The 56460-nt window shown below is 67.9% G+C and carries 47 protein-coding genes, 1 tRNA gene and 2 pseudogenes (2 of these 50 running past the window's edge); 31 read left to right on the forward strand and 19 right to left on the reverse strand.

The features are described from left to right. The 3 genes from dnaJ to BHS09_RS03880 all read left to right on the forward strand — a co-directional run. Nucleotides 1-917: the 3' portion of a molecular chaperone DnaJ gene (gene dnaJ / locus BHS09_RS03870; protein ID WP_140797195.1), read on the forward strand. Its footprint begins 211 nt before the window's first position; only the last 917 of its 1128 coding nucleotides appear in the window; its start codon lies off the left edge, out of view; it ends in the stop codon at nt 915-917. Nucleotides 918-1103: 186 nt separating this feature from the next. Beyond that, nucleotides 1104-3269 carry a penicillin-binding protein activator gene (locus tag BHS09_RS03875; protein WP_174258637.1) on the forward strand — a complete coding sequence of 722 codons (2166 nt, stop codon included), beginning with the start codon at nt 1104-1106 and terminating at the stop codon, nt 3267-3269. Beyond that, complete coding sequence (locus BHS09_RS03880; protein ID WP_140787344.1) at nt 3266-4909, forward strand: WD40 repeat domain-containing protein; 1644 nt, start codon at nt 3266-3268, stop codon at nt 4907-4909. Before BHS09_RS03875 ends, BHS09_RS03880 begins: the two co-directional genes overlap by 4 nt. A gap of 80 nt (nt 4910-4989) precedes the next feature. On the opposite strand, the gene BHS09_RS03885 is transcribed toward BHS09_RS03880, so the two are convergent. Then, nucleotides 4990-5682, reverse strand: a complete 693-nt coding sequence (locus tag BHS09_RS03885) for a ferredoxin reductase domain-containing protein (protein WP_140787346.1) — start codon at nt 5680-5682, stop codon at nt 4990-4992. 84 nt (nt 5683-5766) lie between these two features. Between BHS09_RS03885 and BHS09_RS03890 the strand changes: the two genes are divergently transcribed. After that, the gene (locus BHS09_RS03890) at nt 5767-6507 is read left to right on the forward strand and encodes a transglycosylase domain-containing protein (RefSeq protein ID WP_237078026.1); all 741 of its coding nucleotides are present in this window, start codon (nt 5767-5769) and stop codon (nt 6505-6507) included. Nucleotides 6508-6519: 12 nt separating this feature from the next. Here the strand turns inward: BHS09_RS03890 and BHS09_RS03895 are convergent, their stop codons facing one another. The 4 genes from BHS09_RS03895 to BHS09_RS03910 all read right to left on the reverse strand — a co-directional run bounded on the left by BHS09_RS03895 (nt 6520) and on the right by BHS09_RS03910 (nt 12913). Continuing rightward, nucleotides 6520-8247 (reverse strand): serine/threonine-protein kinase, encoded by a 1728-nt coding sequence (locus tag BHS09_RS03895; protein ID WP_174259187.1) that lies wholly within the window; start codon nt 8245-8247, stop codon nt 6520-6522. 132 nt (nt 8248-8379) lie between these two features. Then, a complete protein-coding gene (locus tag BHS09_RS40030) occupies nt 8380-10041 on the reverse strand; it encodes a DUF1565 domain-containing protein (protein WP_237078027.1) in 1662 nt (553 codons plus the stop codon). A 14-nt stretch (nt 10042-10055) separates the two neighbouring features. Beyond that, entirely contained in the window at nt 10056-11075 is a 1020-nt protein-coding gene (locus BHS09_RS03905; protein WP_140787352.1) for a hypothetical protein, read from the reverse strand. A 41-nt stretch (nt 11076-11116) separates the two neighbouring features. Continuing rightward, nucleotides 11117-12913, reverse strand: coding sequence for a CpaF family protein (locus tag BHS09_RS03910; protein ID WP_140787354.1), 1797 nt, complete (start codon nt 12911-12913; stop codon nt 11117-11119). A gap of 178 nt (nt 12914-13091) precedes the next feature. On the opposite strand from BHS09_RS03910, the gene ung reads away from it, so the two are divergent. After that, nucleotides 13092-13769, forward strand: coding sequence for a uracil-DNA glycosylase (gene ung, locus BHS09_RS03915; protein ID WP_140787356.1), 678 nt, complete (start codon nt 13092-13094; stop codon nt 13767-13769). Nucleotides 13770-13837: 68 nt separating this feature from the next. Continuing rightward, nucleotides 13838-14650: an acyl-CoA thioesterase gene (locus tag BHS09_RS03920; protein WP_140797196.1), complete on the forward strand. Its 813-nt coding sequence runs from the start codon at nt 13838-13840 to the stop codon at nt 14648-14650. Nucleotides 14651-14653: 3 nt separating this feature from the next. Here BHS09_RS03920 and BHS09_RS03925 read toward each other — a convergent pair whose 3' ends face one another. Both BHS09_RS03925 and BHS09_RS03930 read right to left on the reverse strand, forming a co-directional pair. Next, nucleotides 14654-15019, reverse strand: a complete 366-nt coding sequence (locus tag BHS09_RS03925; protein ID WP_140787381.1) for a response regulator — start codon at nt 15017-15019, stop codon at nt 14654-14656. A 73-nt stretch (nt 15020-15092) separates the two neighbouring features. Beyond that, nucleotides 15093-16433, reverse strand: coding sequence for a M24 family metallopeptidase (locus BHS09_RS03930; protein WP_174260489.1), 1341 nt, complete (start codon nt 16431-16433; stop codon nt 15093-15095). A gap of 167 nt (nt 16434-16600) precedes the next feature. On the opposite strand from BHS09_RS03930, the gene BHS09_RS03935 reads away from it, so the two are divergent. Next, the gene (locus tag BHS09_RS03935) at nt 16601-17380 is read left to right on the forward strand and encodes a tetratricopeptide repeat protein (protein WP_140787386.1); all 780 of its coding nucleotides are present in this window, start codon (nt 16601-16603) and stop codon (nt 17378-17380) included. A gap of 168 nt (nt 17381-17548) precedes the next feature. Next, entirely contained in the window at nt 17549-20377 is a 2829-nt protein-coding gene (gene gyrA / locus BHS09_RS03940; RefSeq protein WP_140797198.1) for a DNA gyrase subunit A, read from the forward strand. Between the two features lie 73 nt (nt 20378-20450). Here gyrA and BHS09_RS03945 read toward each other — a convergent pair whose 3' ends face one another. The 3 genes from BHS09_RS03945 to BHS09_RS03960 all read right to left on the reverse strand — a co-directional run bounded on the left by BHS09_RS03945 (nt 20451) and on the right by BHS09_RS03960 (nt 23008). After that, a complete protein-coding gene (locus BHS09_RS03945; RefSeq protein ID WP_140797199.1) occupies nt 20451-20867 on the reverse strand; it encodes a hypothetical protein in 417 nt (138 codons plus the stop codon). Between the two features lie 679 nt (nt 20868-21546). Beyond that, nucleotides 21547-22383 (reverse strand): PfkB family carbohydrate kinase, encoded by an 837-nt coding sequence (locus tag BHS09_RS03955; RefSeq protein WP_140797200.1) that lies wholly within the window; start codon nt 22381-22383, stop codon nt 21547-21549. A 10-nt stretch (nt 22384-22393) separates the two neighbouring features. Next, on the reverse strand, nt 22394-23008 hold the full coding sequence (locus BHS09_RS03960; protein WP_140787392.1) for a nuclear transport factor 2 family protein: 615 nt from the start codon (nt 23006-23008) through the stop codon (nt 22394-22396). 146 nt (nt 23009-23154) lie between these two features. On the opposite strand from BHS09_RS03960, the gene BHS09_RS03965 reads away from it, so the two are divergent. The 5 genes from BHS09_RS03965 to BHS09_RS03985 all read left to right on the forward strand — a co-directional run bounded on the left by BHS09_RS03965 (nt 23155) and on the right by BHS09_RS03985 (nt 28114). Beyond that, nucleotides 23155-24138: an iron ABC transporter substrate-binding protein gene (locus BHS09_RS03965; protein WP_140797201.1), complete on the forward strand. Its 984-nt coding sequence runs from the start codon at nt 23155-23157 to the stop codon at nt 24136-24138. After that, a complete protein-coding gene (locus tag BHS09_RS03970; protein WP_140787396.1) occupies nt 24138-25703 on the forward strand; it encodes an ABC transporter permease in 1566 nt (521 codons plus the stop codon). The genes BHS09_RS03965 and BHS09_RS03970 overlap by 1 nt, the downstream gene beginning before the upstream one ends. 48 nt (nt 25704-25751) lie before the next feature. Beyond that, on the forward strand, nt 25752-26810 hold the full coding sequence (locus BHS09_RS03975) for an ABC transporter ATP-binding protein (protein WP_140787398.1): 1059 nt from the start codon (nt 25752-25754) through the stop codon (nt 26808-26810). Between the two features lie 113 nt (nt 26811-26923). Further along, nucleotides 26924-27190 (forward strand): YkvA family protein, encoded by a 267-nt coding sequence (locus tag BHS09_RS03980; RefSeq protein WP_174259033.1) that lies wholly within the window; start codon nt 26924-26926, stop codon nt 27188-27190. A 96-nt stretch (nt 27191-27286) separates the two neighbouring features. After that, a complete protein-coding gene (locus tag BHS09_RS03985) occupies nt 27287-28114 on the forward strand; it encodes an SDR family oxidoreductase (protein WP_140797203.1) in 828 nt (275 codons plus the stop codon). A gap of 6 nt (nt 28115-28120) precedes the next feature. Here BHS09_RS03985 and BHS09_RS03990 read toward each other — a convergent pair whose 3' ends face one another. The 3 genes from BHS09_RS03990 to BHS09_RS04000 all read right to left on the reverse strand — a co-directional run bounded on the left by BHS09_RS03990 (nt 28121) and on the right by BHS09_RS04000 (nt 32311). After that, on the reverse strand, nt 28121-29233 hold the full coding sequence (locus BHS09_RS03990; RefSeq protein ID WP_237080181.1) for a tetratricopeptide repeat protein: 1113 nt from the start codon (nt 29231-29233) through the stop codon (nt 28121-28123). A 70-nt stretch (nt 29234-29303) separates the two neighbouring features. Beyond that, entirely contained in the window at nt 29304-31817 is a 2514-nt protein-coding gene (locus tag BHS09_RS03995) for a VIT domain-containing protein (protein WP_140797205.1), read from the reverse strand. Beyond that, a complete protein-coding gene (locus BHS09_RS04000) occupies nt 31814-32311 on the reverse strand; it encodes a MerR family transcriptional regulator (RefSeq protein WP_140797206.1) in 498 nt (165 codons plus the stop codon). Before BHS09_RS04000 ends, BHS09_RS03995 begins: the two co-directional genes overlap by 4 nt. 216 nt (nt 32312-32527) lie before the next feature. On the opposite strand from BHS09_RS04000, the gene BHS09_RS04005 reads away from it, so the two are divergent. Beyond that, complete coding sequence (locus tag BHS09_RS04005; protein ID WP_140787410.1) at nt 32528-32989, forward strand: DUF2721 domain-containing protein; 462 nt, start codon at nt 32528-32530, stop codon at nt 32987-32989. Nucleotides 32990-32995: 6 nt separating this feature from the next. Here BHS09_RS04005 and BHS09_RS04010 read toward each other — a convergent pair whose 3' ends face one another. The 3 genes from BHS09_RS04010 to BHS09_RS04020 are packed head-to-tail and all read right to left on the reverse strand — an operon-like array spanning nt 32996 to nt 36502. Then, on the reverse strand, nt 32996-33835 hold the full coding sequence (locus BHS09_RS04010) for a slipin family protein (RefSeq protein ID WP_140787412.1): 840 nt from the start codon (nt 33833-33835) through the stop codon (nt 32996-32998). Then, entirely contained in the window at nt 33835-35190 is a 1356-nt protein-coding gene (locus BHS09_RS04015) for an NfeD family protein (protein ID WP_140797207.1), read from the reverse strand. Before BHS09_RS04015 ends, BHS09_RS04010 begins: the two co-directional genes overlap by 1 nt. A 1-nt stretch (nt 35191) precedes the next feature. Continuing rightward, a complete protein-coding gene (locus BHS09_RS04020) occupies nt 35192-36502 on the reverse strand; it encodes a glycosyltransferase (protein WP_140787416.1) in 1311 nt (436 codons plus the stop codon). A 214-nt stretch (nt 36503-36716) separates the two neighbouring features. Between BHS09_RS04020 and BHS09_RS04025 the strand changes: the two genes are divergently transcribed. The 4 genes from BHS09_RS04025 (at nt 36717) to BHS09_RS04040 (ending at nt 39733) form a co-directional block, all read left to right on the forward strand. Then, complete coding sequence (locus BHS09_RS04025; RefSeq protein ID WP_140787417.1) at nt 36717-36935, forward strand: hypothetical protein; 219 nt, start codon at nt 36717-36719, stop codon at nt 36933-36935. A 387-nt stretch (nt 36936-37322) separates the two neighbouring features. Beyond that, the gene (locus tag BHS09_RS04030) at nt 37323-37673 is read left to right on the forward strand and encodes a hypothetical protein (RefSeq protein ID WP_237080182.1); all 351 of its coding nucleotides are present in this window, start codon (nt 37323-37325) and stop codon (nt 37671-37673) included. A 21-nt stretch (nt 37674-37694) separates the two neighbouring features. Further along, a complete protein-coding gene (locus BHS09_RS04035) occupies nt 37695-38114 on the forward strand; it encodes a hypothetical protein (protein ID WP_140787419.1) in 420 nt (139 codons plus the stop codon). A 20-nt stretch (nt 38115-38134) separates the two neighbouring features. Then, entirely contained in the window at nt 38135-39733 is a 1599-nt protein-coding gene (locus BHS09_RS04040) for an amidohydrolase (protein WP_418763982.1), read from the forward strand. An 18-nt stretch (nt 39734-39751) separates the two neighbouring features. Here BHS09_RS04040 and nhaR read toward each other — a convergent pair whose 3' ends face one another. Beyond that, complete coding sequence (gene nhaR / locus BHS09_RS04045) at nt 39752-40651, reverse strand: transcriptional activator NhaR (protein WP_140787423.1); 900 nt, start codon at nt 40649-40651, stop codon at nt 39752-39754. Nucleotides 40652-40768: 117 nt separating this feature from the next. On the opposite strand from nhaR, the gene BHS09_RS04050 reads away from it, so the two are divergent. The 9 genes and pseudogenes from BHS09_RS04050 to BHS09_RS04090 form a co-directional block, all read left to right on the forward strand. Then, complete coding sequence (locus tag BHS09_RS04050) at nt 40769-41563, forward strand: sigma-70 family RNA polymerase sigma factor (RefSeq protein ID WP_174259979.1); 795 nt, start codon at nt 40769-40771, stop codon at nt 41561-41563. An 88-nt stretch (nt 41564-41651) separates the two neighbouring features. Then, a tRNA-Phe gene (locus BHS09_RS04055) sits at nt 41652-41724 on the forward strand. 125 nt (nt 41725-41849) lie between these two features. Then, nucleotides 41850-41894 (forward strand): annotated as a pseudogene (locus tag BHS09_RS40420) (hypothetical protein); the annotation flags it as partial. A 97-nt stretch (nt 41895-41991) separates the two neighbouring features. After that, nucleotides 41992-42888 carry a DEAD/DEAH box helicase gene (locus BHS09_RS40425; protein WP_237080183.1) on the forward strand — a complete coding sequence of 299 codons (897 nt, stop codon included), beginning with the start codon at nt 41992-41994 and terminating at the stop codon, nt 42886-42888. Between the two features lie 135 nt (nt 42889-43023). Beyond that, the gene (queE, locus tag BHS09_RS04065) at nt 43024-43674 is read left to right on the forward strand and encodes a 7-carboxy-7-deazaguanine synthase (RefSeq protein WP_140797210.1); all 651 of its coding nucleotides are present in this window, start codon (nt 43024-43026) and stop codon (nt 43672-43674) included. A 966-nt stretch (nt 43675-44640) separates the two neighbouring features. Further along, nucleotides 44641-45780, forward strand: a complete 1140-nt coding sequence (gene dbpB, locus BHS09_RS04075; protein WP_140797212.1) for a DGQHR domain-containing protein DpdB — start codon at nt 44641-44643, stop codon at nt 45778-45780. Next, on the forward strand, nt 45777-47039 hold the full coding sequence (gene dpdA / locus BHS09_RS04080; protein WP_140797213.1) for a tRNA-guanine transglycosylase DpdA: 1263 nt from the start codon (nt 45777-45779) through the stop codon (nt 47037-47039). Before dbpB (BHS09_RS04075) ends, dpdA begins: the two co-directional genes overlap by 4 nt. A 26-nt stretch (nt 47040-47065) precedes the next feature. Beyond that, nucleotides 47066-48241, forward strand: coding sequence for a DGQHR domain-containing protein DpdB (gene dbpB, locus BHS09_RS04085; protein ID WP_140797214.1), 1176 nt, complete (start codon nt 47066-47068; stop codon nt 48239-48241). 17 nt (nt 48242-48258) lie between these two features. Further along, nucleotides 48259-48474, forward strand: a pseudogene (locus tag BHS09_RS04090) (transposase domain-containing protein); the annotation flags it as partial. Nucleotides 48475-48653: 179 nt separating this feature from the next. Here the strand turns inward: BHS09_RS04090 and BHS09_RS04095 are convergent. Next, the gene (locus BHS09_RS04095; protein WP_140797215.1) at nt 48654-49196 is read right to left on the reverse strand and encodes a hypothetical protein; all 543 of its coding nucleotides are present in this window, start codon (nt 49194-49196) and stop codon (nt 48654-48656) included. 235 nt (nt 49197-49431) lie between these two features. Beyond that, a complete protein-coding gene (locus BHS09_RS04100; RefSeq protein ID WP_161605123.1) occupies nt 49432-51228 on the reverse strand; it encodes a DNA sulfur modification protein DndB in 1797 nt (598 codons plus the stop codon). Between the two features lie 203 nt (nt 51229-51431). On the opposite strand from BHS09_RS04100, the gene BHS09_RS04105 reads away from it, so the two are divergent. The 4 genes from BHS09_RS04105 to BHS09_RS04120 all read left to right on the forward strand — a co-directional run. Then, nucleotides 51432-51977, forward strand: a complete 546-nt coding sequence (locus BHS09_RS04105) for a hypothetical protein (protein WP_140797217.1) — start codon at nt 51432-51434, stop codon at nt 51975-51977. 104 nt (nt 51978-52081) lie between these two features. Then, nucleotides 52082-53488: a M16 family metallopeptidase gene (locus tag BHS09_RS04110; protein ID WP_174260490.1), complete on the forward strand. Its 1407-nt coding sequence runs from the start codon at nt 52082-52084 to the stop codon at nt 53486-53488. Continuing rightward, nucleotides 53485-54945 carry a M16 family metallopeptidase gene (locus tag BHS09_RS04115; RefSeq protein ID WP_140797219.1) on the forward strand — a complete coding sequence of 487 codons (1461 nt, stop codon included), beginning with the start codon at nt 53485-53487 and terminating at the stop codon, nt 54943-54945. Before BHS09_RS04110 ends, BHS09_RS04115 begins: the two co-directional genes overlap by 4 nt. A gap of 155 nt (nt 54946-55100) precedes the next feature. Then, nucleotides 55101-56460, forward strand: partial view of a hypothetical protein gene (locus BHS09_RS04120; RefSeq protein ID WP_140797220.1) — the 5' portion only. 257 nt of this gene lie beyond the right edge of the window; only the first 1360 of its 1617 coding nucleotides appear in the window; the start codon lies at nt 55101-55103; its stop codon lies off the right edge, out of view.

The following is a 56460-nucleotide window of genomic DNA, read 5'->3' on the forward strand; positions in this document are numbered from 1 at the left end:
ACGACCGCTTCGGGCACGCGGGCAACCCCTTCGACGGCTTTGGTGGCGCCGGGGGCGGGTTCCAGGGCGTCAACATCAACGACATCTTCGGCGAGATTTTCGGCGACATCTTCGGCGGTGGCCGGGGTGGGCGGCGGACGAGCTCGCGTGGCGCGGACCTGCGCTACAACCTGGAAATCACCTTCGAGGAAGCGGCCTTCGGCTGCCGGCCCAAGGTGACCATTCCCCGGCCGAAGAAGTGCGAGACCTGCTCCGGCTCCGGCAGCAAGAGCAACACCGGGCCCCGGCCCTGCTCGGCGTGCGGCGGCAGCGGCGAGCTGCGCTACACCCAGGGCTTCTTCGCGGTGTCCCGGCCCTGTGGTGACTGCGGCGGCACGGGCGCGGTGGTGCCGGACCCGTGCACGCGCTGCAAGGGCTCGGGCAAGGTGCCCTCCGAGGAGGTCATCGAGGTGGCCATCCCCGGCGGCGTGGACAACGGCACGCGCGTGCGGCTGTCCGGCATGGGCGAGCCTGGAGACAGAGGCGGTCCGCCGGGTGACCTCTACGTCACCGTCATCGTGAAGGAGCACCCGCTCTTCCAGCGCGAGGAGTACGAGGTCTTCTGCGAGGTGCCCATCTCCTTCACGCAGGCGGCGCTGGGCGCGAAAATCGACGTCCCCACGCTGGACGGCAAGGTGAAGATGACCGTCCCCAGCGGCACCCAGTCCGGCAAGGTGTTCCGGCTCAAGGGCAAGGGCATCCCCCACCTGCACAGCCAGCAGCGGGGAGACCAGCACGTGCGCGTCGTGGTGGAGACGCCCACCGAGCTGTCGTCGAAGCAGCGCGAACTGCTGGAGAAGTTCGCGGAGGCCTCCGGCGAGGAGTCTCACCCGCAGTCGAAGAGCTTCTTCGCCAAGGTGAAGGAGCTGTTCGGCTGACGACGGTTGCGGGCGCGGGGCCGCGATAGCGCGGCTTCCGTGCCGCGCCTGGTGGGCAGGCGGGCGCCGCGGCGCGGCAGGCCGCCGTGGGCACGGGCACTGCAGAACAGCGGACTCTGGCAGTGGAATCTTCCCCCCGCTCGGGTGTCGACGGGGGCGCACCCCACTGCTATGCACGCCCCTGCCATGGATGTCCTGCCCACCCTGCGCCGCTCGCTCGTCATCGCCCTGGCCCTGCTGCTGACGGCCTGCCCCCGGTCCACCCGCACGCCCTCTGGAGGTGACACCGGCGGGGACCTGCCTTCGGGAGACCCGTTCCCCAAGCGTCCTTCGGTGGAGGCGAAGAAGGACCCCGCCGCCGACGCGGCGCTGGCGCAGGCGTCCCAGACGGCCCGCGCCACCCCGGACAAGAAGAAGGCCGCGGAGGCCTACCTGTCGGTGCGCAAGGCGTATCCCGCCACCACTTCGGGTCAGGACGCGCTGTACCAGGCCGGCGTCCTCTTCTTCGAGTCCAAGGACTTCGTCAACGCGCGCAAGAGCTTCAACGAGCTGCTCTTCGAGAACCCGCTCTACTCGCAGGCGGATGACGCCAAGCACAAGCTGGCCATCTCCGCGATGGAGGTGGGCGCCTACCGCGACGCGTACCAGACGCTCTCCAGCCTCGCCGAGCGCGCCAGTGGCGCCGAGCGCACCCAACTGCTCAACGAGGCCGCTCGCGCCGCGGCGGGCGCAGGCCTCTACGGGCAGGCGCTGCAGATGGCGGTGGACGAGGCGGGCCAGGCCCAGGGCGCTCAGGCGCAGGCCGCCGCGGTGGCCAAGGTGGAGGCGCTGGTGGAGGGGCGCGCGGGCTTCGTGGACATCGCCCGCGTGGCGGAGGGCCTGTCGCCGTCCAACCCGGCGTGGCCCGTCATCACCTTCAAGCTGGCGCGCGTCTACTACCACCTGCGTGACTGGACGCGGCTGGAGGAGACGCTGAACCGTTTCCTCGCCCAGGCGCCCGGCCACGCCTTCGCGCCGCAGGCCCGCGAGCTGCTGGCCCGCGCCACGCGCCGGGTGGAGGCCCGCCCGCGCACGGTGGGCGTGCTGCTGCCCATGACGGGCCGCTACCAGCCCATTGGCGAGGCGGTGCTGCGCGGCCTCCAACTGGGGCTGGAAGGCAGCGGCGTGGAGCTGGTGGTGAAGGACACGCAGGGCGACGTCAACAAGACGGGTCAGGCCATGGAGCAGCTGGCCTTCGACGACGGTGCCATCGCCGTGCTGGGGCCCCTGCTGGCGGACGACTCGAAGCGCGCGGCGCTGGTGGCCGAGGAGCTCCAGGTGCCGCTGCTGACCATGAGCCGGCAGGACGGCATCACCGAGCTGGGCAGCTACGTCTTCCGCAACATGCTCACCAACGCGGCGCAGGCGGAGGCCATCGCCGATTACGCGATGAACGTGAAGGGCTACAAGCGCTTCGCGCTGCTGTACCCGAACATCCCCTACGGCGTGGAGCTGGCGGATGCCTTCTGGGACCAGGTGGTGGCGCGGGGCGGCGGCGTGCGCGGGGCGGAGCGCTACTCGCACGACCAGACGACCTTCACCACCGAGGCCAAGAAGCTGGTGGGCCGCTACTACCTGGATGACCGCGGCGACTACATCGAGGGCGTGCGCGACGTGCAGGGGGAGAACCTGGACGCCTTCCGCCGCCGCAAGGCGATGGAGAAGGTGAAGAGCGGCGTGGAGCCCATCATCGACTTCGACGCCATCTTCATGCCGGACGACTGGCGCCGCGTCAGCCTGGTGGCGCCCGCGCTGGCGGTGGAGGACATCGTCACCAACGCGTGTGACCCGCGTGATTTGGAGCGCATCCGCAAGACGACGGGCAAGAAGGAGCTGAAGACGGTGACGCTCTTCGGCGCCAACCAGTGGAGCAGCCCCAAGGGCCGCTCGGGGCTGCCGGAGCTGGTGGAGCGCGGCGGCAAGTTCGTCACCTGCTCGGTGTACGTGGACGGCTTCTTCGTGGACTCGCAGCGTCCGGCCACGCGCCGCTTCGTGCAGCAGTACCGCGAGGCCTACCGGGCGGAGACAGGGCGGGACCCAGGTCTGCTGGAGGCCATTGGCTACGACTCCGGTCGGATGTTGCGGCAGCTCATGGAGCAGAAGGATGCACCGCGCACTCGCGCGCAGATGCGTGACGCGATGGCCAACCTGAAGGACTTCGACGGGGCCACCGGGCGCACGTCCTTCAACGAGAAGCGCGAGGCGGTGAAGCAGCTGTTCCTGTTGTCCATCGACAACAAGGGCGTCACGGAAATCAACGTCGAGAAGGAGCGGCAGAACGCCGCCTCGGCGTCAGGAGGCTCAGGGACATGAAGTTCGCGAGGGGGGCGTTCGCACTGCTGGCGGGCGGGGTGGTGGCGGTGGGCGGTGGTGGCTGTGCACACGCGCCTCCTCGGGTGTCCCCGGAGCTGAGCGCCCGGCTGGAGTCGGAGCCGGGCACCTGGGTGTCAGGCAGCGCCGCGGGCCTTGGGCGCAAGGCCGTCCTCAACAACAAGGACTTCATCTGGGGCCTGGCCTTCGCGCCCCGGGGCGCCCGGGTGGCGTACTCGCGCCTGGGCAGCAAGTCCTACTTCCTCTCCGTCTGGGAGCTGGGCTCCGCCGAGCCGACGATGCTCGCGGACCCGGCCATCAACCCCTACGAGTTCGACGTGGAGGGCGTGGCCTTCTCCCCGGACGGCACGCGCGTGGCCACCGCGGGCAAGGACAGCGTGGTGCGCCTCTTCGACGCGGCCACCGGCGCGCTCGTGGCGGAGCGCCGCACCGAGGAGCCGCTGTCCGTGGTGGCCTTCCACCCGGAAGGGCAGTGGCTGGTGGTGGGCAGCTACAAGGGGCTGATGACGGTGCTGTCGGCGCCCGCGCTGGAGTACGGCTCCGAGGAGCGCGGACACATGGGGCCGGTGACGGCGCTGGCCTTCGCGCCGGACGGGACGCTGTATTCGGGGGGGTGGGACAAACACGTGCGGGCCTGGCGCACCTCCGTGGAGGGGCTGCGGCCGGGGCAGGCGCGCATGCGCTTCGAGCGGCGCGCCGGTTCCGTGGTGCTGGGCGGTACGGTGAATGACAAGGCGCCGCTGTCCTTCGCGCTGGATGCGCGTGCGCCCGCGCTGGTGCTCACCAGCGAGGCGGCCGCCGCGGCGGGCATCGACGTGCCTTTCCTGAAGGCGACGGTCAACGTGCCGGGGCCGCTGGGCACCATCGCCGCGCGGCTGGCGCCGGCCCAGTCCCTGCGCTTCAAGTCCATGCGGGTGGAGGGCGTGGACGTCGCCATCTGCGACGCGTGCGTGCCGCAGGGCACCCAGGGCGTGCTGGGCGCGCCCTTCTCCGAGCGGGTGGAGGTGGCCTTCGACGAAGTCACGCAGGAGGCCGTGCTGTCGCTGAAGGGCGGCCCGCCCGAGGGCGCGGTGACGGTGGACGCGCTGGTGCTCGCGCGGCGCTCGGAGTTTCCCTTCCCGGCCTACGTGAGCGACGTCACCGTGGACGCGCGCGGCCAGCGGCTGGGCGTGGGGCTGTCGGAGCAGAAGCCGGAGCGCGACCGCAGCGTGTATGAGCGCGAGCGCAAGGGTGTGGAGGAGCCGCAGGGCCCCTTCAACGCGGGCGCGCTGGTGGACGCGCAGTCCGGCCAGGTGCTGGCGAAGTGGCCGGTGCACCGGGGCGTGGTGGCCACGGCGGCCATCTCCCCGGACGGACGTTCGCTGGCCAGCGGCGGCTGGGACAAGCGCGTGTACCTGTTCACCGAAGGCGACGTGAGCGCTCGCGGCGAGCATCGCTTCGACTGGTCCGTGCGGCGCGTGCGCTTCAGTCCGGATGGGCGCTGGCTGGGCGTGGCCGCGTGGACGCCCCAGGTGGCGAGCCGCGACGGGGACAGCGACCCGGCGGCGGTGCTGCTGGACGTGGGGTATGAGTCGCCCACCGTGCAGGGGCCAGGCGCTGCCGGCGCGTCCGCCACTCAGTAGTTCCAGCCGAGACGGAAGCCGCGAGTCGGAAGCGGTGCTGCTGGACGTGGGCGGCCGGGCACGGCCGGTGCGTCCGTCGCTCAGAAGTTGAGGTGGATGTCGCCCGCGGGCATGCCGCGGGCCTGGAGCGTCGTCATCACGCCCCGCACCATCTCCTTCTGTCCGCAGAGGAAGGCCACCGCGGATTGCACGGGCCCTTCAACCAGGTGGGCCTGCACATAGCCGGTGAGGCCCTGCCAGCCGCTGGCGCCGGGCTGGCTGACGGTACGCACCACACGCACCCCTCCCGCTTCCCACTCGTGGAGCTCGTCCACGTAGGCGAAGGCGCCCGGTGTGCGCGCGCCGAAGTAGAGCGTCACCTGGCCGTAGGCGCCGCGCTCCAACTGGATGCTGGTGATGACGGAGCGGATGGCGGAGATGCCGGAGCCGGTGGCGAACAGGAGCACGTCCTGGCCTCGGGCGCGCTCCAGCGGGAAGCCCCGTCCTTCCGGCCGTGACACGTCGACGTGGGCGCCCCGGGGCAGGTGAATGAGGGCGTCTGGCAGCGGGCTGCCCACCTTGAGGAGGAACTCCCACTGCGTTCCCGGGCGGCCGGGCGGGGAGGCGATGGCAAAAAGCCCTTGTCCCACGCCAGGCAGGCGCAGGTGGACATATTGGCCCGGCCTCTCGTGGGTGCCGGCCAGGGGCGTGCCCTGGACGTCCAGCACCAAATCGGTGAGGCCATCTGCGGCGGGTGCACTGTCGGTGACGGTGGCCGGGTGCCAGTCGGGCATGTCGGGGTTTTAACCTACGCGCCTGACGCGTGCTGCCCCTGGTAGCCTGAGGGGGTGAAGAGTCTGCTCTGGACAATCTTGTTCATGCTGGGCCTGGCCGGCGTGGTGATTCCGCTGACGTACCTCTACACGGCGAGCAAGCTGCCGCCGCTGGAGAGCGAATTCGACGTGGAGAAGCAGCTCAAGCACAGCATCGAAGGCGAGCGGATGAGCCTTCGGGCGGGGCAGTCCCAGCGCAACCCGCGTCCCATCACCTTCGTGCGGCCGGACTTCTCCAAGCTGCCCAAGGACCTGGTGGCCCTCTACATCCGCCACCTGGAGTGCCCCCGGTACTTCCAGACGCCGCGAGAAGATGGGCCCGCGTGGGCCTGGCGTCTGTTCCTGGGCGCCACCGTGGGCACGTCGCCGCCGGGAGACGGGGCCTGTGAGCGCGTCCTGGCCATGCGCATCGCCGCCGCGCTGGGCATCGAGGGTACGCGTGAAAGGTCGGTGGCCGCGCACCGCATCCACACCTTCATGCAGAAGGACCAGCTCATCGCGTACGACCTGTCCATCATCTACTTCGAGCGCGGCATCGTCGGCGTGGAGGACGCGGCCCTGGCGCTCTTCGGCCGAGAGCTGAGCGAGTTGAAGCTGGAGGAACTCGCCGAACTGCAACTGGCCCTGCCGCCGTACTCCGACTACTACGGCATCAAGATTTGCAAGAACCCCACGGTGCTCCGGCAGGACCGCAACCGGCTGTTGGAGGACCTGGCGGCGTGGCGGCTGGTGAGCGAGGACCGCGCGCGCAACGCCATGGCCCAGCCGCTGACCTGCGCGCGCTGAGTCAGGCGCGGGTCAGCGAATCATCCCCGCCACGCCCGTCACCTTCTTGAGCAGGTCGATGCGGGCGTGGGCGCTGGTGTCGGCCCGCGCGTCGTCGCGGTACTTCGCCAGGAGGTTGCGCGCGGCGTTGGCCTTGGGGGCGTCAATCTTCCCGCTCGTCTCCAGCCGGTCCACCCGGCGCTCCAGCCGGTCGATGCTCTGGAGGATGTCCTCCAGCGTGGGGGCGGAGGCCTTCAGGGGCCGGGGCGGCGCGACGCGGGTGTCCTCGGCGCGCGGGGCCGGCGGCGGACGCTCCACACCGTCCGGCGGAGCCGGCGCGACGGCGGCGGCGACCAGGGGCTGAAGCGGCACTTCCTCCACGGGCGCCTGCTCTGGCTCGGCGGGAGGCGGGGTGACCGCAGCGGCCTGCTCCGGCGCCGCGGCTTGCTGTGGCGTGATGGACGGCGGCACGAGCGCGGGGGCCTTCGCGCCGCGGATGACGACCGCGGCGGCGCCCGCGAGCAGCAGCACGGCGAAGCTCACGGCACCCACCAGCGGCAGGTGTTTGCGCAGCGGGCCTCGGACGCCCGCGGCGCGCAGCTCCTGCGAGGTCAGCTCGGTGTTCAGCTCCGGGGGCACCGGCACCGGCGTGGTGGGACGGCGCGCGTCCGCTTCCGCCGCCGCGGCGGACTTCTCGAAGCCGGGCGCGAGCGCGCTGGGATTGGAGCGCGTGGAGGCCCGCAGGGTGCGGCGCAGCTTGTGGAGTTGCTGCCGCAGCGCGTCCGCGGAGTTGGGGCGCGTCTCCGGGTCCTTGGTGAGCATCTGCAAGATGAAGGCGTCCAGCGCGGGCGGCAAATCGGAGACGAACTCCGACGGGCGAGGCGGCCGCGCCTCCACGTGCTTCATCAGCAGGTCCACCGGCGAGCTGCCCACGAAGGGCAGGCGGCCGGTGACGATTTCGAAGGTGACGACGCCCAGGGCGTAGAGGTCCGTCATCGGACCCACTTCCTGGCCGCGCGCCTGCTCCGGCGCCATGTACTCCGGCGTGCCCACCACCATGTCCGTGCGCGTCTGCGCGGTGCGGCCGGTGGGGCCCTGGCCTCGCTTGGCGAGCCCGAAGTCCAGCACCTTCACGTAGCGCGAGCCGTCCGGCTGCTGCACCAGGAAGATGTTGCTCGGCTTGAGGTCGCGGTGCACCACGCCCGCGCCGTGCGCGGCTGCCAGCGCGGCCAGCACCTCGTCGAGCAGCGCCAGTGCCTCCTGCACCGGCAGCCGGTTCTTCTCCGTCAGCACCGCGTCGAGCGCCTGGCCCTCCAGGTACTCCATGACGATGTACTGCCGGCCGTCCGGCACCTGGCCGAAGCCGAAGATGTCGATGATGCCCCGGTGACGGATGGCGTTGACGGCGCGGGCCTCCGCCAGCAGCCGCTCCACCTGCTCGGTGGAGTGAGCCAGCTCCGGGCGCAGCACCTTCACCGCCACGCGCTTGCCGATGAGCGGCTGGATGCCTTCGTACACCAGCCCCATGCCGCCCACGCCGATGCGCGAGCGCAGCTCGTACTCGCCCAGCTTCAATCCGATGAGCGGGTCCCTCTGCACGGCCGCGGGCGGGGGAGGCTCTGAGGCCTGCACCACCACGTTCGGCTCCTCGCGCGGGGGCACGTCGAACGACGACAGCACCACCGTCCCATCGCGTGGGCACACGGTGGTGTCGGCAGGTACGGCCAGGCCGCAGGTATCGCAGATCAACTCGGAAGCCATCTCAAACCGGGAAGCAGCGTAGCAGGAGGACCCGGGTGGGGCGATGTGCTCCGGTCCGGAGTGCCTGGCCGGCGGTCAGGCGCAGCACGCAAGCGCCCTCCGGGCAGGCACCCCAACGTCGGACAGCGGACGCTACGGGTTGGCACTGACGCAGTCGAATTCCGGCAGTTGCTCGCCCGCGCTTCCTTCGAGCCCGGGGCCGGAGCCGCCCCGACCGCCCGGACCGACCTGGAAGGTAACGCCGCCATCCGTGTAGCGGACCGTCGCGCCCGGGCCACACCACACACCCACCGAGGGCCCGCCACCCCCGCCACCCCCGCCACCCCCACCGCCACCCCCGCCGCCGGGACCGCCCGCGCCGCCCGCGCCGCCGGTCGTCCGGTGGATGATGACGCCTCCGTCGACGACGCCTCCGTCCCGCACGACATGGCCGCCGTTGCCGCCGTGCCCGCCTTCGCCTCCGGGGCCTCCGGTACCGCCTTCGCCACCCTCGCCACCCGGGCCTCCACCGAGCGTGCGCAACACGCTGCCTTCCTCCATGGCCGCCTGGGAACCGATGAGCAGCAGGGAGATGGACGCGCCGCCACCGCCACCGCCGCCGCCGCCCGCACCACCACAGCCGCCCGTTCCGCCCGCGCCACTGCCACCGCCGCCAGCGACGCTCACGTTGTCGATTCTGCAGCTTCCACCAGACCCGCCGCCGCCACCGCCGGAGCCCGTCGTGCCGCCGCCGCCGGGCTCGCCTTGCTGTTCGGCGGTCCATGTCCCGTCGCGCAGCACGCCCATGCCCGCGCCGCCGCCACCCGGTGCGCCGGGGCCTCCTTCCGTGCCGCCCTGGCCTTGCTCGCCCGAGGAGGGGTTGCAGACGCACTCACGCCCGGAGCACGCGGCGTCCGGTGCATCACCGCCCGCGCCGCCCGCGCCGCCCGTCTCGCCGGGCCCGCCCGTGCCGCCATCCCGTCCAGGAGAGCCGTTGCCGCTGCCAATCACACCCAAGCCGCCCGTGGGCGCGATGCCATCCGGGCAGGTGATGGAGACAGGCGTCCCGCCCATGCCCGTATCGGAGTTGCCGTCGCCTCCGCTCTGCCCTTCGCCTCCGTCGGGGCCGCCCAGGCCCGCGTCCCCCGCCTCGCCGGGAGCGCCCTGGCCCCCCGCGCCCGCGGCCAGGGTGACGTGACGCAGACGGACCCCGGAGGAGTCCACCATGCGCACGGCGATGGAGGGCTCACCGGGGCCGGTCGCGGTGGCGGCGCTGACCTGCACGTACTCCATCAGCACACCCGCGTCCTGGAGTCCCCGCACCGTCAACCCCAGCGTGCCGGCGTCGAACATGGCCACGCGGTTCGCGGCGCGGCGCCAACCGCCACTGCGTCCGGCATAGCCGCCGTGCAGCGAGACGGGGACGTCCAGCACCAGGCCCGCCTCGTCGTAGGCGCCGCCCGCGAGGAACAGGTGGCGCGGGCCGCCGTCCAGTTCGCGCAGCATCGTCAGCGCGCGGCCCACGGTGCGCAGCGGCGCCTGCCGGGTGCCCACGCCCGCGTCGTCATCCCCGTCCATGGGGTCGATGAAGAGCCCCGCGTCCGCTTGGCCATCCACGCCGTCACAGTCGGTATCGGCGAAGGCGTCGTCGGGAAGGTCCTCGCCGGGGGCGGGGGTACAGGCGGCGACGTTGGGCTCACAGCGTCCCTCGTCGCTGCAGCGCTGCCGCGCACCGTCGAAGTCGTAGCACGCGCCCGCACCGAGCGCCGCCACGAGCGCCGTGCCCGTGGCGCCGAGCATCCTGGTCTTCCGCATGACTCTCCTCGAATTCAAGGCAACGTCCCGGACAGGCCCACCATGCCCCCACCGGGGACCACGGCGGCGGAGGGCTGTACCTTCGCGGGCAGCTCACCGGGCAGCAGGAACATCACCGCGCCCGCCACGAGCCCCGCGGCGCCCAGTCCAAAGGCCACCCGACTCAGCGTCTGCGCCCGGCGGCCCGACGACGCGAGTCCATCCGCGTTGTCCAGCGGAGCGTCCGGCGTGCCGTCCTTGTCGAGCCGCGAGTACTTGTCGCCCGCCTGCAGGTAGAACACGGTGCCCACGCCGGCCAGGGCGACACCGCCCGCGGCGGGCAGCCACGCCCAGCGGCGCAGCGGGCGGATGGGCTCGGGCTCCAGCTCCAGGGCCAGCGGCTTCGCCTCCACCACGGCTACGGGCGGCGGGGGCGGCTCGGCTTGGGGCGGCGCCGGCGGCGGGCCGCGCAGGGCCGTCTGCGCCACGGGCAGCACCGCGTCGATTGATTGGGTGAGCGAGTCCAGTAACTGGTCCTCGCTCACGCCGGGGATGAGGTGCTCGGTGACGAGCGCGCCGTCGTTGGCGGTGTAGATGCGCGCGCCCGTGCGGTAGCCGCTGAGCAACTGGCCCAGCTCCGTCACCAGGACGAGCTCCGTCTTCCCCGCGGCGCCCAGCGAGCGGATGCAGGAGGGCGCCGTGCGGTTGCAGCGCAGCAGCGGGCGGCGCTTGGACGCGGACAGCTTGCGGGTGATGTCCTCGATACGGACCACCACCAGCCCACGGGCCCGGAGCTGCTCGGCCACGTGCTCCTGGGCGAACTCGACGACGTGGGAGGGAGCTCCCGCCGCGTCAGGCGGTGCGACCAGGACGGACAGGGGCGGCGGGGGAGCCGCGGCAGGCGCCTGGGTGGCCAGGGTGAGCGCGGCGAGGAGGGAGATCCACACCCAATCACTTTCCCCCCGACCGGACCTCCTCGCAAGGTCGGGAATCACCGCTCGTGCTTCGGGTGAAACCCACCGGGGCGGAGCGCGTGTGGTGGGAGGCCACCCCACCGGCCCGGGGTCGTTTCCGACGCGCCGGGCCGGGCGTGGCTTCAGCGCCGGGGCCGCTCCGACGGGGCCGGGCGAATCTGGGTCTTCTCGGAGCCGCCATTCGAGCCCTGGGTGCCGTCGTCGTCTTCATCGGACTCCGTCGCGGGGCGGGACGGCGGCGGGCGGCGCGCGCCCACGGCCGGGCGTGCGCCGGTGGCCAGGTTGGGCGAGGGCGCCCGCGAAGGCGGGGTGAAGGGCGGCGGCCGGCGCGGAGGCACCGTGCTGGGGCCGTCATCCTCCGCGAGCAGGTCCTCGGAGACCTCGACCTTGGCCTCGGTGGGGATGGCGGTGCGCGTCTCCTCGGCGGCCTCCGCGAAGGGGTTGCGTGTGGGCGGCGGCGTCGCGTCGTCGTCCATGGCGGGCGGCGGGCGCGGCGGCGCGGCGGCTGCGGGCCGGGCCACGGGCGTCGCGGGCTTCACGGCCGGCGGAGGCTCCGGCGGCCGGACGCGCGCCGAGGGCGGCGGGGTGGGGTGACTGGCGGGCACCTGCACCTGCACGGCTGGCGCGGGAGGCGGAGGCGGCGGGGCGGCGGCCTTGCCGGCCTTCGCGTCGCGGGCGTCCTGCTTGAGGCGCTGCTCGAAGTCGGCCCACTCCTTCTTGAAGTGGGCGGGGTCCGGACGCCCCTCCTCGCGGTGCTTGAGCGACGGGGCCCATCGCACGGTGTACGACTCACCCGCGTGGAAGGTGGGCGGCGGCGGCAGGCCGTAGGTGGCCGGGTCGAAGAAGGACTCGTCCAGGTCGTGGAAGCCGTACGCGCGCGCCTTGCTGACGAAGTTGGGGATGATGCCGGTGGGCGCGTGGTAGCCCAGGATGTGGTCGTCCTCATCCTTGGTGACGGGCGTGAAGACGAAGATGTCCTGGGTGCGGTAGTCGCCCTTCTCGTTGAGGGGCAGCACCTCCGACAGGGCAATCGTCTTGCGGCTGCCGTCGTGGAGGCGCTCGCAGCAGATGATGAAGTTGATGGCGCTGGCCACCTGGGCGCGCACGGCCACCATGGGCAGGTCCACGCCGGACATGAGGCACAGCGACTCGATGCGGCGCAGCGTGTCCGTGGGCGTGTTGGCGTGCGTGGTGGCCAGCGAGCCGCCGTGGCCGGTGTTCATGGCCTGCATGAGGTGGAAGGCCTCGCCGCCGCGCACCTCACCGACGACGATGCGGTCGGGGCGCAGACGCAGCGCGGAGTGGAGCAAATCACCCATGTCCACCGCACCCTTGCCGAACTTGTCGGGCGGCCGGCTTTCGAAGGGCACGACGTGGGACTGATTGAGCTGGAGCTCGGCCGAGTCCTCGATGGTGAGGATGCGCTCCTCATCCGGGATGAGCGACGACACGATGTTGAGCAGCGTCGTCTTGCCGGAGCCCGTGCCGCCGGCCACCAGCATGTTGAGCTTGGTGGCGATGCCCGCTTCGATGAGGCGCGCCATCTGCGGCGTGAGCGACCCGAACTTCATCAAGGATTGGACCGTCAGCTTCTCCTTGAAGAACTTGCGGATGGAGATGGTGGTGCCCTTGCGCGCGATGGGCGGAATCACCACGTGGATGCGGCTGCCATCCGGAAGGCGCGCGTCCAGGCGGGGGCGCTCTTCGTTGAGCATGCGGCCGACGAACTGCGCCATGTTGCGCGCGGCGCCGAGCAGGCCTTCGTCGGTGAACGATGCATCCACTTTCGTGAGCCGGCCCTTGCGCTCAATCCAGATGTCGGTCGGGCCGTTGATCATGATTTCCGACACGGCCTCGTCATCCATGTAGGGCAGGACGGGCTTGAGGAACGCGCGGAGTGACTCGGTGTACATCGTCATGGCGCCACCCAGGCTAGCGCGCTCTGGCCCCAGGGCCCAAGAACCCGCCCCGCCTGCCCGGCTGCTTTCTGGGGCAGGGGCCGCCCACCGGCGGTTTCCAGCGCGGGCGGGCGGAAAGCAGTGGGCGCTCCCGGGGCCCGGTGTTTCAATGCCGCCGCCGCTGGAATGGGAGGCGTGAGTGCTCGCGGAAGGGCTGCCGGAAGACTGGAAGCAGGAACTGCGCGCGGCGCTGGCGTCGCCGTCGTTCCATGAGCTGGAGCGCTTCGTCGAAGCGGAGCGGCGGGAGGCCACCGTCTTTCCGTCGGAGGAGGACCTCTTCTCCGCCTTCCGGCTCACGCCCTATGAAGACGTGCGGGTGTTGCTGCTGGGCCAGGACCCCTACCACGGGCCGGGACAGGCGCATGGGCTGGCCTTCTCGGTGAAGCCGGGGGTGGCGCCGCCGCCCTCGCTGGTGAACATGTTCAAGGAGCTGGAGAGCGACGTGGGCGTGCCCCGCCCGAAGGACGGCTCTCTGATTCCCTGGGCCCGGCAGGGTGTGCTGCTGCTCAACGCGGTGCTGACGGTGCGGCAGGCGAAGCCCAACAGCCACGCGGGGCACGGCTGGGAGGACTTCACGGACGCCGTCATCCGCGCGGTGAGCGCCAAGGACGACCCGGTGGTGTTCCTGCTGTGGGGCCGCTACGCGCAGAAGAAGAAGAAGCTCATCGATTCGAAGCGGCACGTCGTCATCGAGGGCACACACCCCTCGCCGCTGTCGGCCAGCAATGGCTTCTTCGGCAGCCGTCCCTTCAGCGCGGTGAATGCGGCGCTGGAGTCCCACGGCCGTCCGCCCATCGACTGGCGCCTGTCCGCCTGAAGAGGCGGCGAGCCCCGCGAGACTCGGGCCGGACACACCGGGGCCGCGTTGATACGCTGCGGCGCGACATGACCGCTGCCTTCCTCGCCGCCACCACCCCCGAGCCGCTCTCTCCCAACCGCTACGGCATCCGCTTCACCGCGCCCTGGTACCAGGGCAAGGGCGCCTATGGCGGCATCGTCGCGGGGGCGACGCTGCGCGCGTTGGAGCACACCCTGGCGCAGGCCCAGCAGCCGGGCCGTCCCGTGCGCACGCTCACCGTGCACTTCTGCGCGCCCGCGGTGGAGGGGGAGGCGGAAATCCAGACGCGCATCGAACGGACGGGGCGGCTCGTCACGCACGCGACGGCGCGCATCGAGAGCGCCGCGGGTGTGCTGTGCGTGGCCACCGCCACGTTCGGCACCTCGCGCGGTGGCGTGACGGAGTACTTCGACGTCAAGCGCCCCGTCGTCCCGCCGCCGCACGAGGTGCCCGCGGTGCCGGATGACGTGCCCATGCCCACCTTCTGCAGCTTCTTCGAGTACCGCTTCTGCGTGGGCTCGGCGCCGTACTCCGGCGCGGACGTGGCGGAGACGGGCGGGTGGATTCGTCCCAAGGACTCGCTGGTGCTGGACGCGCCGCTGTGTGTGGGGCTGATGGACGCCTATCCGCCGTCGGTGCTCTCGCGGGTGGATGGTTTCCACGCGGCGGCGAGCGTGGACTTCACGGTGCACTTCTTCCACGACCTGCCACGGCCCGGCCTGCGCGAGGACGCCTACTTCCTGCGTACGGGGCGCTCACGGCAGGCGGCGGAGGGTTACTCGGAGGACTTCCAGCAGCTGTGGACCCAGGAGGGCGAACTGCTGGCTCAGTGCCGCCAACTGGTGGCGGTGTTGGGGTAGCGCTCAGGCCGCCGAGGCGAGCTGTTTGACCAGCAGTCGCACCAGCTCCACGGGCTGGATGGGCTTGGGCAGCAGCTCCGCGCCGTAGCGGATGGCCACGGACACGAGGTCATCCAGGTCCTCGTGTCCGGTGAGGAAGATGAACGGCACCCGGCAGTCCTTCAGCTCACGCATCACCGTGAGCACGTCGGAGCCGTTCATGTCCGGCATGTTGTAGTCGCAGAGGATGGCGGAGACGCTGGACAGGTCCAGGTTGAACGCCTCTGCGGGTGACTGCACCGTCACGACTTCGTAGCCCGCGCTCTGGAGGATGTCCCTCACCACCGAGAGCACGAAGGCGTCGTCGTCAATCACCAGCACGTTCTGCATCGGGCCCTCTCCGGGAGCGGTTCAGCGCATCCTACTCAAGCTTCTCCCACGAGATTGTCACGTGACACACGTCTCACGGCACGGGGCGGGATGGACCCGGGGAGGGGATGAGCACCAAATCCTCCTGGGGTGGGATGAGGTATTCCGCACCCGTCTCGGTGACGACGGCCATCTCCTCCACGGCGATGATGCGCTGCTCGCCCTCTCCGCCGTCCGGCCACGCGAAGAACCCGTCGAAGGCGAAGACCTGCCCGGGCCGGACGATTCGCGCCGCCTGGCCCGCCGCGGGCTTGCCCTGCTGCGCGCCGGAGAGCGCCGGGCCCACGTCATGCGCCCAGTAGCCCACCGGGTGCCCCGTTCCCCACATGACGGGCGCGGAGCCGGCTTCCCGCATCCAGTCGCGCTGGGCCTTGTCCACGTCCCAGCCGCGCACGCCGGGTTTCAGGGTGGCCAATGCAGTCCGGCTGCCCTTCTTGCCCTTCTCCCACTTCTCCAGGGCCTCCTTGGGCGGTTGCGTCTCGCCCGGCGCCAGCACGTAGGCGAAGCGCTGGATGTCCGTCACCCACATGCCGCCCACGCGGATGCCGAAGTCCGTCTGGATGAAGTCACCCGGCTGGATGACGCGCTCGGTGGCGTGGGAGTGCCCGCGCGTGGGGCCGCTCTGGACGTTGGGATTCTGGTCCGGCGCCCAGGCGTCGCCCACGCCCAGCTCCGCCATGCGCTTGCGGAGGAAGCGGGCCACATCCACGTCGCGCGTCTTGCCCGGCACCACCGCGCGGTAGGCCTCCACCTCCATCTGGGACGTCAGCGCGGCGGCCTTGCGGAGGATGTCCACCTCCTCGGGCAGCTTCACGGAGAGCCACTCGGAGACGAGGTCCTCGGAGGACACCAGCTTCTTGCGCAGCGCGGGCGTCAGGGCCTTCTCCAGCGCGGCGCGCTGCGTGGCGGACAGGCCATCCGCCACCGTCACCGACGTGGACGAATTGACGGCGATGCGCTTCGGCTTCGCCGCCGCCAGCCGCGAGGCCACCTGTGCGTAGAGATTCGTGCCGCGCGGCAGCGGCACCACCTCGTCGAGCGGCGCCACGTCGCGGAGCGCGGTGGCCTCGCCTTCCGGTGACAGGGCCACGCCGCGCACGGCCGCGCCCTGCTTGAGGAACAGGAAGGCGGCGGTGCCTCCGGCGTTCTCACAGCCGACGTGGATGGCCAGCGGGTCGTTGTCGTTCTCCCGGCAGATGACCACCCACGCGTCCACGTTGGCGCGGGCCATGGCCTGGGGCAGCAGCTTCTGGATGCGCTCCTTGCGGATGCGGGGCCAGGCGTCCTGGGACGCGATGGGGTCGGCGGGCGCGGCGCTGGCGATGGGGGCGGCGAGGAGCAGGGCGGAGAGCAGGGCGTGCCGGACGCGAGTCATGCGGGGAGCAGTCCTTTCGGGAAGGAACGTCATCATCCCCGAGCGCCTGGCGGGAAGGGACGCGCGCGGCGTGAAGTCGTGTGGCGTGCGTGCGAAGAACCGTGCGAAGCCCACCATCGGGCGGCACCATGCAAGCGTTGTCGCCGTGGCTCGTTTAAGGTGTGTCCATGGCCAAGAGCACGTCCCAGAAGCGTCCGTCGAAGGCGAAGAAGCCCGCCGCGTCGAAGGCGAAGGCGAAGAAGGCCGCTGCCCCGAAGAAGGCCGCATCGAGGACGAGCGCCGCGCCCCGTCGCGCCAGCGCGCCGGTGTCTGAGCCCACCGTCGAAACCCCTCGGCCCCCCGTGCTGGAAGCCGAGCCCGTCCTCGCCGACGAGCCCACCTCCGGACGCCCGGGCCCCAAGGCGCTCCCGTCCGGCGAGCCCGCGGGCCGGGTGCTGCCCTTCGAAATCGACCCCAAGCGCATGGAAGAAGGGCTGCGCAAGCTCCAGGGGGAGATGGTCCACTGGGCCAACAAGGGCCGCTACACGCGGGTGCGTTTCAAGTTCCGGGGCAAGCAGCTGCTTCCGGACCTGCCGCTGGCCGCCGTGGTGGCCGCGGAGGGACTCACGTTCTACTGGGGCGGCATCCTGCGCGTGCTCATCGCCAACGTGGTGGGCGGCAGCGTGTTCCAGGTAGAACTCGTGAATGACGCGGAGAAGCGCGTCCAGGCGGGCAAGGAGGCCCTGCTGTCGGGAGACGTGGACCAGGCGCTGGTGCTCTTCCGGGAAGCCGTGGCCATGGACCGTGACTTGCCCTCCGCGCACCTCAATGTGGGCGTGGCCCTGAAGCTCAAGGGCGACCGGGAAGGGGCCTTGGAGGCGTTCGAAAAAGCGAAGGAAAGGGACCCGGAAGGACCGGTAGGGGCCGAAGCAGAGCGCCTAGCCGCTCCCCTGCGTCCGCAGGGCTGAAAAAGGCTCGCTCAAGCGTTCAAAAAAGAGTCCCTTTCCGGCATCCCGCCGTTCGGGGCGGAAGCCCCTTGTTTCCCCTGTTGACGCTGGGAAATCCAGGGGTTACGAACGCTCACTCACTGGACGGCGGCCCCTATTCGCGGGCCCCTCCGCAGACTTCCAGAGCTCATGGCTGACGACACGACTGACAAGCCGGCATCGCCCTCCGCGCCTCCTCCCCCGGACAGCGCTGGAGAGCTCATTCCCGTCAACATCGAAGACGAGATGCGCCGTTCGTATCTCGACTACTCCATGTCCGTCATCGTGGGGCGCGCGCTGCCCGACGTACGTGACGGACTCAAGCCCGTGCATCGCCGCGTGCTGTACGCGATGAATGACTTGGGCAACCTCCACAACCGGGCCTACAAGAAGTCCGCCCGCGTGGTGGGTGACGTCATCGGTAAGTACCACCCGCACGGTGACTCGTCGGTGTACGACGCCATGGTGCGCCTGGCGCAGGAGTGGAGCCTTCGCTACCTGCTGGTGGACGGCCAGGGCAACTTCGGCTCGGTGGACGGCGACTCGCCAGCGGCCATGCGCTACACGGAAGTGCGCATGGAGCGGCTGGCGGAGGACCTGCTGGCGGACATCGACAAGGAGACGGTGGACTTCGGTCCCAACTACGACGACTCGCTGGAAGAGCCGCTCGTCCTCCCGTCGAAGTTCCCCAACCTCCTGGTCAACGGCAGCAGCGGCATCGCGGTGGGCATGACCACCAACATCCCGCCGCACAACATGACCGAGGTCATCAGCGGCACGCTGCACCTCATCGACAACCCGGGCTGCACCGTCCGGGACCTGATGGAGTTCATCACCGGTCCGGACTTCCCCACCGGCGCCATCATCACCGGGCGCGAGGGCATCGTCCGCGCCTACGAGACGGGCCGCGGTCAGGTCACCATCCGGGCGCGCTCGGACATCGAGACCTCCAAGAAGGGTGACCGCGAGGCCATCATCTTCACGGAGATTCCGTACCAGGTGAACAAGGCCCGGCTCATCGAGAAGATCGCCGAGCTGGTGCGCGAGAAGAAGCTGGAGGGCATCAGCGACATCCGCGACGAGAGCGACCGCCAGGGCATGCGCATCGTCATCGAGCTCAAGCGCGATGCGATTTCGCAGGTGGTGCTCAACAACCTGTACACGATGACGTCGCTGGAGACGACCTTCGGCGCGGTGATGCTGGCCATCGACGGGGGCCAGCCGCGCACGCTCAACCTGAAGGAGATGCTGGACCGGTTCATCGCGCACCGCCGCGACGTGGTGACGCGCCGCACGCGCTACGAGCTGCGCAAGGCGCTGGCGCGCATGCACATCGTCGAAGGCCTGCTCGTCGCGCAGGACCTCATCGACCTGGTGGTCAGCCTCATCCGCGCGTCCAAGGATCCGGACGAGGCGCGCTGGGGCCTGATGCACATCCTGTCGCCCGCGCTGTACGAGCACGAGCGCTTCGTCAACCTGGAGCGCATCGACTACGCGAAGGCGAAGGCGCAGATGGAGCTGCTCGTCTCCCGCGCGCGCAACGAGGAGCCCAGCTACGGCGGCCTGGCGCACAAGTACGAGGGCGCGGGCTTCAGCGAGGGCCAGGCGCAGAACATCCTGGAGATGCGCCTGCAGCGGCTCACCGGCCTGCAGCGCGAGGAGCTGTTCCGCGAGCTGATTGGCCTGGTGCGCGACATCGCGCGGCTGCAGGACATCCTGGCCAACGAGCGCAGCCTGCTCAACGTCATCAAGACGGAGCTCGTGGAGATTCGCGAGCGCTACGGCGACAAGCGCCGCACGGAAATCACCGGTGCCGTGGATGAGATGACCAGCGAGGACCTCATCGCCGAAGAGACGATGGTGGTGACGCTGTCGCACACGGGCTACATCAAGCGCTCGCCGCTGACCGAGTACCGGGCGCAGAAGCGTGGCGGACGCGGGAAGACGGGCGCTGCGACGAAGGAAGACGATTTCGTCAGCAAGCTGTTCGTGGCCAGCACGCACGCGTACCTGATGCCCATCACCACGAAGGGCAAGCTGTACTCGCTGAAGGTGCACCAGATTCCGCAGGCCAGCCGCACGTCGCGCGGCAAGGCCATGGTGAACCTGGTGCAGTTCGGAGAGGGCGAGCGGCTGGCGCAGGTGCTGGTGACGCGTGACTTCCCGGAGAACCGCTACGTCTTCTTCGTGACGAAGCGGGGCGTGGTGAAGCGCACGGACCTGAGCGCGTTCGAGAACGTCCGCTCCAGCGGCATCATCGCGCTGGGCATCGACGACGGTGACGAACTGGTGGCGGTGATGATTACCGACGGCAGCAAGGACATCCTGCTGTCGACGGCATCGGGCATGAGCATCCGCTTCCCGGAGACGGAGGTCCGCTCCATGGGCCGCCAGGCCTACGGCGTGAAGGGAATCACGCTGGAGGACGGCGACGAGGTGGTGGGCGCCGACGTGGTGGAGACGGACGCGGCCATCCTCACGGTGACGGAGAACGGCTACGGCAAGCGGACGCAGGAGGCCGAGTACCGGCAGCAGGGCCGTGGCGGCAAGGGCATCATCGACATCAAGACCACCGAGCGGAATGGCAAGGTGGTGGGTCTGCTCCAGGTGAAGGAGTCGGACGAGGTGATGATTGTCACCAACGGCGGCATGCTCATCCGCATGCGGGTGAAGGAGATCTCCGTCATCGGCCGCAACACGCAGGGCGTGCGGCTGATTGCCCTGGAGAACGAGCAGGAGAAGGTCATGGCCATCTCCAAGCTGCCCGAGAGCGACGAGTCCGAGGAGAACGGCGAGGCGGTGGCGCCGGTCGAGGGCGCGCTGCCCACGGCGGAGGCCAGCGCCTCGGAGGCGACTGATGCCGCTGCGCCTGCGGACGCCACGGCTGAGGCCGCGGCGCCTGTGGAAGCCGTTGTCGAGTCGTCCCCGGCGTCTGGGGAGGGCGGCACCCCGGGTGGCGAGGAGCCCACGCAGGGCTGAGCCGTTCGCAGTGAGGAGCGGGGGCCCACGGGCTCCCGCTCCTGTGTCACCCGTGGGGCACTGTCTCAGGGCCTCACGGGCGTTGAATCGCCAGGATTCGGTGCTTCGCCACCTCGACGGCGTAGGTGGAGCCCATGTCCGCGACGGGACCGTCCTTGTCACAGGCGCCGTCCTTGACGGTGAACCGGACGAAGACCACGCCCTCTGGCCCTGGGGCCACTGTCACGTCAAACGACTCCCGTCGATACAGGCACACCTCGTCGGGTGTGGCGCCTCGGTGAGGCTTCACACCCAGCGGGCGGAAGTCGTCCATCGCCAGCGAGATGGCCGCCGCCAGGTCCGCGGGAATCCGCACGCGTCCATCGGCTGGGAGGTCGATGGGGAACGTGAACCGGGCCGCCTCATCCGCGGGCGCACGCTCCGGTTTCAGGGGCCGGTGGAAGAGGCCACAGGCGGGCAGCGTGAGGCAGAGCAGCAGGCGGCGCGACATGTTCCCTCCTGACTCCGGCAACATGGAGTTCAAGCTTCATCGACGGGAGTGATGAAACCAATGAGCTTCCAGGTCTTTCCTTGCCGAACGTACACTTCGCCAGGGCGGCCAGGGTCATCCATGTGCGGTATCAGCTTCATGACTCGGCACTCTGCGTCGAACTGGATGCGGATGACCCAGCGCTGATTTTTCGCACGCCTGTCCTCAGGAGACATGGGGGAAGGGAACCACGGATGGCTGTGGTAATCCGCGAGGATTGAGGCGTAGCCCCGAGAGTCATTGACGTGTCGAGGGGAGTGGCAGCTCTTTCGCTTGTCCTCGAAGACAATCGTCGTCCGACTCTATGGAGATGGAAAGCTGGCGTAGTGCATGCCATCCCGCAGCGTGTAGATGGCACCGCAGTATTCCTGGCCGAAGTCCTTCGCCCGGGCGCCATCCATCTCCATGATGGCCGGGCAGGGTTGGTCGATGACGTCATCAATGTCACGAGAAGGGTGAATCGCTGGCCAAGGGCCCCGTACCCATACATCGCCATTCTTGCGGCCAAAGTAATGCCCGGTGCCTGTCCGAACGTACGACTGGCCACTGCATCCAAGTGCCAGGACTAGCAATACGAGTCGACTGTTCCTCATGGTCCCCCCAGAGGCACTTCGTCAGCGTAACGCGGGAGGATGGTAGCTCAGCGCAGTTCCGCTGGAAGCCGGCTGGCATCCAGCTTCGGCACACCCACCTGCGTCACCGCCTGCGCGCCAAACCAGTTCGCCAGCGCGGCGCAGCGCTCGAACGGCAGTCCTCGCAGCAGTCCCAGCGTGAAGCCAGCGAGGAAGCAGTCCCCCGCGCCCGTGGCATCCACTTCCTCCACCGCAACCGTGGGCACGTCGATGCGCGCATCCGCCGTGAACACCGTGCAGCCCCGCGCCCCACGCGTCACCACCAGGCACGTCCGCTGACGTACCCGCTCGACGTCCATCGCCCGGGCTTCCTCCTCGCTGGCCTTCAGCACCCGGAGCCGCTCCAGCAGCCCCGCGAAAGGCGTGTCCTCCAGGCGGAGATTGAGCACCCGTCCGTCATCATCGAGCGCCCGAATCAACCCCTGCGCATCCGCCAGCACATGCCGCGCCCGCCCAGAGACATGGATCAGCGTCTCCGGCAGCACCTCACCCGCCACCCCGCAGGCCAGTGCCACGCGTGCGTCCACGGTGATGTCCGCAGGGCGAATCGGCTCCGCCTTCGCACTGACGCGAAGCGTCCGTGCCTCTCCCTCGAAGTCCGCGATGAACTGCGTGGTGCGCGTTCCCGGAACGATGCGCGGCGGATACCGGACCTGGTCCGCGTAACGGAAGTCCTCGCCGGCCACCGCGGCCACCGCGTACTCCAGCCCCATCGCATCCAGGACGGACGCGATGTACGCCGCCGACCCGCCGAGCGCATGTGTTTCCCGCCCGGGGCCATGCCGGAGCAGGTCGTGGCAGTAGCTCCCTACAACCAGCACATCGCGCAGGGATGCGTCACCCATGACGCGCGTTCTACTTCCGGGTGAAGTCCTTCGGCACGGGAACCCCCGCGGCCTTGTCGTCCGTCCAGGCGATGTTGAGAATCCACCAGCGCCGCCCATCGAAGACGAGCTGCAAGCTGTTGACGCCCGTGGTCATCACCGGCCCGTCCGCGGTTTCACGCGTCTCATACGCGCTCAGCACCTGGACCATGTCGCCATAGCCAGATGCCTGCCGGCGCGTCTCCTTCTCGAAGAACCCCCGCTTGTCGAAGGCCACAGCGGCGGAGGTGGCATAGTCATCCGGCGTGAAGGGCGTGGCCGCGGGCCCCTTGCCGTCCTTCAGGCGGCGGATGGGAATCATCTGCGCGCCCGGGTGGAAGAGGGCGCGGAAGCGATGCCAGTCGCGCGCTTGTCCTGCAGGGCCGCTGATGACGTCGTACAGCGCGGCGATGAGGGAGTCGATGGAGCGCACGTCCTCGGGGCGAGGCGCGGGGGCGAGCTGGAGCGCGCTCCGGGTTCGCTCGGCGGCGTCCTTCATCGGGTTGGGCGTGGAGACGGGAGGCTTCGGGGTCGCAGGCGGCTGCGCGAGGGCGGAAGGCGCGGCGAGCAGGGCGGCGGCACAGGCGGCGACGAGCGGGCGCGGCATGGGTGTCTCCACGGTGGCGGGAGGTGGCGGCCCACGAGGCTACTCCGGGCCGGGAAGGAGCGCTGTCGTCACCTGTTTCGCGCTTCACCGCGCGTCCGCGCGCAATCGGTGGAAGCGGGGGAGGCCGTCCGTTAGGGTTCCGGCCCATGGTACGACTCCTCCTGACCTCCCTGGTCCTGACCCTGGCCTCCCCCGCGCTCGCGGCGGAGACGCTCACCGTCTACTCCGGCCGCAACGAGAAGCTCGTGGGCCCGCTCCTCAAGAAGTTCACCGAGAAGACGGGGGTCGAGGTGAAGGTGCGCTACGGCGAGACGCCGCAGCTCGCCGCCACGTTGCTGGAGGAGGGCGCGAAGACGCCCGCCGACGTGTTCTTCGCGCAGGACGCGGGGGCGCTCGGCGCGCTGGCGAAGGCGGGCCAGTTGCAGGCGCTGCCCAAGGAGACGCTGGACAAGGTGGATGCGCGCTTCCGCTCGCCGCAGGGCGTGTGGGTGGGCACCAGCGGCCGGGCGCGCGTGGTGGCCTACAACACGAAGAAGGTGAAGGCGGACACGCTGCCCAAGAGCATCCTCGGCTTCACGGATGCGAAGTGGAAGGGCCGCCTGGGCTGGGCGCCCACGAACGCCTCGTTCCAGTCCTTCGTCACCGCGCTGCGGCTGCTCAAGGGCGACGAGGCCGCGACGCAGTGGCTCAAGGGCATCCAGGCCAACGCGCCGCGCGTCTACAAGAACAACTCCGCCATCATCGAGGCGCTGGGGCGCGGTGAAATCGACGCGGGCTTCGTGAACCACTACTACCTGTACTCCGCGAAGAAGAACAAAGCGGACCTGCCCGTGGCCAACTACTTCGTCGCGGCGGGTGACCCGGGCGCGCTGGTGAACGTGGCGGGCGTGGCCATCCTCAAGGGCTCGAAGAACACCGACGCGGCGAAGAAGCTGGCCGCGTACCTGCTGGACGCCGAGGCGCAGACGTACTTCGCGCAGGAGACGTCCGAGTTCCCGCTGGTGTCTGGCGTGAAGCTGGCCGAGGGCCTGCCGGCGCTCGACAAGGTGGGCTCGCCCGACCTGGACCTGTCCAAGCTGGATGACCTGCGCGGCACCGTGAAGCTGCTCCAGGACAACGGCGTCCTCTGATGCGCCGTCGTGCCCCGGTGGGGTTGTGGGTGGCCGGCGTGGCCATGGCCGCGCTGGCGCTGGTGCCCGCGGTGTACCTGTGCGTGCGGGCCGTGGACGCGGATGCGGACGCATGGGGCCTGCTGCTGCGAGACAGGACGTGGGGCCTGATGGGCCGCACGTTGGGGCTCGCGGCGGCGGTGACGGGCTGCGCGGCGCTGTTGTCGCTGCCGCTGGCCTGGCTCACCGCGCGCACGGACCTGCCAGGGCGCCGTCTGTGGACGGTGTTGCTGTGTGTGCCATTGGCGGTGCCCACGTTCGTCAGCGGCTACGTGCTGCTGGCGGCGTTTGGCGTGGGCGGCGCGCTGGAAGAGCCCCTGACGCGCTGGGGCCTTCCGGTGCCACCCGTGTATGGCTTTCCCGGAGCGCTGCTGGCGCTGACGGTGTCGACGTATCCGTACTTCTTCCTCGCGCTGCGCGCCGGGCTGCTGTCCCAGGACCCGGCGTGGCTGGAGGGAGCGAGGAGCCTGGGGCTCACCCCCGCCCGGGCCTTCTTCCGCATCACCGTGCCCCTGCTGCGTCCGGCCTTCGCGTCGGGCGCGCTGCTGGTGGGCCTGTACGTCCTCTCCGACTTCGGCGCGGTGGCGCTGCTGCAGTACGACGCTTTCTCGCGCGCCATCTACGTTCAGTACGAGGGCGCGTATGACCGCAGCTACGCGGCGCTGCTGGGACTGGCGCTGGTGTCCGTGACGGTGGGCGTGCTGGCCCTGGAGCTGTGGCTGCGCGGCCGTGCGGGCTACCACCGCAGCGCGAAGGGCGCCGCTCGGGCCTCCTCGCTCGTGCGGTTGGGCCGCTGGCGCGTGCCGGCGCTGCTCTTGTGCGGCGCGGTGGTGGCGGTGGGCGTGGGGCTGCCGGTGGGCATCCTCGTCTACTGGGGCGTGCAGGGGTTGTCGGTGGAGTCGGGGCCGATGATGGGGCCCGCGTGGAACTCGGTGAGTGCTTCCATGCTGGGCGCGGTGGCGGCGGTGGTGGGCGCGTTGCCGCTGGCCTTCCTCGCGGTGCGCTACCCGAGCCGCCTCACGGTGGCGCTGGAGCGCGTGTCCTACGCGGGCTATGCGCTGCCGCCCATCGTGCTGGCGCTGTCGCTCGTCTTCCTGGGCGTGCAGGCGGTGCCCTTCCTCTATGGCACCCTGGTCATGCTGGTGCTGGCCTACGTGGTGCGCTTCCTGCCGCAGGCGGTGGGCGTGGTGCGGGCGTCGCTGCTCCAGCTCAACCCGCACCTGCCGGAGGCCGCGGCGTCGCTGGGCCAGCCTCCGTCCGGCGTGCTGCGCCGGGTGACGGCGCCGCTGCTGCGGCCCGGGCTGCTTGCGGGCGCGGCGCTCGTCTTCCTCACGGCGATGAAGGAGCTTCCGGCCACGTTGCTGCTGGCGCCCATCGGCTTCGAGACGCTCGCCACGCGCGTCTGGGGCGCCACGGCCGAGGGCCGCTTCGCCGAGGCCGCGCTGCCGGCGCTGGTGCTGATGGCCGTCTCCACGCTGGGTGTGGGACTGCTGGTGTCGCAAGAGGGCAGCTCGTCCCCGAGTTAAGCCAAAGCGCCCGGGCTCGCGGGAACGCGGTAGGGTGCGCCGCCCGCCATGCCTCTGCTTTCGCTCGACGACATCACCCTTCGTTATTCCTCCAGCGGTACCGCCGCGGTGGACGGCCTGTCCCTGGCGGTGGAGCCCGGCGAAGTGCTGGCGCTGCTGGGCCCGTCGGGGTGTGGCAAGACGACGACGCTACGGCTGGTCGCGGGCTTCGAGCGCCCCAACAGCGGCACCGTCACGTTGGAGGGCCGCACCCTGGCCAGCCCTGGCGCCTTCGTGCCGCCCGAGCAGCGCAGCGTGGGCATGGTGTTCCAGGACTACGCGCTCTTTCCGCACCTGTCCGTGGTGGAGAACGTGGCCTTCGGCCTCACCGCGATGCCGCGTCAGGAAGCCCGCGCCCGCGCGAGCAACATGCTGAAGCTCTTCGGCCTGGAGGGCTTCGAGTCGCGCATGCCACACGCGCTCTCGGGCGGACAGCAGCAGCGCGTGGCGCTGGCCCGGGCGCTGGCTCCCGGGCCTCGGGTGCTGCTGTTGGACGAGCCCTTCTCCAGCCTGGACAGCGCGCTGCGGGCCTCCACGCGGATGGAGGTCCGGCGGGTGCTGAAGTCGCTGGGGGCCACGGTGATGCTCGTCACGCATGACCAGCAGGAAGCCATGGCCTTCGCGGACCGGCTGGCGGTGATGCGGGCGGGCAAGGTGGAGCAGGTGGGCACACCGGAGGCCGTCTACGCCACGCCGCGCACGGCCTTCGTGGCGTACTTCCTGGGCGGCACCAACCTGCTGCCGGGTGTGGGCTTCGGCAATGGCGCCCGGACGCTGCTTGGCATCCTTCCGGTGACGGGCGCGCCAGCGAAGGGCAACGTGCTGCTGTCGCTGCGTCCAGAGGCGATGCGACTGGTGCCGGACACGGATGGCGTCGCGTTGGGCGGCGCGCTGCGAGCGGAGGTGTTGGCGCGCGAGTTCCAGGGCCCCGCCGCCGAGTTCACCGTGGCGTGCAACGGCCTGGAGCTCACCGTGCGCGGCGCGCCGGACCTGCCGCTGCGCGCGGGTGACCGGGCGCGGCTGGAGGTGGTGGGGCGGGCAATGGTGTTGGAGGACACTCCGGACTGAGCCTGGCTGTCCCTCGGGCGGCCGGACGGCATACGCTGGGTGTGGGCCAGGGCCGCAATCACCCGGGCCCTTCATGCGTAGAGGTAGGTATGAACATCGCAGGCCTTCGTGGAATGGGGAGCCGTTTTTTCCGGTACGTGCGCGACCCGCACGTAGCGCTCTGGCGGAAGCTCGCTGGCGTGATGGCGGTGGTCTACTTCCTGTCGCCCGTGGACGCGCTGCCGGACGTGATTCCGGTACTCGGCTGGTTGGATGACCTGGGCGTGCTGTCCGCCGCCGCCTTCTTCATGGTGCGCGAGGTGCAGCGCCACCAGATTGTCATCCCGGGAGAGGCTGCGCAGCCGGGTGTCGCCGCCCCGGCGCGCAGCAAGACGGTCTGAGTCGCCGGGCACCCCCGTGACGCGGGGTGAGAGGCTCTTGCCGGGTCCCGGGCACCCGTGGTTTGTGCGCCAGGAAGACTGTTGCACGGAGCCTGGATGTCCGGTTCGCAGGGAAGTGTCGTTCTCATCACCGGTGCGTCGTCCGGCATCGGCAAGGCGTGCGCGGAGCTGCTGAGCGCGCGTGGCCACACCGTCTACGGCACCAGCCGCCGTCCCGTGGAGGCCGCGCGGCTGGGCTACCGGATGCTGGAGCTGGACGTCACCCAGGATGACTCCGTGCAGCGGGCCGTGGAGACGGTGCTGTCGCGTGAGGGCCGCATCGACGTGGTGGTGAACAATGCGGGTCATGCGCTCGCGGGCGCCGCCGAGGACACCTCCATCGAAGAAGCGCGCGCGCAGTTGGACGCCAACTTCCTGGGCGCGCTGCGAGTGTGCAAGGCGGTGCTGCCTTCAATGCGCGAGCGGCGCTCTGGCCGCATCATCCAGGTCAGCTCCCTGGGCGGGCAGGTGGGGTTGCCCTTCCAGTCGCTCTACAGCGCCAGCAAGTTCGCCCTGGAGGGCTTCACCGAGGCGCTGCGCCAGGAGGTGGCCGAGTTCGGCATCGAGGCGACGCTGGTGCAGCCCGGAGACGTGCGGACGCAGCTCACCCAGAACCGCGTGTGTGTCGCGAAGGCGGGCGCGGGCTCCGTGTACCAGGAGCGCTTCGAGGCCGTGCTGAAAGCCATCGAGAACGGCGAGCGCGAGGGACTCGCCGCCGAGGACGTGGCGAGGAAGGTGCTGGAGGTGATGGAGCGCGGAGCGCCTCGCGTGCGCTACCCGGTGGCCCAGCTGGCGCAGCGCGTGGCGGTGGTGGCGAAGGCCGTGCTGCCCTCGCGCACCTTCGAGCAGATCCTCATGTCCATCTACGGCCTGCGCCGCCGCTGACCGAGGCTAGAACCGGCCCACCATCGATACGCCTGTGCCCCCACGCGACGTGGTGAGCGGCGCCAGCGTCACCTGGGGCGCGTCCGGAAGGTCGAAGTTCCGGGAGAGGTACGTGGTGAGGGCCAGGCCGCCCAGCACGCCGATGCCGCTGCCCACGAGGATGGCGTCTCCCGCGTCGTTGCCCGCGGTGAGGTAGACGGCGCTCGCGCCCACCAGTCCGCCGAGGATGCCGCCCGCGTCGATGATGAGCATGCGGCCTCGGGACACCGGCACGTACTTCGACAGGATGGCCATCGACAGGATGCCCGCGGCGGTGGCGCCCAGCTCGACAGCGAAGAAGCCCTGCGTGTCATTGTTGTCCGAAGTCGCCAGAAACAGCGCCGTCACCGCGCCGGCCCAGAGGCCACCCGAGTTGGCCAGGGACACCTGTCCCGAGGTGGGGTTCACCAGGTGCGCCAGCAGGACGCCCACGCCGGTGAAGCCCGCCCCGCCGAGGATGGCGGAGCCCAGGGCATTGTCACCATCCAAGTCGAAGGCGAGCAGTGTCGCGACACCGAACCAGAAACCCCACACGGTGCCGGAGTTGATGACGGCGGCTTGTCCGTCCGTCACACCGCCCCGGGTGAGAAGCAGCGAGCTGGCGGCGCCCGCTCCTGCGCCCAGCAGTGACACCGCGGCGTAACCCTGGCCGCTGCAATCTCCGATGGCGCACAGGAGGACGCCTTGGGTTACCCCGTGCAGCGTCTGCACCACGACGAGAGAGGCACGCGCGGCGCTGGAGTGGGGCTCTCGCCTCACCGCGCTCGCGGCGGCGGTGGCCAGCCGCCCCCCGGGCGCGAGCCGTGTCCGGGAGAGCCGGGCCAGCTCGGTGGCATATGGGTGCTGTGGACAGGCCGCGAGCACTCGCTCGAACAGCGCCAGCGCCTTCGCGTCGTTGCCGCTCACGAGCGCATCGAAGCCAGCCGAGTAATCCGCCTCGGAGCTGGCCGCACAGGCATCGGGCGTGGACACCAGGGGCGGCGCGGTGACCGTCTCCGGTGCCGTGGCCTCGGAAGAGGGCGGAGTCTCCGGGGGCTGAGCGGAGAGCGTGGCAAGCAGGATGAGCGTGGCGAGCGTCATGGCGCCCGGCACTGTATGCGAAGCGCGGCGGCGGCATGTATCAGCCATGCCGCCGCCTTTTCGCGGTGCGTCAGCGCGCTGCCAGCGTGTCGACGTGCTCACGCAGGGCCACCTCGTTGCCCAGCCGGCCGTTGAGCCCGGCGAGCGGCTTCGCGGCCTGCTCGATGCGGCACCGGGTGCGCGGCCCCGCCGCGGCCAGCCACGCCACGCCCAGCGCCAGCTCCGCCACCTGTGCATCGCCGCTCAGGCTGGCGGTCAGGGACAGCAGGGCCTCCACCGCCTTCTTCACCTGCGCGCCGTGCAGCGGATGGCTGCTGGTGATGCCCTCGCGCAGCAGCGTCAGCAAGGCCAGCGCCGTGGCACGCGCCTGTCGCACGGGCTCGGAGCCTTCGCCGGTGCCTTCCCAGAGCCCGTTGGCGAGCTGCCGAGACAGCAGTCCCTCCGCGCCCGTGTCGACACCGCCCTCGGCCGCCGGAGCCTCGTCGCGGTACGCGTCGGATTCCCCGAACTCCGCCTCCTTCATCGGCTCTGGAGGCTGACCGCCGCCGAAGAAGTTGGAGAGGATTCCTCCCTTATTGCGCTTCTTTTTCATGGCGTCGGCCTTGCCCTGTTCACGCCGCTCGCTCCTCATGATCATCCAGTCCGTGGTGCCGCCATCGGCATCCATGGAGGGCGTGCTCTGCGCGGGCGCGGGCGGGGGCGGCATGGCGCCACTCGCGGCCATCCGTCCGCGACGGGGGACGGCGCCACCGATCGCGGCCTCCTCCTTCTGTGCGCCGAACATGGCCCAGCCCGCGGGGGCGTTCACGGGGATGACGCGCGTCTTCGCCTGTCCCGAGTTCCGCCGCTCGCCCTTGCGCTCCTCCACCACGACGAACGAGGTGTACCGGGTGACAATCTGGTGCGCGACGGCCAGCTCGACGATGCGCTGTTTCATGGACTCCGCGCGGCGTCCGGTGAGCTGCGCGGCCTCCCAGCCCCGGATGCGCTCGGCGGCCCACAACTTCTCCACCGCCGGCCGGTCCGACACCGCGGGCAGGTCCACGCGGACGGTGAGCGAGAGGGGCTCCCGTCCCGAGCGCCCACGCAGCGTCACCGTGCCCGTCCCGGGCGAGGCATAGCGGCCCAGCAGCGTCCAGGGCACGCCATCCACCAGGGGGGGCAGCTCGGCGGGCGCCAGCTCCGCGCACTCCACGCCGTCGAAGTGGACCTCCAGCTCGGTGACGCGAGGTGCCAGCGCGCGGGAGAACTGCGCCACCACCTTGTCGTCGATGCGCTCGCCCGGGTGGATGAACTCCACGTCGCCGCCCGTCTGCTTCGCCATGTCCCGCAGCAGCACGTCGCTGACGTTGGTGCCGATGCCGAACGAGTACACCCGTGCCGTCTTCCGAGCCTCGAGCACGGCGCGCAGGATCTCCGACTCGTTGCCCACCTGTCCGTCCGTGAGCAGCACGATGACGCCGTCGGGAGCCGCCTGCACCGCGGCGCGCATGGGCGCGAGCAGCTCCGTGCCGCCATCCGCGTTCAGCGCGGCCACCCATCGGTCCGCCTCCTCGAGCGTGCGCTGCGTGAAGGGCACGGGCTCGGGCTGGAACGACCGGAAGTGATTCTCGAACGCGATGACGTTGAACCGGTCGCCCTCGCGCAGGTGGCGCAGGCACAGCCGGAGCGCGGCCTGGGCCTGGGGCAGGCTCTCGCCGGCCATGGAGCCGGAGACGTCCACGACGAACACCACCTCCTGCTTGGCCGGCGCGGAGGCCATGGCCAGCAGGTCCGGCACCACGGTGAGCGCGAAGGTGCCCGGGCCTCCCTCGCCCTTGCGGTGCGTGACGAGCGGCGTGAACACCGCGCTGCTGTCCGGGCTGCGCAGGCTCAGCACCAGGTCGCGGTCCAGGGACACCTCGCCGCGCGAGAAGCCAACGCGCACGCGGGTGCCTTCCTCCCGGGTGACGGTGATGGCGTGGGACGGGCTCTCCACCACCACCTCGCGGCCCAGGTCCACGAGCAGGTCCATGCGCAGGCCGTAGTGTACGTTGCCCACGGGTGGGGTGATGCGGTCCGCGTCCGGCACCTGGGCCGTGGGCGCTTCACTGCCGTGGCCGGTGCGGTCGCCCGTGGTCGCACCGGGGATGTAGCGAGGCGCCACCAGCGTGGGCAGCATCCAGCGCACGCTACCTTCCTCGGCGGTGACGGCCTGGAGGAACTCCACCTCCACCACCGTCTCCTCGCCGGGCAGCAGGTTGCCCACCTGTGCGGTGAAGACGTTGCGGCGCTCCTCGTCCAGCAGGGCCGCGCCGTGGCCCGCGGTGACGGCGTCGTCGTAGGTCCGGAAGGCCTCTTCACGCTCCCGCACCACGCCTTCAATGCGCCGCCCGGCGCACGTCATGGAGAAGGCGGAGAGGGTGCCATCCGAGGGTAGGGGGAAGGTGTAGATGGCCTCCACCGGCTGGTACTCGTCGTTGCGATAGCGCTGGCGAACGCGCACGCGTGCATGTCCGCCGAGGAGCTCGCCCGTGACTTCGACACCCTGGAGGGGGACCTGCGTGCCGTTGCGCGTGTACAGCCCTGCCTTCTCGTTGGTCATGGCTTCTCCCTTTCCTGGAACTCCGCGATGAGGGCGCGAACGCGTTCCGCGAGCGCCCGAGTCTTCGTGTCCGCTGCTTCCGAGACGTGCAGCTCCAGCCCTGGGAGAAGCTCCCAGCGCTCGTAACGCTTCAGGCCCGTGGCCGGGGACGGGGGCGCTTGCTGTGGCGCCACCACGGCGGGCCCCGGCGCCGGCTGCGCGTACACCGGGGGCGTGGGTGTCGCGTCTGAATCGGCGAGCTGGCGCAGCTCATCGAGGCTCAGGCGCTGCAGCTCCGCCTGGATGGCATCCAGGGGAAGGAACCGCGCCTGCAGGACCCGGATGGCCTTGAGCCGCACGAGGTGCTCTTCCCCGTACACGGTGTCGGGTCCCCGGAAGGGGGGCGCGGGAAGCAGGCCGCGTTGGACGTAGTAGCGCACCGTCCGCGGCGAGACGCCCACCGCCTCGGCCAGCTCCGTCAGCTTCCATTCGCTCTGTGTCTTCGGCGTGCTCACGGTTCAGACAGTACGACTCGACATTTTAAGTGTCAAGTTGCCACTGATGAATTGGCAGTAGCGGTGGCTGGAGCGCGAGGGCCCCAGCTCAGCGGCATCTCGACAGTGTTGCTGCCAAGTCATGACACCCGGCGCTTGTCCGCTGTCATGACCCGGTGGCGGGCGAAGGGCGCGGAGGTGTTGCGTCAGTCGGGGTGGGGTGGAACAGAGGAGGGCATGAATGGCCTCGCGGAAGTCGTGGACCTCTCTTCCATCCGGCTCATCGGCACGGCGGTGACGCCCGCGGTGATGGTGTCGGCGTGTGGCATCGTGGCGACGGGGTTGGACAACCAGATTGCGCGCATGACGGCGCGCATCCGGGAGATGGCGCGGGAGTGGCGGCTGCTGCCGGAGGGGCACACCCGGCGCGCGGTGTTGCGCCAGGAGGTCGCCATCCTGGACCGGCGGCACGCCATCCTCGCCCGGGCGATTGCCTTCACCTACACGGCGCTGCTGGCCTTCGTGGTGACGTCGCTGCTGTACCTGACGAAGCGGCAGACGCAGCTGCCCGAGGCCCTGCCGGTGGTGTCCTTCTCGTTGGGCGTGGTGCTGCTGGGCGCGACGGCGCTGCTCGTGCTGGCGTCGCTGCGGCTGAGCCGGCGGGCCATCAAGCTGGAGCGGCAGGAACTCTTCGACTAGCGGCCGTCAGGACAGGCCGCCCGCGGGAGGTCCCTCTTCTTCATCCTCGGCGTATCGCCGGTTCTCATGTCCATCGTCGGCCTGCTCCAGGTGGGCCTTCACGCCGCTGAGCGTGCGCAGCAGGTCGAGCGGGATGGGCAGGATGGTGTGATTGCCACCGGTGGTGATTTCCACCAGCGTCTGGAGGTAGCGGAGCTGGAGGGTGGCCGGGTAGCGGCCGAGGACCTTGGCGGCCATGGAGAGCTTCTCGGCGGCCTGGTGTTCGCCCTCGGCGGCGATGATTTTCGCGCGGCGCTCGCGCTCGGCTTCGGCCTGCCGCGCGATGGCCCGCTGCATCTCCGCAGGCAGGTCGATGTGCTTCACCTCCACGTTGGACACCTTGACGCCCCACGGGTCGGTGCGTGCATCGAGCACCTGCTGAATCTCGTGGTTGATGCGCTCCCGCTCGGAGAGGAGTTGGTCCAGCTCCACCTGGCCCAGGATGGAGCGCAGCGTTGTCTGGGCGAGCTGGCTGGTGGCATAGAGGTAGTCCTCCACCTGGAGCACGGCCTTGTCCGCGTGGATGACGCGGAAGTAGACGACGGCGTTGACCTTCACGCTGACGTTGTCCCGGGTGATGACGTCCTGTGGGGGCACGTCACGGGCCACGGTGCGCAGGTCGATGATGACCATGCGCTCCACGAAGGGGATGAGCCAGCGGAAGCCCGCGCGCTTGAGCCCCACGAACCGCCCGAGCCGGAACACCACGCCGTTCTGGTACTCATTGACGATTCGCACCCCCGACAGGAAGAGCAGGAACAGGATGGCGACGGGGATGAGCACTCCGAACAGTCCGGTCAGTTGCATCAGGTCGGTACCTCGTCGACGAAGAGGGTGAGTCCTTGCATGCCTCGCACCACCACGTGCGCGCCGGAGCGGATGGGTGCGGTGGACGTGGCGCTCCAGCGCTCTCCGTGAATGAACACCTCGCCGCCCTCCGGTGTCACCGGGGCCAGGGCGGTGCCTCGCTCACCCACGAGCCCCAGGTCGCCACCTTGCTGGGGGAGCCGCCGCGTCTGCGCGCTCCGGTAGGCGACGTAAGCCGCCGCACCCGCCAGCGCCACGGTGGTGGGCACCAGCCACGTCCACGACACCTGGAAGGAGCGGTCCACGAACCACTCCGGGTCGAAGCGGTCCACGAGGAACAGGCCGCCCAGGCCCAGCAGCACCACGCCCGCGGCGCCGAGCAATCCACTGGTGACGAACAACTCCGCGATGATGAGGGCCGCGCCCGCCAGCATCAACAGCACCGCGCCCGCGCGGACAGGCAGCGCGGACGACGCCACCAGCGCCAGGACCAGCGCCACCACGCCCATGAGCCCCGGGGCAATGGCGCCCGGATGTGACAGCTCCACCACGAACCCCAGCGCGGCCAGCAGGAACAGCAGGTAGACGATGGCTGGATTGGCGAGCGCGTGCACGGTGCGCTGGGACAGCGTGGGCTCCAGCGTGACGATGTGCGCATCCCGCGTGGAGAGCCGCACGGACTCGCCGCCCGCCACCGTCACACGCCGCCCGTCCGCCTGCGTGAGGAAGTCCGCCTCGGTGGACGTGACGTACTCCACCACGCGCAGTGCCCGCGCGTCGTCCGCGGAGACGCTGACGCTGTCGCGCACGGCGGAGGCGGCCCACTGCACATTGCGGCCCCGCTGCTGGGCAATGCTCTCCGCGAACGCGACGGCGTCGTTCTCCACCTTGCGGGCCAGTTGCTCGCCGCCCACGGCTTCCGGGGACTGGCCGGAAGGGCCCACCACCGGGTGTGCGGCCCCGATGTTCGTGCCCGGCGCCATGGCCGCGACGTTGGACGCCAGGGCGATGAAGACGCCCGCGCTGCCCGCGTGTGCGCCGGAGGGGCCGACCCAGACGAGCACCGGGACAGGTGACGCGAGGAAGGCCCGGACGATGTGGCGCGTGGCCTCCAGCGAGCCGCCGGGGGTGTCCAGTCGCACGAGCAACGCGTCATGCCCCGCGGCCGTGGCGCGTGCCACGCAGTCGGACAGGTAGCCGCTGGTGCCGGCGTCGACCACGCCCTCCAGGTCGCAGCGCGCCACGGTGGGCTGGCCGTTCCTCGTGGGCGCATCGGCCGCGGGTGCGAGCAGGCCCGCCATGAGGACACACAGGAGGGCCGGACCCGCGAGTCTCCACCGTGCCCGTTGGTGCATCTCACACCCCCTGGAGGCTGGCGGGGTTGAAGGAAGCAGGGACGATGCCGCGCTGGGGCAAGGGGCGCAGGGCTGCCAGTTGCTTGATCAGCCGCAGGTGGTCTACGAGCAGCCGAGGCATGAGGAAGTGCTGACGCACGTGCTCGTGTCCACGCGCGCCCAGCAGCCGGGCCTCGTCGGGACGGCGGAGCATGTGGAGCATGGCCTCTGCACATTCCTCCACGGTGTCCACGAGGACGCCGCCGGTGCCCTCGGGCAGCTGCATGGGAATGCCGCCCACGCGCCCGCCGACGACGGGGGTGCCCTTCCACAGCGTCTCCGAAACGACGAGCCCGAAGCCCTCGCGCAGGGACTTCTGGATGACGACGTCGGAGACGGCCTGGAGCGCGTTGACCTCGATGTTCCCCACGCCCACCAGGTTGGTGAGGATGTGGATGAGGCTGTCGCCCGCGGTGGCGTCGCGGAGTTCCTCGTACACGTCCCAGCCCTCCGGGTCGTCCAGGGCCAGTGAGCCCGCGAGCGCGAGCTGGAGGTCGGGGACGTGGGGCCGCACGCGCTGGTAGGCGCGGACGACACCGAGCGGGTCCTTCCACCGGTCGAAGCGGCTGACCTGGGTGACGAGGGGCCGGTGGGTGCGGATGCCAATCCACTCCAACACGTCGCGCGAGAGGGCCTCCGGCAGCGGGTGGTTCTTGGGACTGAGTGGGTCGATGGCGGGCGGGTAGATGCGGACGTCGGAGATGGGGAGCTGGGGTGGAATGAACTCCCGCATCGTGAAGATGGCGGCGTCGTAGGCGCGCAGGTAGGGCGACAGGAAGTCCCAGAAGGCCGGGTTGGGGTGCGAGGTGTCGATGTGGCAGCGCCATATCCAGCGCGCATCGAGATGGGGACTCAGCGCCGCGAGCACGGCGGGCTGCGGGTCATGGACGAAGACGAAGTCGTAGTTCTCCGAATCCGTGACGAGCCGGTGGGCGTTGAGCTGGGCGTTGGCCAGGTAGGTGGCCTTCTCGGACTCGGTGAGCTCGCCGGGGGCGCCTTGCAGGCCGTTGTGGATGCGCTTGGTGACCTGGAAGAAGGTGTCGTCGCCGTGGATGATCTTCCAGTCCGTGACGATGCCCAGGTCGTTGTAGAGCGGGACCAGGGAGCGGAGGATTTCGGAGACGCCACCGCCGTAGGGCGTGGCGCTCAGGTGCATGCACCGGGCGCCCCGCAGGTCCTCGGAGAGCCGGTGCAATTCGTCGAGGAGTTCGTCGGGAGCAATCCCGCGATAGGTGGCAAGCGAACGCTTGCCAATGTCCACGACGTCCAGCATGGCCTCGGCCTCCCAGGTGAGCGCTCCAGGCAACGGTGCGCACGGGAAGCAGCATCATCCCGCGCCGTGTGACTGCCGGGCTGCTGTCCGGCACCGGGGGCAAGCCCCCGACGGTGTGCCCGGGCATCCGCTGGTGGACGTTCGCTGTCGTCGACAGATTGTCGATGGAGGGCACGCTCCCTAGGGTCCGTCCGCAACTCGATAAGGAGGCTACATGCGTCGTGCCGTTCTCATTGCCCTGGGCGTGGCAGTTGCTGCGCCCGCTTGCAAGACCACGCAGCCCGAAGGAACCGAGAATCGTCAGCCCTTGACGGGCCCGGATCAGATCCGCGAGCCCGTGCAGACGGTGCCGGATTCCCCCGCGGGCCCCGCGACGCCCCTGCCGGATATCGACGCGGGCACGCCGGAGACGCAGGAAACGCCGGCGGAGTAGGGATGGGCAGGGCCGGATTGGCTCTATCCCGTTGAATCCTGGTATTTGGCGCTTCGCACGTCCGCGACTTGAGCGGGCGTTTGAGGCGGGGGCGCCATGCCACTTCGTGGGTTGATGGTATTCGTCGCGCTCCTGGCGTGCGCTTCGGGTGACGAGTACACCCGACGAGGCGCCGACACGCTATTCGGGCGTCGAGGCCCCCACGTCTGGGTTCGCGGCCCCTGGCTCGAAGTAGAACCTTCTCGCGACGTGGATCAGGTCATCGACCAGTTGTGTCCCGCCATCATGAAACTTCCACGGGCGACAGCGGGGCATTAAGGCCAGGAGTACTGCGGCGCCATCTACACCTTGGGAGACGGCGTCTATTACGCGAGTCACGGCTCGCCCTTGGGCAAGACGACGGGCGTCGTTGGCGCGGAGAAGCGCAAGTCCTGCATCCCGCCGAGCAGTGTCGTTGATTCGCGCGGCCGCACCGTGACCTTGGCGGACTACCACAGCCATCCCTGGTCTCCTTCTCCGATGTCCGTGTTCGACTTCCAGAACCGGACCCAGGTCTGGCTCATCCGTATCCAGTTCGACGTGGCCTGCACCGTCATGAAGTACGTTCCGCACAAGAACACCCCACGGCCGGGAGAGGTCTACTTGCGGCGAGAGCGACGTTGGAGACTGGTGGGGTTGCTCGAAAGCGAGCGAGACAAGGAGTTGGGAATCGTCACGCCCGTGGAAGGCGACACTTAGGTGTCGATGCCGGGAGTCGTCATGCGCCGCGTGGTTCTTCTACTCTCGTGTTTGTCGCTATCTGCGTGCTCGCTGTTCCAGCGTCCGTTTCGCCCCGCGCATGCACCGCCCGAGGAGTCGGCGAGGTTCGTGTTTCCCTTGGGTTTTCCTCCGGGGGAGCACACCTTCATTCCTGCAACCATCTCCACCGCGGTCGGGCTGGCGATGGATGACTTCTTGCCGAGGGACGCGAAGCCGCCCAAGGAGGCGACACCCGATGAGGTGTGTCTCGCGCAGCGAAGTTCGTATGACGTATTGGCGAAGGCGCTATCCGACAGCGTCGTGTTGGTTTCGTTCTCACCCAAGGAGGGGGCCTGTGTTCAAGAAGGCACTGCCCTGGATGTGGGCGCGACGTACGCGGTCGATGTAGACGGCTGGCGCATCCTGGCCGTTCAGCGATGAGGCACGCGGAAGGAGTCACGGTGCAGGCGACAGTCTACCTGGCGGAGCGGGTGTGGACGTTGGATGCGGCGCGGCCACGGGCCCAGGCGCTGGCGGTGCGGGATGGGCGGCTGCTGGCCGTGGGGACTCGCGAAGAAGCGGAGGCTGCCGCGGGCCCGAATGCGCGCCGGGTAGACCTGGGCGCCGCCACCGTGGTGCCGGGCCTCGTGGACGCGCACGCGCACATCCACGGGTTGGGCCGGAGCCTGACGACGGTGCGGCTGGAGAAGGCGGCCTCGGTGGATGAGGCCATTCGCCGGCTGACCGAGGCGCCCGCCTCCAGCTTCCAGGGAGACTGGCTGCTGGGAAGAGGGTGGGACCAGAACGAGTGGCCTGGTGGCGCCTTCCCGGGCCGCAAGGAACTGGACGCGCGCCTCCCCTCGACGCCCGTGTTCCTCACCCGGGTGGACCACCACGCGGCCTGGGTGAATGGCGAGGCCCTGCGGCGCGCTGGAATCACCCGCGACACGCCGGACCCGGAGGGAGGCCGCATCCTCAAGGACGCGCACGGCGAGCCCACGGGCGTGCTGGTGGACAACGCCATGGACGTGGTCGCCGCCGCGATGCCTCCGCCTTCCAGGGCGCAGCTGGAGACTCGGCTGCGGGCCGCGCTGACTCGTTGCGCGCAGGTGGGGCTGACCGGGGTGCACGACGCGGGCATGGAGTGGGATGCCTTTCGCGTGCTCCAGGCATGGGACGCCGCGGGCACGTTGCCTCTGCGCGTCTACGCGATGGCGGCGGGCCAGGGTGACGAGCGGCACGCGTACCTCGAGCAAGGACCGTGGCAGGGGCGGATGCTGGCGATGCGCTCGGTGAAGTTCCTGGCCGACGGCGCGCTGGGGAGCCGGGGCGCGGCGCTGCACGACGACTACTGCGACGAGCCAGGGCAGCGGGGCTTGTTGCTGCTGCCACCCGAGGAACTCGCCTCACGCGCCCAGGCCTTCATGTCCCGGGGCTTCCAGGTGTGCATCCACGCCATTGGAGACCGTGCCAATACCTTGGTGCTGGACGTGCTTCTGCGCGGCGCCGAGGTGACGGGCACACAGTCGCTGCGGCACCGCGTGGAGCACGCGCAGATTCTCCGGCGCGAGGACATCCTCCGCCTGGGGGCCGCGGGGCTGGTGGCGAGCGTGCAGCCCACCCACGCGACCAGCGACATGCCGTGGGCGGAGTCCCGGCTGGGCCGCGAGCGGCTCAAGGGCGCCTATGCCTGGCGCAGCCTTCGTGATGCGGGCGCGCACCTGGCGTTGGGCAGTGACTTCCCCATCGAAAATCCGGATGTTCTGGCGGGGTTGTACGCGGCGCGCACGCGGCAGGACGCGGCCGGCAGGCCCGAGGCCGGGTGGATGCCGGAAGAGCGACTGACGGCGCGCGAGGCGCTGGAGGGCTTCACCACCGGGCCCGCCTGGGCGTCCTTCGACGACGCCCGGCGCGGCAAGCTGGCTCCGGGACTGGACGCCGACTTCGTGGCCCTGTCGGAAGATCCGCTGGAGGGGCCCGTCTCGGCGCTGGTGAAGGCGCAGGTCCTCGCCACCGTGGTCGCAGGCGCGGAGGTGTACCGCGCTCCGTCCCTGGCCTGAGCGCGGCGTCTTGGATGCTCACTCGCCGAAGATGTGCGAGCGCGCCGCCTCGGCGATGGTGACGACGGCGGGGTGGCGAATCTTCCGCTCGACGGTGATGGCGTAGAAGCAGGTCTCGATTTCGTCGGTGCGCCCGATGACGGAGCAGTTGAACTGACGCTCCACCTCGGCCTCGATGGCGCTGGGCATGGCGAAGACCCCGTGCCCGCGCTGGCCGAAGGCCTGGAGCAGCGCGCTGTCATCGAAGTCACCCGCGATGACGGGGCGCAGGCCCTTGCGCTCGAACCACAGGTCCATGGAGCGGCGCGCGGAGGACTCGTCTGACGGCAGCAGCACGGGCGCGCCGTCCAGTGATTGAGGGAAGTTCTCCTTGAGTTCGAGCAGCTTCCCGGCAGCGAAGAAGGACACGCCACACTTGCCGAGCAAGTGGTTGAACGAGCGCACGCTCACCGGCTCCGAGCTGGGCGCATCCGCGAGCACCACGTCCAGTTCGTGCAGGGCCAGCGAGGCGAGCAACTGCGGCAGGGGCCCTTCGCGGCAGATGATGCGCAGCGACGGGCCTGCTTCGAGCGCGGGCTTGAGGAGCTGTTCGGCCACCAGCTTGGGGATGACATCGAGCACGCCGACGTTGAGTCGCAGCTGCTGCCCGGGCGGCAGGCCGGAGACGACGTTCTTCAGCTCGTTGCCCAGGCGGAAGATCTCGTCCGCATAGCGCATCACTGTGCGGCCCACGTCGGTGAGCACCAGCTTGCGGCCCTGGCGCTCGAACAGCTTGTGGCCCAGCGACTCCTCCAGGAGCTTGAGCTGGCTGCTGATGGTGGGCTGCGCCAGGTGCAGCTCCTCGCCTGCCTTGGCGATGCTGCCCGCCCGCGCAACCGTCCAGAAGTACAGGAGGTGATGGTAGTTGAGCCAGCTCATATCTATAGAGATAGTCGAAGTGTTGTCGTTAAACTACCTAATTTTCTTATAGAGCCCCGACCTTTAATTTCCTCTGCGTCGCGCCGTCGAGTGGGCGCGCCCAACCGGAGGAGGTCCATGGAATCCATCAGCCTGAACGTATCCTTTGAATCCCCTGAGCTCGTGGTTACGGCCGAGGTCGTTGAAGCGCGCGTCCGTGGGCACCTGGAGTTGGTGCGGCGGTTGGCGTGGAAATACCGGTGGACTGGCCTGTCGATGGAAGAGCTGGTGGCGGAAGGCAACGTTGGGTTGATGGAAGCCGCGGGACGTTTCGAGGAACGCGGGGTGCCGTTCGCGGCCTATGCCAGCCAGTGGATTCGTGCGCGCATCCGCGCCTACGTGGGCCGCAACTGGAGCATGGCGGGCGGCCGGGCGCCTTGGGTGGTGTTCCAGCTCCGGAGGGAGCGGGCGCGGCTGGAGGCCCGGTGGGGGGAGGGCCACCCGGAGGTGGAGAAGCGTCTGGCCGAGGCCTTGGGGAAGCGGGAGGACGAGGTGGCCCGCGCCATGGAGGCGCTGTCGCGGGACGTGTCGCTGGACGCGCCGGTGTCTCCGGACTCGGAGGCCACGCGGCTGGAGGGGCTGATGGCGGATGCTGACTCGCAGGAGGACCTGGTGGACCGGGCGAAGTGGGCGCGGCGGCTCCGGGCGAGCGTGGACGCGGCCTGGCCGGAGCTGGATGCCCGGGAGCGCGCGCTGGTGGAGGAGCGGATGCTGGCGGAGGACGGGGTGAGCGCGGAGCTGCTGGCGCGCCGGTTCGGGGTGACGGCGGTGCGTATCCGGCAGATCGAACAGGGCCTGCGGGTGAAGCTGCGCCACAGGCTGACGGCCGGTCTCACGTCCTGGGACGGGGAGGCCATGTCCCTGGCGGCCTGACGCCTGACCGCCCGGGTGGCGGAGAATGCTGTTGACGGAGGAGGGAGGGGCTCGCTATGAAGGCGCCGTTCCGCGCGGTGCCCCTTACGCCCAGGTAGCTCAGTCGGTAGAGCAGGGGATTGAAAATCCCCGTGTCGGTGGTTCGATTCCGCCCCTGGGCACTTAGCGGAGATGAAGGCCTCTGGACCCAAAGTCCAGAGGCCTTTGTCGTTTCCGGCGCGGTGCGTCACGGCTCCAGGGTGGCGCCCAACACGCGGGCCCGCGCGTCGCGCTGACGGGCACGCCCGTGGAGAATCGCCTGTCGGAGCTCTGGAGCCTCTACGCGCTGCTCTTCCCGGGCTACTGGGCAGCCGCGAGTCCTTTTGTTCGCGCTTCGTCGTCCCCATCGAGCGGGACACGGACGCGGGGTCCGAGAATCGCTGGCGCGGGTGGTCCGGCCCTTCCTCCTGCGCCGCACCAAGGGCGAGGTGGCGCGCGAGCTGCCCGCGCGAATCGAGACGGTGGTCTCCGTGGCTCTGAGCGCGGGCGAGCGCCGGCTCTACGACGACGTGCGGCTGGCCGCGCTGGCGCAGGTCGGGGACGCGTCAGGGTGGACGAGCGCTTCGCGCTCCTGGCCGCGCTCACCCGGCTGCGGCTGGCCGCGTGCCACCCTCGGCTCGTCGAAGAGGACTCGGTCCTGCCGTCCTCCAAGCTGGAGCGGCTGCTGGAGTTGGTGGACACGGTGCGCGCCTCGGGGGGGCCGGGCGCTCGTCTTCAGCCAGTTCGTGAAGCACCTGGCGCTGGCGCGCGAGGCGCTGGAGGCACGCGGCATGTCCATGCAGTACCTGGATGGGCAGACCGCCCCGGCGGAGCGGCACGTGCGTGTGGAGGCCTTCCAGCGGGGGCAGGGTGACTTGTTCCTCATCTCGCTGAAGGCGGGAGGCACGGGGTTGAACCTCACCGCCGCGGACCACGTCATCCACCTGGACCCCTGGCGGAGCCCCGCGGTGGAGGACCAGGCCACGGACCGGGCGCACCGCATCGGTCAGACGCGCCCTGTCACCGTGTCCCGGCTCGTCTCCGAGGGGAGGCCATCCTCGCGCTCCACGCGTAGAAACGCGGGTTGGCCGACAGCCTCCTCTCCGGGGAGGACGGGGGCACCGCCCTCTCTTCCGAGCAGTTGTTGGCGCTGCTGCGCTTCGGCGCGGCTGGAGGTGTGTGACAGGGCGGTTTGGGGGGCTCCGGAGCCCGCGTCCGCCCTGAGCTTCGTCGTCGCTCTGGGGCGAGACCTCCGAGTGTGTTCGCACCTTCGGAGTGGACGAATGTGGAAATTTCCCTTCGAGTAGGACCAGGCGTGGATGTAGATATCGACGCCATGTGCACTTCAGTAACTGCACATGGACTTCCTACACGCGCCCTGCGGTTTCTCGGAGTAAGGAGGGACCCATGAGTGCTGCCCGATTAGCGCCAGGAGCCCCGCGATGAGCTACGCGGTCAAGGAGCTTTTCTACACGCTCCAGGGCGAAGGGGCTCAGGCTGGGCGCGCGGCAGTGTTCCTCCGCTTCACAGGGTGCAACCTCTGGAGTGGCTTGGAGCGCGACCGGGAGAAGGGGGCCGGGGGCTGTTCCCGTTGGTGTGATACCGACTTCGTCGGCATGGATGGGCCAGGCGGAGGCCGGTTTTCCTCTGCGGTGGCGCTGGCGGAAGCTGTCGCTGCTGCATGGCCTCGCTCGCATGCCGCGGGGCAAACGCCCATGGTGGTGTGTACGGGGGGGGAGCCGTTGCTTCAGTTGGATGCCCCGCTGATTGATGCGTTACACGCCCAAGGATTCTTCGTTGCCGTTGAAACCAACGGGACGCAGCCCGTTCCTTCATCCGTGGATTGGATCTGCGTGAGCCCCAAAGCTGGAAGTACGTTGGTCCAGCGCTCAGGGAACGAACTCAAGTTCGTATTTCCCCAACCGGGTTTCGACCCCGAGCGATTCGTGGAACTGGAGTTCGCGCACTTTTTCCTCCAACCCATGGACGGGCCGGCGCAGGCAGCCAATATGGCGCGAGCGCTCCATTACTGCTTGGAGCATCCACGCTGGCGGCTTGGACTGCAGATGCACAAGGTCGCGGGAATCCGTTGAACCTTGCGGTGCGACGATGACAGACCTTCACATCATCGCAAGCTGCACGGACCGTAAGCACCTCCCCGTGCCCGATTCACTCTGCCTCCGCAACGTGAACGCCGCGGATGTCGCGCGACGTGCGCGTGTGTGGTGGAAACAACTGGAGACAAGTACCTCCGAAACAAGAACTGCCAATGCGCTCTATGCCGGGGAACACTGGAGTGTGGTCCTCAGCCTTTCGGAGGTTGCCAATGCCAGCGGATTCACGCCGAACCTCTGGGTCGTATCCGCAGGCTATGGGCTCATTCCTGGAAGTTCGCTGATTCGGCCGTACTCAGCGACTTTCTCCCGGGGGCACGTTGACTCTGTCGTTCACGACGCTGCGAGACGCGACACGGCCGAGCAACTCAAGGTCTGGTGGAGAACGCTCGCCACCTATTCCGGGCCCAGTCGGAGTTCCGCACGAAGTATCAGTCAATTGGCGACTGATCAGCCTTTGTCGAGCGTTCTGATTGTCGCTTCACCCCTTTATGTCGCCGCAGTGGAAGATGACCTCACTCAAGCGGCTTCTCAGCTCCAACACCCTGAGCGCTTGGTCATCGTGTCCTCACTGGCACCATTGGCCAGAGGGGGCTTGGCCAGGCATTGGATACCTTCCAGTGCCCAGCATCAATCGCGCTTGGGAGGTTCTCGGCTCTCGCTACATGCTCGCGTTGCTCGGGAGATTCTCCAGTCGTCACGCACGCCCTATTTGAACGCGAGAACGCTCCAGGCGAAGTATGAGCGTTTGATTGCGCAGAGTACTCCACTGCGGCAGTACACGCGAAAGCCGCTGACCGATGCTGAAGTGCGCAGCTTCATTCGCGAGGCACTGTCGCAAGGAGCAAGCTCGTGGAGCGCGTCGTTGCGCATGCTGCGGGCTCAGCAACTCGCTTGTGAGCAAAGCCGTTTCAAGAGTCTGTTCTTTCAGGTCCAGGGGGGATTATGAAGAGGGTCAAGCGCAAAGTCATCGAACGTCGTGCCATCCGTGTCATCCAGACGCCACAGCATCCACTTTTCCTTTTTTCGTTGAGTGCCAAGGAACTGCTGCAGGTGGCGGAGGTGTCGCGTGTGTCGCGCGACTCTGAGGGGCGCCTCCTTGGATATCAACGGCCCGAAGTGAAACGGCACGTTCGCAACATCGTTGACTACCTTGATAGCGAAGAGGTGATCTTCCCTAACTCGATCATCCTTGCGCTCTCGTCATCGGTTGGGTTCAAGAAGGTTCGAGGGCCTCGGGTCGATGACAAGTGGGCTGAGGCTGGGATGTTGAGCATCCCTTTGCCTCGGGTAGGGCAATCCAAGCCCGCTTGGATTGTGGACGGACAGCAGCGGGCATTGGCGCTATCTCAGTGCCGGCGACAGGACCTTCTGGTCCCTGTGAATGCCTTTATCGCGGATGAAGTAGACCTCCAGCGTGACCAGTTCCTGCGGGTCAATAACACGAAGCCGCTGCCTCGTGGCCTCATCACGGAACTTCTTCCGGAGGTGTCAACCCTCCTGCCGCCGAACCTGGCGGCGCATAAGGCCCCAGCAGCTCTCTGTGACTTGCTGAACCGAGATCCGGAATCGCCCTTCAGGGGGCTTATTCGCCGCCCGTCAATGGATGCGGTTGCGCGCCGCAGCGCGATTGTAACGGATATGGCGGTGGTGAAGATGATCAAGGACAGCCTGTCGGGGATGACAGGCTGCCTCTTCCCCCATCGAAATGTCGCTACTGGAGAGACGGACTTTGATTCGGTCCATCGGGTTTTGCTCCTCTATTGGACGGCGGTGAAAGACGTCTTTCCAGGGGCGTGGGGGCTTCCGCCAGCGCGGAGCCGCTTGATGCACGGGGCAGGTATCGGCGCCATGGGGCGACTGATGGATAGAATCATGAGCAACATCGACATCAATGATGCTCAGTCACCGCGATTTGTCCGCTCGGAGCTCTCGCGGATTCGTTCCGTATGTCGTTGGACGGACGGACAATGGGACGAAACAGGGATGGCCTGGAATCAAATCCAGAACACGCCCCAGCACATCCGCCTTCTTTCAAATGTTCTTCTTCGTGCGTACACGAATAACCGCCGGACGGCCGCGTGAAGTTCTTTTTCCCCGATAGCCAGGACTTGATTGACCCGAGCTTTGACTTCGCGCGTGAACGGCGCTCGACGACGCGCAAGCGGCAGAGAGATGACCTCTATGCCCACGAGGTCTTCGCTTCGACCCCCTTTGATGGGTTTCTGGTTTCCAAGGGCATCGTGGACGGATATGGCGCGCTAGGTAGTCGCTACACGCTCGCGCAACGCCACAGGTTGCTCCGCTTGGGTGCCCCCGAATTCTTCCGCATTGACCAGGCTTCACGGAAGCTCTCGATCATGGGCGACTGTGGTGCCTTCACCTATGTGAAGGAGGATGAACCGCCCTATTCCGTTGAGGAGGTACTCGACTTCTACGGGAATTGTCGCTTTGACTATGGGCTCTCGCTGGACCACGTCATCCTGCTCTACAAGCCAGAGGCAGATGCTCGGGATGCATCCAGGGATCTTGTTCCCGAGGCCATGCGTGCGCGGCGGGAGTTGACGTTGCGGCTTGCGAAGGAGTTCCTTCAGAAACACAAGTCTGGGAGGTACTCCTTCGAGCCCATGGGCGTCGCCCAAGGGTGGAGCCCGATGTCCTATGCAAGTTCGGTCAAGGACCTGCAGAAAATGGGGTATCGCTCAGTCGCTCTTGGAGGAATGGTTCCGCTGAAGACTCCAGAGCTTCTTTCGTGCCTCCAGGCCATCCATGACGTCGCCAAGCCAGGATTGCAACTCCACTTGCTGGGGATTACCCGGACCGAGCATCTGAAGGAGTTTGCCAGGTTGGGTATCACGTCATTCGATAGTACGTCGCCCCTTCGGCAGGCGTTCAAGGACGATAAAGATAACTACTATACGCCCGGGAAAAACTATACAGCGCTTAGAGTTCCTCAGGTTGAGGGTAATCCTGCACTACAGCGGAAAATCTCCTCGGGTGAGGTGTCCCAGGATGTCGCACGAAAGCTGGAGAAAGCCTGCCTCGAAGTCATGAGACTGTTCGATGCGGGCCAGCGTACGGTTGAGGAGGCGCTTTCCGTACTGATGGAGTACGAGCGCTTCTATGATCCGGGCTCAAAGAAGATGCATGAAGCGGCCTACCGGGAAACGCTGACGGACGCTCCCTGGCGCAAGTGTCCCTGCGATGTGTGCCGCGAATTGCGTTACCACGTCGTGCTCTTCCGCGGTGCTGAACGGAATCGCCGGCGCGGGTTCCACAATGTCTGGACCTTCCATAGGCAACTCGAGAAGCAGCTCGGACTGCGCCAGGGTAGTGCCGCCTGAAGACTACGAACTGAATCGGACCTGCTATGCGAAATGAATTGAGGCTTCCCGCAATTGAAGTGAAGCAGTCTCCGGGGAAGACGCTGTACACGTTTGCAGTTGATGGGAAATTGGTTCCTAAGTTCGCGGCGATCTCACGGGTTCGGCGTAAAGATGATGGAGGGTTGACGGGATATCAGCGGCCAGAGGTGCTCTCTCATATTGATGAGATACGAAACTATCTGGAGAGTAACTCGCCTATGATCCCGAATGCCGTAGTTGTTGCTTTCGATTCACGAGTGAAATTCAGGCCAGACCCCAAAGCGCTGGGCTCTAAGTATGCTCGCCCCGGCATTCTCTCCATACCGTTTGAGGAGGATGCCTCAGACGACAAGAAACCGGGGTTTGTGGTTGATGGACAGCAGCGATTGGCGGCCATCCGTGAAGCGCTCATTGAGGAGTTCCCTGTCTGTGTGACGTCGTTTGTCACGGATGATGTGAGCCAGCAGACCGAGCAGTTCATTCTGGTTAACTCGACGAAGCCTCTGCCCAAGGGATTGCTCTACGAACTGCTTCCGGGGACGAGTGCTCGACTTCCGTCCGCGTTGGACCGGCGCAGGCTCCCCGCGTTGCTGTTGGAACGTATGAACCTAGACGAAGGCTCTCCGCTGCAGGGGATGATTCAGACGGCCACGAATCCTCGTGGGCTCATCAAGGACAACTCGATCCTCCGCATGCTGGAGTATAGCCTGAACGATGGCGTACTCTATCGGTTCAGTTTGTCCGAGGACGGGCCCCCCGACGTCGAGAAGATGCTGGAAGTCCTCCACGCCTTTTGGACGGCCGTTAAGGAAGTCTTTAAGGCTGCGTGGGGGTTGCCTCCAAAGAAGTCGAGATTGATGCATGGAGCAGGCATCATCAGCATGGGGCTGCTCATGGACGCCATCAGTGACCGATACCGTGATCGACGTTACCCGAGCGCTGCGCAGTTTGCTACAGACTTGCTTCCCTTGAGAGATGTCTGCAGATGGACGACAGGATTCTGGGACTTTGGTCCTGGGCAGCAACGAAAATGGAATGAGGTCCAGAATACTTCGAAGGATATTGAGTTGCTTACCAACTACTTGATGGTGCAGTACAAGAGTTTGGTGTGGTCGCGCGCTACCTCGATTGCGGAATCGCCCACGTCAAAGGAAGACAAGAAACGCAAGGAGCGTAAGTGAATACGTGTTGACCAGAGGTCGACCACGAGGCTGCGGGCGAAAACCTCGCTGACATCTATGTCCTGGAGGCCACCTGCGAGGCCAACCACATCAACCCCGAGGTGTACCTCGCCGACGTCCTGCTGCACGTGCAGACGCACCCCAGCTCACGCATCGGCGAGCTACTGCCCCACGAGTGGAGGCGCCGGCACACCACCGGCCTGCCCGACTCACGCATCCAGCCCAATCGCTGAACAACTCGCTCATCGCGGCGCTCGCCGAACACGGTCCTCGTCGGCCTGCAACCGCTTCCGCCACGTCATTGGCCAGACGCTTGTATTCGCCGAGATCATTTGCGAACAAGCCGTCTTTCGAGAGGTGTTCGGCCTCATATGACTCAAATGAGGGGATGGTTCAGGGGCTGATTGCGAATTTAGTGGTTGAAAAGCCTGTCGCGTGCTTGTGAGTTTAGGACTTTTTTTCCGTCCAGTAGCGTAATGTGACCAGCGGGAGTTGTTCGGTAGAAAAGAATATGGATGATTTCCTTGAAGTACTGAGGCACTGCATCCCATTGGCTGAGTGTCGCGCTGGAGAGAATTAATACTGGAGAAACGTGCCTGATGTCGCAGTCGCGATTGAAGCGATCGCAAATGGAACGAGCATGTTGATAGTATCGAAGAATCTGTCCGTGACCGCGATCGTCGAGATAGCCGAGTTTGATCTCTATGGGGAATAGCGTTCGATTGTGGGGTCCACCCAATGCAATAATGTCAACCACTGCCTCGGACGAGACTAGTCGAGGCAAAAGCCGTTGTGCGAAGGGGGTTTGAGCATTGTCGCATTTTCCGTGATAGTACTTCTCGGCCAGAGAGATGCGCTCAGTTGCGTCTCCCCAGGATTCGTCCCAGAATTCGAACAAATAGCGGTGTATGAATTCTTCGCGGCCGGATTTCGTTGCAGAAATGAGCTTCGCCAAGAAGCCCCGTATTTCATCTTTGATGTCTGGGGCGGATGGAATCTCGGCGAGGGCAGACGGTATTTGTCGGGAAATTATTAGGGCATATTCGATTTCATCTGCGCTGGGTTGTCCAGTGTAGATTCCTGGAAATGCCGAGCGAGAAATTAGATATTCACCTTCGTCTAGTTGCCTATTGGTTCTTAGGCATCTCCGAGTTTGAGCCGCATTGAGTAATAGCTCAGTCGAAAGCATACTATGTTGCCGAGTTTGGGCTAGCCGAGATCAGGAATTCATGGTCTTGGTCGGTGCCATTAAGTGCCGGATAGGTGGCTTTTAGATGAATCGAGAATGGGGCGGAGGAGTCGTTTTGAAATTCTGGCACAGTCACTTCGAAGAAGGCCCGCCAGCGGACAATGTCCTCGTAGGTATCATCGGCGTATGTTGCATCGAAAAGCACTTCGATAGGGCGGATGCTCTTGGGGCCTTTGCGCGATGCTGCCTTCCAATCCGGAGTGGATGTGAGCGCCAGGCTGATGTTGGCATCGCTAGGGACCTCCCCTTTGGGCATGTAAAACCATAGCTCAAAAGCTTTGGTCGTTGAATGAGTACGCGAGACCTGCCAGTGAAACTTCGGGGTTTTCGCTTCGAGCGAAATAGGGGAGTCCTCTGATTTCAGAAGTAAGCGCGGGGGACGATCGAGATTGAGCCTTGTGTGTAGATATTGGTGAAGTTTTTTGATGTTTTTTGTCTGGACCTGAACGTTGATTCCACCATCTTCAGTTGTGGATGCGATAGGGATGTCGGAGTCGTCTTCCTTGGTGAATAGGGCCCTGTTGTCTCGCTGGAAAAATTTGCCGGACAGGGGGATGACGAGATCTGTTTGGAGGCGATCTATAACGCTTTTCCAATTTGGGAGCTTCCGGATCTGGCCGCCGATGCGGCAGAGCGCTTTGATTGTGACGTTGTGGTTTGAGATGTCCCTTTTTCGGAACTCGTGGTTTCGCTGGATGGCAGTGGCTCGGGCCGACTCAAGCCGTTGCTCTGAGACGGAGGGTTGAGTGTTGTCCCAGGCGTCCTCTGCCTTCTTGATGTATTCCAGATACAGGTTGCTGTAGGGACGAATGTTCTCCGCAGTGCCAGTTCCCAGGTCGCACTGTACGACAAGTCGTTCGTGTAGGTGATACATGAATTCACAGTAGAATGTGGCGAATTCCTCGCGGGTGTCTTCATCCGTCCTTGCGTTCTGGATCTCCTTTGCCGAGAACATCTCTTGAATTGAGGATACGAAAACTGACATGGTCATCAGTGTGTGCTTGTCGTTTTTGTTCGAGCTCACCTCAATGTTGTTGTCAAATAGCTTTCTGCTTCGCTGGTCGTAGTCAATGATTGCGTCTTTGAGCGCACCGATCGGCGATGTTACGTCCATTTCTTTCTGCTTGGCGGCGGTTATTTTCTTTTGTTTTGAGTTTAGCTCGGAAAAGAGTTCTCGTTCTTTTGTTCGATCGAGATTGTAGATTTCGATTGAGAATTCAAAGTCGCGTCGAAAGCGAGGATACTTGTCCGGGTTGGCACTGTAGGCCTTGTAGGCCTCGACAATCCCAAAGTGACGATGAGCTGAGTCGGTAAGGAAAATGGCGGAGGTGTCGAACGTGAGTTCCCAGGTTGACGGGCGGCCCTCAACTCGACGTTCGCTGAGTTGGAATCCGTCTTTGGTCGTTTCGCGAACATTCCAAGTCAGGCTGCTGAGGTAAATGCGTAAGGCCGTGGCTGAGTTGTCGCCAAGTAATATGTTTGCAATGTCGAGAATCTTGGCTGACTGTTGAAGATGAAATCCCTGTTCGTCCTGGCCTCTTTGGATGTCTTTGTCGATTTTTATGAGCGAGCTAGGGCTGATTTTGAAGGGGTCACTTCTTTTGCTTCCGCGGCGCTCATATTGGAGGAGTTGGGAGAGTCGTTCTGCTGTTAGTTTGACGATGTGCTTCGGTCTGAGAGGTGAGTCCGTGGCTGCGTTGGGGTTGAGGACTCCAAGTAGTGGTAGCGTCAGTTCCATGTGTTCCCTCCGTTTGTGGAGGCTACGCGAAAGCACGGTGGGGTCAAATAGCTTGCCTAATGTGCGGACGGGAAGTTGGTAAGTCGCATTTGAATTCACCGGCATGCTTTTGATTCATACTTTCAGTGCGGGCTGGGCCGTCGGCCGTGCTGGCTAAGTCGTTGACCCTCGTGTACGGAAGGGAGCCGGAGGAGCGAAACGAGATGGACGCGAACGCAGTGGCGGAGCTCGAGAAGGCGGGCGTGAAGGTGGACCAGCCCGAGCGCCTGTACGTGGCGGTGGAGTGGGACGAGGACGGCAAGCACGTGCGTCCGGTGGGGGAGCGCGTCCAGATTCGCGCGGGCGAGCAGCTGGCCCATGTGACGCTCAAGCCCATCTCCCAGCTCTTCGTGGGCGACGTGAAGCCCCCCAGCTTCGCCAAGGCGCCGCCGCCGGAGTACCAGCCCTTCTTCCTCCTCATCGAGGCCACCGCCGCCGGCTACTGCCGCGCCGTGCGCAACACCGAGACGGACCAGGAATTCGAGCGGCTCTACCGCCACCTCCTGCGCCGCCCCGACGGCACCGACCGCAACCCGCTCTTCTCGCACCTCCAGGGCGCCGTCCGCCTCTACATGTCCCTTCGCGACGTCAGCCAGGCGGAGTTCGAGGCCGTCATCCAGCGCCTCCACCAGTCCGCCAGGCACTTCCAGACACACACGGGCAGCATCAACTACTTCCAGGAAGTGCTCCGCGGCGTGCTCGGCGCCTGAGGCGTCCGTCATCCCCACGGCCCTCCTGGTCAACCCAGGAGGGTGGCAACTGGAATATCGTGCGCCGCCGCCCGTTCCCGGGCGTTCTTCCGACAGGAGCACGGATGTTCCGTCAGTCGTTACTCTGGACCTCGTGTCTGGCCCTGCTCTCCGGCCCCGTGGCCTGTGCGCAGACGCAGGCCAAGCCGGTGGCGAAGGCCGCCGTGTCCGCCGCGCCCAAGCTCGGCGCCGGCATCGAATCCCGCACCCTCAAGAACGGGCTCAAGGTCATCGTCTGGCCCGACCACGACATTCCCAATGTCGTCCTCTACAACTGGTTCCGCGTCGGCAGCCGGAACGAGTACCCCGGCATTACCGGCTTGTCCCACTTCTTCGAGCACATGATGTTCAACGGCGCGAAGAAGTACGGCCCCGGTGAGTTCGACCGCGTCATGGAGGCCAACGGAGGCGCCAACAACGCCTTCACCTCCGAAGACGTCACCGTCTACATGGACTGGTTCCCGCGCTCCGCGCTCGACGTCATCTTCGACCTCGAGGCCGACCGGCTCCAGCACCTGGCCATCGACCCCAAGGTCACCGAGTCCGAGCGCGGCGTCGTGTACTCGGAGCGCCGCTCCGCCATCGACAACGACAACATGGGCGCCCTGATGGAGCAGGTGCAGGCCACCGCCTTCGTGGCGCACCCGTACCAGTTCCCCGTCATCGGGTGGCCGTCCGACATCGAGTCGTGGCGCATCGAGGACCTCCAGCGCTACTACAAGACGTACTACGCGCCCAACAACGCCACGCTCATCTTCACCGGCGCCGTGACGCCCGCGGAAATCTTCGCGCTCGCGGAGAAGTACCTGGAGCCCATCCCCTCCCAGCCCGCGCCGGAGCCCGTCCGCACCAAGGAGCCCGAGCAGCAGGGAGAGCGCCGCATCGTCGTGAAGAAGCAGGCCCAGGCCCCGCTCATCCAGCTGGCCTACCACGGCATCTCCGGCAAGGACGCGGACGTGGAAGCGCTCACGCTGCTCCTGAGCATCCTCACCAACGGCGACTCCTCGCGGCTGCACCGCCGCCTCGTCGAGGAGGAGCGCGCCGCCCTCCGCGTCAACACCCACTTCAGCCCGGGCTTCGACCCATCGCTCGTCTGGGTCTACGCGGACTTGCCGCCCGGTGCTGACGTCGCCAAGGTGGAAGGACTGCTCACCGAGGAGCTGGCCCGCGTCGTCAAGGACGGCGTCAGCGACGCCGAGCTCAAGAAGGCGCGCAACATCACCCTGTCCCAGTTCTGGCGCAGCCTGGAGACCAACAACGGCCGAGGCCGCGCGTTGGGCGCCGCGGAGACGTTCCGCGGTGACTACCGCCAGCTCTTCGACGCGCCCGACCGCTATGAGCGCGTGACGCGTGACGACGTCCGCAAGGTCGCCGCGCGTATCTTCAACTCGCAGCGCCGCACCGTTGGCTGGCTCGTGCCCGCCGACGCGCAGGCCGCCACCCCCGACTCCCGCAAGGAGGCCTCGCGATGAGCGCCCCCCTCACCTGGAAGGCCGCGTTCACCACGCTGCTGCTGTCCTCCGTCCCCGCCGCGGCCCAGGGCACCGCCGCTGCTCCGAAGGCCGCCACGGCGGCTCCGGCGCAGCAGGGCGTGACGCTCCCCAAGGCCACCACCGTCACGCTGAAGAACGGCGCGCAGCTCCTGCTCGTGGAGCGCAAGGAGCTGCCGCTCGTCTCGTTCAGCGCGTGGGTGCGCGGCGGCGCCCTGGGCGACCCCGCTGGCAAGGAGGGCCTGGCCGCGCTCACCGGCGAGCTGTTGCAGAAGGGTGCCGGCGGCCGTGACGCGCGCCAGTTCGCCGAGGCCGTGGACGGCGTGGGTGGCGAGATTCAGGTGGCCGCCAACCTGGAGGCCCTGGTCATCAGCGGCCAGTTCATGTCGCGCGACACCGGGCTGATGGTGGAGCTGCTCACCGACATGCTCACGCGCCCGCGCTTCGACGCGAAGGAGCTGGAGAAGGTCCGCGCGCGCAAGGCCTCTGAGATTGCCGCCGCGAAGGATGGCGACCCGCGCATGCTGATTGGCGCGTACTTCCAGGCCTTCCACTTCGCCGGGCACCCGTATGGCACGCCTGTCAACGGCAGCGAGGCGTCACTGCCCGGCCTGTCCCGCGAGGACGTGCTCGCGTACGCGAAGAACCACCTGGGCGCGGACCGGCTCATCCTGTCCGTGGTGGGTGACTTCGACGCGAAGGCGCTCGCGAAGAAGCTGGAGTCCTCGCTCGGCGGGTGGGCGCGCGCCGCCACGCCCGCGCCCACCGTGCCCGCCACCGCCGCCTCCAAGGGGCGGCGCGTGCTGTTGGTGGACAAGCCGGACGCCACCCAGACGTACTTCTGGATTGGCAACACCGGTATCTCCCGCGATGACCCGGACCGGGCCTCGGTGCGGGTCGCGGAGACGGTGTTCGGTGGACGCTTCACCTCGTTGCTCAACACGGAGCTGCGCGTGAAGTCCGGCCTCAGCTACGGCGCCAACTCCGTGTTCATCCGCCACACGCGTCCGGGGCCCGTCATCATCGCCTCGTACACGAAGACGGAGTCCACCGGCCGCGCCATCGACCTGGCGCTGGAAACGCTCTCCGGCTACCGGAAGGCCGGCATGGATGACGCCATGCTCGCCTCCGCGAAGTCGTATGTGCTGGGGCAGTTCCCGCCCACGCTGGAGACCGGGACGCAGGTGGCGGGCAAGCTGTCGGAGCTGGCCTTCTACGGCCTGGATGCCAGCGACGTGGACGGCTTCGCCAACGCCGTCTCCGCCACGACGCGCGAGGGCGTGCACGGCATCATCCAGCGCAAGCTTCCCGCGCCGGAGGACCTCACCTTCGTCCTCATCGGCAAGGCGTCGGACATCCGGGAGGCGGCTCGCAAGTACGGCACCGTCACGGAGATGAAGATTTCCGACAAGCACTTCGCGCCGCCCGCGAAGCGCTGAGACGCGCCGCGCACCGCCGGACCCGGAGGTTGTCGGGCCGGCGGTGCCTTCGGGGCGGAATCCTCTGTCCCTAACGCAGCCCGTCTGGCCGCCCAGCAGGAGATGTCAGAGGCCCTCGGTAGGGTGCTCGGCGCTTCATCCTCCATGGGGGTCATATGCGTTTGCGTCACTGGTCGCTGCTGCTGGTGCCCACCTGTGCTGCCTGGCTGGGCTGTGCGGGTGGCGAACCGGGTTCCGCTTCGGACTTCGGCGACGGACAGTCGCCCGTGAGTACGGACCGTCCCTCGGGCGACGGAACGGGCACGGACGAGCCGCGGTCCGACGTCAGTGACCCCGGTGATTCCGACGACGTGGTGTTGGTGACGCAGACCACGCGCTTCCATACGGCGGTGGGGGTCGCGGAGCGCCAGGAAGACCTCTCCGCGAACCCTCCTGAAATCTACATTCCCTCCGGGAACACGTTCAGCGTCGTGTCGGGCTCGGCGTCTCCGGAAGGTTGGCGCTTCACGGGCATCCCGTCCGGTGCGTACTACCTGCGAACGGGCAACAGCTTCGTCGTTACGTCCGCGCGCGCGGTGGACATTGGCAGCAACCGGCTGGGCCGTCCCGATACGGTCTTCAGTGATTCGTATTGGTCGCCCGTCCAGGTGAACCTCGTCAACCTGGCGCCATGGGTGCCATACGGAGGCGTGACGCAGCCGGGCTCGAGCCTGCAGGTCGCGTCCGCACAGGTGGACCTCTATGGCGGCGTGAATGTCTTCGACGAGGTGCTTGAAGGACAGACGCACCTGCTCAGCAACAACGCGGAGGTGTTGGTGAGCAGCGGCTATTCGCTGCCTGTCTTCGAGGCTGGCCGGGGAGACCGGCTGTACGTGAGCCAGCACGGCCAGTTCGACGCGGGGACGCTGCCGGACGGGACGCCGCTGGCGTATTCGGCCCTGGTGCGCAGCGTGGAGATGGGGGCGTTCGACTTCGTCCCGGATGGCATCACCCCCATGCCGCTGACGGGCGTCATGCGCCCCGTGCCGATGACGGAGTTTCCCATCGAGTGGCGCCTGCCGGACTTCACCCGGTACGTGCACGCGGTGCACCCGCTCGCCACGGCCAGCTACCCCTCCTTCTTCGTCATGCCCGCGGCCCACGGCCTGAGCGACGGTTGGGTGGGGTACTCGGGGGAGGCGCTGTCACTGATGTTCCCGCGGGGCACTTCGTTCAACTTCACCCGGCGCTTGTCGTACGGCAACCCGTTCCCATCCTCGTGGGAGATGGTGGGCGGAGCGCAGTACTCATTCCGCGTCCAAGCGGAGGTGCCGGGGGGCTCCGGGCTGTGGGTCTACCTGTCCGGCAACATGTATACCTACGAGCGACTGGAGAGCCTCGTCGCAGGACCCATCCTGCCGCGCGTGTCTCCGCCGCGTGAGCTGACCATTGACGGTCTGCCCGCCAGTGATTCCCGTGAGGTGGGTTCCGCGAGTCCCGTCATCGCGTGGCTGCCTCCCATGGTGGGGTCACCCG

The sequence above is a fragment of the Myxococcus xanthus genome, assembly GCF_006402735.1.
In the GTDB taxonomy this organism is placed as follows: Bacteria; Myxococcota; Myxococcia; order Myxococcales; family Myxococcaceae; genus Myxococcus; species Myxococcus xanthus_A.

Excerpts from the sequence above, each read along its gene's own strand:
- BHS09_RS04020 (WP_140787416.1), bottom strand. The coding sequence starts at position 36,502 with ATGCTGGACGTCGTGGACATTGGCAAGCGTTCGCTTGCCACCTATCGC.
- BHS09_RS03885 (WP_140787346.1), bottom strand. The coding sequence starts at position 5,682 with ATGCCCGACTGGCACCCGGCCACCGTCACCGACAGTGCACCCGCCGCA.
- BHS09_RS04115 (WP_140797219.1), top strand. The coding sequence starts at position 53,485 with ATGAGCGCCCCCCTCACCTGGAAGGCCGCGTTCACCACGCTGCTGCTG.
- BHS09_RS03920 (WP_140797196.1), top strand. The coding sequence starts at position 13,838 with ATGACCGCTGCCTTCCTCGCCGCCACCACCCCCGAGCCGCTCTCTCCC.
- BHS09_RS03895 (WP_174259187.1), bottom strand. The coding sequence starts at position 8,247 with ATGGCTTCCGAGTTGATCTGCGATACCTGCGGCCTGGCCGTACCTGCC.
- BHS09_RS03910 (WP_140787354.1), bottom strand. The coding sequence starts at position 12,913 with ATGACGATGTACACCGAGTCACTCCGCGCGTTCCTCAAGCCCGTCCTG.
- BHS09_RS04015 (WP_140797207.1), bottom strand. The coding sequence starts at position 35,190 with ATGCACCAACGGGCACGGTGGAGACTCGCGGGTCCGGCCCTCCTGTGT.
- BHS09_RS04035 (WP_140787419.1), top strand. The coding sequence starts at position 37,695 with ATGCGCCGCGTGGTTCTTCTACTCTCGTGTTTGTCGCTATCTGCGTGC.
- BHS09_RS03935 (WP_140787386.1), top strand. The coding sequence starts at position 16,601 with ATGGCCAAGAGCACGTCCCAGAAGCGTCCGTCGAAGGCGAAGAAGCCC.
- BHS09_RS03975 (WP_140787398.1), top strand. The coding sequence starts at position 25,752 with ATGCCTCTGCTTTCGCTCGACGACATCACCCTTCGTTATTCCTCCAGC.
- BHS09_RS03945 (WP_140797199.1), bottom strand. The coding sequence starts at position 20,867 with ATGTCGCGCCGCCTGCTGCTCTGCCTCACGCTGCCCGCCTGTGGCCTC.
- queE (WP_140797210.1), top strand. The coding sequence starts at position 43,024 with ATGAGCTACGCGGTCAAGGAGCTTTTCTACACGCTCCAGGGCGAAGGG.
- BHS09_RS03955 (WP_140797200.1), bottom strand. The coding sequence starts at position 22,383 with ATGGGTGACGCATCCCTGCGCGATGTGCTGGTTGTAGGGAGCTACTGC.
- BHS09_RS04100 (WP_161605123.1), bottom strand. The coding sequence starts at position 51,228 with ATGGAACTGACGCTACCACTACTTGGAGTCCTCAACCCCAACGCAGCC.
- BHS09_RS03925 (WP_140787381.1), bottom strand. The coding sequence starts at position 15,019 with ATGCAGAACGTGCTGGTGATTGACGACGACGCCTTCGTGCTCTCGGTG.
- BHS09_RS04050 (WP_174259979.1), top strand. The coding sequence starts at position 40,769 with ATGGAATCCATCAGCCTGAACGTATCCTTTGAATCCCCTGAGCTCGTG.
- BHS09_RS03875 (WP_174258637.1), top strand. The coding sequence starts at position 1,104 with ATGGATGTCCTGCCCACCCTGCGCCGCTCGCTCGTCATCGCCCTGGCC.
- BHS09_RS03980 (WP_174259033.1), top strand. The coding sequence starts at position 26,924 with ATGGGGAGCCGTTTTTTCCGGTACGTGCGCGACCCGCACGTAGCGCTC.
- BHS09_RS04025 (WP_140787417.1), top strand. The coding sequence starts at position 36,717 with ATGCGTCGTGCCGTTCTCATTGCCCTGGGCGTGGCAGTTGCTGCGCCC.
- BHS09_RS03995 (WP_140797205.1), bottom strand. The coding sequence starts at position 31,817 with ATGACCAACGAGAAGGCAGGGCTGTACACGCGCAACGGCACGCAGGTC.
- BHS09_RS40030 (WP_237078027.1), bottom strand. The coding sequence starts at position 10,041 with ATGCGGAAGACCAGGATGCTCGGCGCCACGGGCACGGCGCTCGTGGCG.
- BHS09_RS03970 (WP_140787396.1), top strand. The coding sequence starts at position 24,138 with ATGCGCCGTCGTGCCCCGGTGGGGTTGTGGGTGGCCGGCGTGGCCATG.
- BHS09_RS03890 (WP_237078026.1), top strand. The coding sequence starts at position 5,767 with ATGCTGGGCCTGGCCGGCGTGGTGATTCCGCTGACGTACCTCTACACG.
- dbpB (WP_140797212.1), top strand. The coding sequence starts at position 44,641 with ATGAAGAGGGTCAAGCGCAAAGTCATCGAACGTCGTGCCATCCGTGTC.
- BHS09_RS03985 (WP_140797203.1), top strand. The coding sequence starts at position 27,287 with ATGTCCGGTTCGCAGGGAAGTGTCGTTCTCATCACCGGTGCGTCGTCC.
- BHS09_RS04110 (WP_174260490.1), top strand. The coding sequence starts at position 52,082 with ATGTTCCGTCAGTCGTTACTCTGGACCTCGTGTCTGGCCCTGCTCTCC.
- BHS09_RS04105 (WP_140797217.1), top strand. The coding sequence starts at position 51,432 with ATGGACGCGAACGCAGTGGCGGAGCTCGAGAAGGCGGGCGTGAAGGTG.
- BHS09_RS03930 (WP_174260489.1), bottom strand. The coding sequence starts at position 16,433 with ATGACTCGCGTCCGGCACGCCCTGCTCTCCGCCCTGCTCCTCGCCGCC.
- BHS09_RS03990 (WP_237080181.1), bottom strand. The coding sequence starts at position 29,233 with ATGACGCTCGCCACGCTCATCCTGCTTGCCACGCTCTCCGCTCAGCCC.
- nhaR (WP_140787423.1), bottom strand. The coding sequence starts at position 40,651 with ATGAGCTGGCTCAACTACCATCACCTCCTGTACTTCTGGACGGTTGCG.
- gyrA (WP_140797198.1), top strand. The coding sequence starts at position 17,549 with ATGGCTGACGACACGACTGACAAGCCGGCATCGCCCTCCGCGCCTCCT.
- BHS09_RS04010 (WP_140787412.1), bottom strand. The coding sequence starts at position 33,835 with ATGCAACTGACCGGACTGTTCGGAGTGCTCATCCCCGTCGCCATCCTG.
- BHS09_RS04005 (WP_140787410.1), top strand. The coding sequence starts at position 32,528 with ATGAATGGCCTCGCGGAAGTCGTGGACCTCTCTTCCATCCGGCTCATC.
- BHS09_RS03965 (WP_140797201.1), top strand. The coding sequence starts at position 23,155 with ATGGTACGACTCCTCCTGACCTCCCTGGTCCTGACCCTGGCCTCCCCC.
- BHS09_RS03880 (WP_140787344.1), top strand. The coding sequence starts at position 3,266 with ATGAAGTTCGCGAGGGGGGCGTTCGCACTGCTGGCGGGCGGGGTGGTG.
- BHS09_RS03960 (WP_140787392.1), bottom strand. The coding sequence starts at position 23,008 with ATGCCGCGCCCGCTCGTCGCCGCCTGTGCCGCCGCCCTGCTCGCCGCG.
- dbpB (WP_140797214.1), top strand. The coding sequence starts at position 47,066 with ATGCGAAATGAATTGAGGCTTCCCGCAATTGAAGTGAAGCAGTCTCCG.